We start from the raw sequence: 57430 nt of genomic DNA, 5'->3' as shown, positions 1-57430 counted from the left end.
CACCACCACCATTTAAACTGCGTCAACTGCGGCCAATCTTATCCCCTCGATAGTTGTCCCATTAGTCAAAAAATTACCGACTGGTGCCAAACCCAGAAGTTCAAGGTCTATTACCATACCCTCGAATTCTTTGGCCTCTGCGCCGACTGCCAGACTCAGGCCGATAATGCTGAATGTTTTAACGCCAACTGATAATAGGCTTCAGCATGGTCAATTAATTCCGCTGCTTGGGTATCGTCCACATCCTTGAGGCGTTTGGCGGGAATGCCCACCATTAGCGATCGCCCTGGGACATCTTTTGTGACGACACAACCCGCGCCGATAATACTGCCAGCGCCGACCCGTACCCCATCTAAAACAATCGCCCCAATACCGATCAAACAGCCTTTCTCAATGTGGGCACTGTGGATGACCGCTTTATGGCCGATGGTGACGTAATCTTCGAGTACCGTCCGTTTGCCCGGATCACCATGGAGTACCGCCCCATCCTGGACATTACTAAAACGACCAATCTGAATCGCCTCTAGGTCGCCCCGCACCACTGCCCCGTACCAAATGCTTGATCCCTCGGCGAGGCTGACATTGCCGATCACGGTGGCATTCGGGGCCACAAAGGCCGCTTGGCTCAGATCAGGGGTGGCAAGGAAAATATCAGACCAGGTGGACATGGTGGCTGTTGGCTCATTTTTCCCTATTCTAAAATGAGTTAGCCCGCATTTTTTTACTGCCCCCTATGCTGCACCAACATCAACGCGCCTTACAAATCCAAACCCAAGGAAAATCTCTCCACAAAATTACGGCCAAAATCGAGTCTTATGTGGCCGAATCGGGCATTAGAGAAGGATTATGTGTTGTATTTGTGCGCCATACTTCGGCTTCGTTAATCATTCAAGAGAATGCGGATCCGGATGTGTTGTTAGATTTAGAAAATTTCATGGCGAAATTGGTACCAGAGGATGGCCGTTCGTATATTCACAGCGCCGAAGGCCCCGATGATATGCCTGCCCATATTCGTTCAGTGCTAACCAAGACCTCTGAACAAATTCCCATTGCCAATGGTCGCTTGGTGTTGGGAACGTGGCAGGGCATTTATCTCTGGGAACACCGCAGTTATCGCCATACCAGGGAAGTGGTGGTGCATATTTACGGGGAAAAATAATCCTTGAGGCAGTCGAGATCTAACTGGACTTTGGTGTCAATCAGTTGCCCTTGGGATAACAGGCGATCGCCACTGACCCAGGCTTGCTGTACGGTGAATTGGTACATCCGCCGGGGGGAAGCTCCGAGGTAATCTGCGGCTTGTCGGGGTGTGGGTCGTTTGGCCCGCTGGTCGAATCGGCTTAAAACTTGTTGCAGGGGTTCTAATGCGGTTAATTCTGTGGCAATTCCTGCGAAAAAGGCGGCCTTAATGCGACGAGGATCATAAACTGTGACCATCGCCCGGCCTTGGTTCTGGTAAAGATTTTGGGAATGTTGGGCGGCGATCGCCGATGACCAATAGAGGTTTAAGCCCTGATCCCAAACGAAAAGTAACGGGCTACTCCAGGGCAAGCCAGTCGGCGAACAGGTGCTGAGGTTGCAGTAAATCTGCGTTTCGAGTAACTCTTTGACGAGGGCGATCGCCTCTGGATCGGTGGCTTTGGTTGTGTCTATCCAGCCGTTTTCTGCCGTTGCGAGTTGTGCCATTTAGGTGCCGGTTAAAGTGACGATACCGTAATGTTCCGGAGAAAGATATTGTCGCACTAAACGCTGGAGTGATTCAATCGTAAAGGCTTCGACCATCTGGGGATAGTGGTGGGCATAATCAAGGTTACCGAGGGTTTGGTAATAGCCGTAGAGCCCGGCCAACTGACTCGCGCTTTCCGTCGAAAAAATATGCTCATTACACAACATGCGTTTCGCCCGGCGTAGTTCAGCTTCCGTCACACATTGGGTCTGCAGATCAGCGAGGCGATCGCCAATCACCTGTTCCACATCGTCTAAATATTCTGGATCGAGCCAGGCCTGAATCGTAAATAAACTAGAATCCCGTTGCAAAGAGAAACCACTGTTAATATCCAGAACCCACTGGCGTTTTTCCCGCAGCTCTTGCACCAGCCAAGCGGAAGTTGTCCCGGCCAGGATCACCGACAGCAAATCTAGACCGACTGCGTCATTAAATTGTTCGACCCCCGTCCCCAGCCAACCGAAGATTAAGCGCGCCATTTCCACATTGGGCACTTGAATTTCATTGCGGCGAATCTCGATCAGAGGGGGTTCTGCCTCCACCTCAAAGGGGGGACATTCAGAGGGCACCTGAAAATCGCTAAAGTTGCTTTGAATGAGATCCAAGGCTTGGGCGACTTGAATATTACCAACCATGCTGATGATCAAGTTTTGGGGTTGATAATGGGTCCGGTGAAAACAGCGCATTTGGTTGGGGGTATAGCCACACAATTGTTCGGCATTGCCCAAAATCGAGCGGCCATAGGGGTGATTTTCGTACAGCAGACGGCTCAGGGCTTGGAAGGCGAGCCAGTCGGGATCATCTTGGCTGATGCTAATTTCTTCGAGTACTACCTGGCGTTCCCGGATAAATTCGGCGTCGGGAATGGTGGCATTGCGTAAAATATCGCTTAGATAGGGCAGGGTTTCTGGTAGGCGATCGCCTGTAGTGCTGAGGTAGAAATGGGCGTAATCGTAACTGGTGGCGGCATTACTCAGCCCACCGCAAGTTTCGACAATTTGATCAAACTCACCGGGACAGACTTGGTGCGATCCCTTAAAGATCATGTGCTCTAAAAAATGGGCCATTCCTTCCCATTCTGTCGGTTCGGCGATCGCCCCCGCTTTAACCCACACATCGGTGACCACCACAGGCGTCCCCGGCAAATATTGATGCACCACCTGGAGGCCATTGGGGAGCGTAAACAATTGCACCGGATCGGGTTGGAGAGAGTAGGGCAAGGGGATAACCGAGGCTAAACTTACCCCCATCATAACCGCTTCTTTTCTGGGGCTTAAAGGAACATGAACTTAGCTAAACAACAACTTTTTTTTGCGACGCCCCGATACAGGCTTTAGTTAAGCAGACATTATCAAACATAAACAAGATTTATATGATTTTAGGGTTTATATTCTTTGGGCTTATTACTAGACTGTAGAAGAACAAGGTTTTTCGCCTACTTCCCAAAAAATACTTGCCATGATTATTTTTTCCCGCCGACCCTCTCTCAAAAATCCCAATCAGCAACTGCGGTTTTTGCCCACGATATCTTTCGATCTGCTCCAACCCCTCCGTCAATGGCTCAATGGCCTAGAAATTTGTGATCCAGATCGCGCCCGATTGATTTGTCAACTGGTGCCCGCCCAGTGCCCCTTTGCACAAGAAATTTCCTTCGCTGGTCTGATTCACTTCAAAATTCCGCCACTGTGTAAGCTCAATCCCCTTTACGAAGAAGTCATCTACCTACGATTTAGAGCTCTTTGTTACCTCGCCGAAAAATGTCCGAGCGAAGTTTGTCGCTATTGCTAACGCTTTAGGTTGGCCAAATTGCCAATCTTGAAAGTCCAACTCTGGGTTTGCTCCTTAGGATGATGAACTGCCCCAGGATTTCTGAATAGTGAAGACGAGAAAAATCAATGGTCAAACTGAAACCAATCAGAGCGTATTCCACCTTATTTCGCTGCACGGCCCAAGCGACGCGGGTTCATCCAGCAACGTAGTTTTTAATTAATTTAATGCCAATGAAAACGCCTCAAACTTTTTCCCTCCCTTGGTACCGCTGGCTCAATAGCCAATATGTTGTGCGGTTGTTAGAAACGGTTCAAGATTTGATTGTGATTGGTCTGTGTGTTGGGCTGTTTAGCTTTATGGTGTTGCAACTGCGGGAGATGGTGCTTTCGTTGTTGCCGCCGCTGCAATTTCAGACGGTTACTTCTGATATTCTCTTTTTACTGATTTTGGTAGAGTTGTTTCGCTTGCTGATTATCTACCTGCAAGAACACCGGGTTTCTATCGGTGTGGCGGTGGAAGTGTCGATTGTTTCTGTGCTCCGAGAAATTATTGTACGCGGTGTTTTAGAAACGCCTTGGACACAGGTTTTGGTCGCTTGTATTTTTCTGTTGGTTTTAGGGGCGCTGTTGGTGATTCGGGTTTGGTTGCCGCCCACCTTTGACGGGATTGATCCGGAGCAAGTCGTCTCGCAGCGGCACCGTTCTCGGCGTCATCCCCAAGAAAAAGAGAATCATACGTTGATTTCCTAGGGAAGACGCGATCTGAACAGGTTTCAATGTCAGCTTGAGAACATGATCAGGGGCACCGGGTTGCGATTTTAAAGACTTGACTCGGTGCGATCGCCTTTAGTTTGTAGAGCCCAATTGCGAGTTAGGATCATCCGGGGATGGATGATTTTGTGCTGTTTAATGAGGTGTTTCAACATATAGTCACAGACCCCCGCCACCGCTCGATAAAGATTTTTTTCGCTCAATTGCCGCAGTTTTTGCAGTTTTTTACCATCACCCCGATTCGGTTCTAGGGCATCGGCCACGAAAATAATGCAGCTTAATTGATCCATGCCAGGGTGGCCGAGGGTGTGGTTGGCGATCGCCCTGAGGATCTGCGCATCCTGAATCCCAAACTCCGTCCGCGCCACAATTGCACTCACATCTGCATGGAGGAGGTGGGGCACATGGGCACAAATCGAATCAATCTCTAAACCGTGCTGTCGGGCGATTTGCAGCAATTTGGGTGGCGGAAAAAACTTAGCGAGATCATGTAATAATCCCGCCTGGGCCGCTTGGTCTGGGTCTGTTCCGTGGCGTTGGGCCAAGGCTTGGGCCATTTGTTCGACTCCAAGGATATGCTCTAGGCGATCGCGCGAAACATTGTCTTGCAACCAACTGATCACCTGTCTACGATCTAGCGTCATACAGCCCCCACTCCTCCGACGAAACATCAAGATCTTTGTACAAAACCCCCTAAATCTCCTTTATTAAACGATAACGAAACGAGTTTCATGGGTGATAATCCTAGTGAAGAATACAACCTACGACCGGAAATTGGGATTTTGAGTACTGCCACCCCGACAAACCACCGCACCATTCGCCCCATTTCAACCTATGCCCTCCACGGTGTGGCATTTCACGACGGCTATTTTTGGGCCATCGAAAATATCAATGGCTACCTGATGCGGATCGATCCCCAAACCGATGCAACACAAATTATCAATTCCCGCACTTGGTCGGCTTTTATCGGGGCGACGGGCCTCGCGATCCAAGACGAGATTCTTTGGTTTACCAGCGGCGATCGCCTTTATAAATGTGCCATGACCGATGGTCAATGGAATCCCGAACTCTTTACCCGATTTCCCGATACCGTCAATGGCGTCGCGATTTCTGGCAATAGCCTTTACGTTTCTTGCCAAAAACGGGGCGAAATTTTTATCTATGACGCCACCAATGGCCGCTCTATCACCAGCCTTTATGCCCCCGGTATTGGTGTTGAAAACCTTGTAATTCGCGGCGAGGATCTCTGGGTTTCCGATAGCCTCGAACAAACAGTTTATTGCCTGGAACGGGCCACTGGCGAAGTGAAATTCAGTCTACTGACCCCCTTTGAATCCCCCACAGGTCTGACATTCTACCCAAATCCGGAAGGAGGCCCAGACATTCTCTATGTCGCCTACGCTTCCCAAGAACCCTACATTCGCGATAATCCCAACGCCGACCCCAACTACGAACTCCAATACCGCGACGTTACTTTTCTGCATCCCCTCTATTTCCGCTACGACCCAGAGGAAAAATACGCCCTCTCCAATGGCTTTCTCCTGGAGATGAGCTACGTCGAAGAACTATCGCCCCTCGATCCCTTTGAATTACAGGATCTCGAATGGAAAATTGCCCTCCCCGCCGAAACCGATCGCCAGCAAGTCATTAGCATCGAACCCGTCGGCCTCCCCTTCACCATCGAAGAAAAAGAAGGCCAAAAAATCGCCGTCTTTAAATTTGACCAACTCAACGACCGACATCGCCATATCTTTGGCTGGCGGGCCATCCTCAAAGTGTGGGGCATTAAATATCAATTTACGCCGCCGGACTGCGAAAACCTCGCGCCGATTCCAGAAACACTCCAGGCACAATACCTAGTGGATAACGAAAATTTGGCCATGGCAACGGAGATTATCCAACGGGCCGCGACCGATGCCGTGGGGAGCGAAACCAACCTCCTCCGCCAAATGTACAATATCCGCAACTACGTTTATGACCATCTCTCCTATGGCATTAAGCCCCACATCGACACCCCAGATATCGCTCTCCGGCGGGGGGTCGGCTCCTGCGGTGAATATTTAGGCGTGCTTTTGGCTCTGTCTCGGCTCAACGGCATTGCTAGCCGGACGGTGGGTCGTTACAAATGTCCAGCCCACGCCCACCTGAGAAATCTCCCTCTCCAACCCGATTACAATCATGTCTGGATGGAATTTTATCTGCCGGGTTATGGTTGGCTACCGATGGAATCGAACCCCGATGATCTGTGCGAGGGAGGGCCATACCCAGCCCGCTTTTTCATGGGACTCGCTTGGTACCACGCAGAAATGGCGAAAGGCGTCCCCTTTGAAAAGTTATATCGCCAGGGGGAAATCGTCCCGAAGGAGCAAGTTTCCCTAGGGGATCTGGCCCTAAACCATGTGCGGTTTACGATCCTTGAGGAATTACAACCTTGATAGGGAGTTTGTGCGAACTTTTAGAGGTTGATCCGGGGCAGGCGATGCTTGAAACCGCAGAGAATTTCCCAAGAAATTGTCCCCAACTGATTCGCCCATTGGTCAACGGTTAGCTGTTGATCATTGTCTGTACCGATGAGTGTCACCACATCACCGACTTGGACGTCCGGAAGGTGGCTAACGTCGAGCATCAGTTGATCCATCGTGATGGCCCCAATTTGGGGAGCAAAGGCACCATTAACCAAGACTTTTAAGTTATTGGAGAGGCGACGGGGCACACCATCGGCGTAACCAATGCCCACCACGGCCGTTTTTGTGTCTGTGGCGGTAATAAAGCGGTGACCGTAGCTGACACCGGTATCGGGGGGCAAGGTTTTAAGTTGGGTGATGCGGGCTTTGACCTGGAGCACGGGTTTGAGGCGGACTTTAGGGCTTAGGTGGGACGCAGGATAGACACCGTAAATAGAAAGACCCAAGCGCACTAGATCGTAGTGGAGATCGCGGCTGTGGAGGGTGGCAGCGGAATTGCTGATGTGTTGTTTTGGGATCGGTATTCCCTGTTGTTCGAGCTTGGCGATCGCCGCTTGGAAGCGTTGGTGTTGCTGATCCATCGTCGTGGGGTCTGGGTCGTCAGCGGTGGCAAAGTGAGAGTAGATGCTGGCAATGTTGAGGTGCGGAGCTTGGTGAACCGCTGCAACGAAGGGTAGTGCTTCCTCCCAGCGGGTGCCGAGACGGGACATTCCGGTGTCGATTTTGAGGTGTACAGGAAGTATTTTCCCTAATCGGGCGAGGGTTTCATCAAAAATAGCCACCTGGGACAGGTTACAGAGGGTGGGTTGCAAATCCCAATGGGCGATCGCCTCAATTTCTTCGGTGGTATTGGTCGCCCCCAAAACGAGGATCGGCGCAGTAATCCCAGCTTCGCGTAGTTCGACCCCTTCCCCTAAGGTGGCGATCGCCAACCAACTGGCCCCCGCCTTGAGTACCGTTTCGGCGACCTTGACCGCACCATGGCCGTAGGCATCGGCTTTTACCACCGCCATCAATGCCGTTTGGGGCGCGAGAATGTCCTTGAGGGCACGGATATTAGCCGCCAGCGCTTGATGGTCAATTTCTACCCAGGCCCGTTGGCGAATCGCTTTAGAAAACTGATAATGACGGCACGCTTGGGACACGATATAGGATAGCTGTTCTCCATCTAACACAGGCGATCGCTCCAATTTTGATAAGAATTTTTTGCTTATTTTATCGAGTGTAGAGTCTAGGCTCGTATTTTGGGGCCACAAAAGCAGCAATTACGCTCCATGGAAACAGGCTGATTCCTCCAAACAGAAGTACAAAAAATCGCCCCTTGAATAAACGAGAGGCGATCGCAATTCAGAACTAGAAAAATTAAGCGTTGATGTATTCCTGGAGCGGTTTCACATCGAGGGGATGTTCCTGGAGAGACCGAATTGCTGCCACCGTGGCTCTAGCTCCTGCCAAAGTCGTGATAATCGGCAGTTTGTAATCGAGGGCTGTGCGACGAATCATCCGCCCATCGGCCTGGGATTCTTCCCCAGAGGGGGTGTTGATAATGAATTGAATCCAACCATTTTTCATCCAATCGACCACGTGGGGCCGTCCTTCATGGAGCTTTAGTACCAATTCCACATCTTCGATACCATTTTCCATTAGCACTTTGCGGGTGCCGGAAGTGGCGACAATACGAAATCCCAGTTCAATGAGATCTTTGACCACAGGCACGGCTGCTTCTTTATTACGGTCATTCATCGACACAAAAACCGTTCCCTCTGTGGCCAGTTCAACCCCAGCACCAATCTCCGCTTTAGCAAAGGCTTTACCGAAATCAACATCGATGCCCATCACTTCCCCGGTCGAGCGCATTTCGGGGCCGAGGAGAGTATCAGTACCTTCAAATTTGTTGAAGGGTAAAACGGCTTCTTTGACAGCAACATGCTTGGGTACGATTTCACCATCTACGCCCAATTCATCGAGGGTTTTACCAGACATCACCAAGGAGGCAATTTTCGCTAGGGGCCGTCCAGTGGCTTTAGAAACATAAGGCACAGTACGGGAGGCACGGGGATTCGCTTCGAGGATATAGACTTGATTATCCTTAACGGCGTACTGAATATTCATCAAGCCGACAACCTTCAGGGTTTGGGCCAATTTCACCGTCCATTCGCGGATAGTATTAATCACCTCATCGGGGAGGGAAGTGTGGGGGATTGAGCAGGCGGAGTCCCCGGAGTGGATCCCTGCTTCTTCGATGTGTTCCATAATGCCGCCGATGACAACTTTTCCGGTGTGGTCACAGAGGGCATCCACATCCACTTCGATCGCATTTTCGAGGAATTTATCCACGAGGATCGGGTGATCGGGTTCCACCTGGACGGCATATTTCATGTAGTGGTCGAGTTCTTCGTCGGAATAGACAATCTCCATCGCCCGTCCACCGAGGACATAGGAGGGGCGCACGACAACGGGGTAACCGACGCGATTGGCAATTTTTTGGGCTTCTTTGTAGTCGCGGGCAATGCCATTGGCAGGCTGGAGAATTTCAAGATCATGGAGGATTTTTTCAAAGCGTTCCCGATCTTCTGCCGTATCGATCGCATCGGGCTGGGTGCCCCAGATTTTTGTATCGACGGGACAGTCGCCTGTGTTGAGGTAATTGTCCAGGGGAACGGCTAACTTTAACGGGGTTTGGCCGCCGAATTGGATGATTACGCCTTCGGGGTTTTCGGCTTCAATGATGTTTAAAACGTCCTCTTTGGTGAGGGGTTCAAAGTAGAGGCGATCGCTGGTGTCGTAGTCCGTGGAAACGGTTTCGGGGTTGGAGTTCACCATAATCGTTTCGTAGCCTGCATCGCTGAGGGAAAACGCCGCATGGCAGCAGCAATAGTCAAATTCGATCCCCTGACCAATGCGGTTGGGGCCACCGCCGAGGATCATTGCTTTCGGTTTGTCGGAGGGGACAACCTCTGATTCGGTGCCGTCGTAGGTGGAGTAGTAGTAGGGGGTAAAAGCTTCAAATTCTGCCGCGCAAGTATCCACGAGTTTGTACACGGGCACAACGCCGAGGGACTTCCGGTAGTCACGCACCGCATCTTCGTTGGTTTTGGTGGCGTAGGCGATTTGGCGATCGCTGAACCCTTGTTGCTTAATCACCCGCATATCCGCCGCCGAAATTTCCGTCAGGGGCGTTTGTTTCATAAAGCGTTCCGTGACCAGCAATTCTGCCATTTTGTCGAGGAACCAGATATCAATCGCCGTCAAATCATGAATTTCTTCGACGGTCATCCCCAATTTCAACGCCTGATAAATAGTAAAAATCCGGTCGGGGTTTGGGGTTCTTAAACTTGTCGAAATATGGCTCAGACTAGGGAGGGTTTCTTGGCGATCGCAGCCAAAACCATAGCGGCCAGTTTCAAGGGAGCGTAACGCCTTTTGGAAAGACTCCTGAAAAGTGCGCCCGATCGCCATCGCTTCGCCCACGGATTTCATTTGGGTGGTGAGAATCGGTTCCGAACCGGGGAATTTCTCAAAGGCAAAGCGGGGAATCTTCGTGACCACATAGTCAATGGTCGGCTCAAAGGAAGCGGGAGTTTGCTTCGTGATGTCGTTGGGGATTTCATCGAGGGTGTAGCCCACCGCCAGCTTCGCCGCAAATTTGGCGATCGGGAAGCCCGTTGCCTTTGAAGCCAAGGCAGAAGAACGGGACACGCGGGGGTTCATCTCAATGACAATCACTTCGCCGTTGAGGGGGTTCACCGAAAACTGAATGTTGGAGCCACCCGTTTCGACACCAATTTCACGAATAATTTTCAGGGAATAATCCCGCAGTCGCTGGTATTCCTTATCCGTTAACGTTTGGGCTGGGGCTACCGTAATCGAATCCCCTGTATGTACCCCCATCGGGTCAATATTTTCAATGGAGCAAATAATCACGACGTTATCGGCGAGATCCCGCATCACCTCCAGTTCGTATTCTTTCCAACCGAGGAGGGATTTTTCCACGAGAATCTGGGATACGGGGGAGGCTTCTAAACCGGACTTGCAGATTTTTTCGTATTCTTCTTGGTTATAGGCGATGCCGCCGCCACTACCGCCCATGGTGAAGGCTGGCCGAATAATGAGGGGGTAACTACCGATTTCGATAGCGACTTCCCGTGCTTCTTCCATCGTGCTTGCAATGCCGGAAGGACAAACGGGGACACCGATCCGGGCCATGGCTTCTTTAAAGAGGTTGCGATCCTCGGCCATCTCAATCGCTTCTAATTTTGCACCGATCAGCTCGACGTTAAATTTTTCGAGGGTGCCGTTCTTCGCCAGGGACACCGCTGTGTTTAGGGCCGTTTGGCCGCCCATGGTGGGGAGCAGGGCATCGGGCCGTTCTTTCTCAATCACTTTAGCGACAATTTCAGGGGTGATTGGCTCAACGTAGGTGCGGTCGGCGGTTTCTGGATCCGTCATAATCGTGGCTGGGTTGGAGTTGACCAAGACCACTTCATAGCCTTCCTCCCGCAACGCCTTACAGGATTGGGTGCCGGAGTAGTCAAACTCACAGGCTTGTCCAATCACAATAGGGCCAGAACCAAGGATTAGAATTTTTTTGATATCGTCGCGGCGAGGCATAGGGCTACTACGTTCACTTTCGAAATTGTCTCAATCATTCTATCTGCTCTGATGCCGATTCTTAACGCGATCTGGGGCGGAACGACAAGCCAAGTTAGATTTAGCTGACATCCGTGGTTTTGTGGCGATCGCCTTGGGGAAAATATCGTCAGTTCCTCACCGCTTTGGGGAAGATCGGCGTTTAGGGGAATGGCTTGATGCCGTAAGATTTACCGAGAGAATTGATTGTGATTTCCTGCGAGGGCTAGTGCCGTTATGACAGAAGCTAAAAAAACCTGGAGCGATCGCTTTGATACATCGCTACATCCGGCGATCGCCGTGTTTAATGCCAGTATCGGCTTTGATATTGAACTGATCGAATATGACATTACGGGTTCAGTGGCCCATGCCCAGATGCTCGCCCACACTGGGATTATTTCCGCCGAAGAAGGTGAAACCCTCGTCCAAGGTTTAGAACAAGTCCGCCAGGAATATCGCGAGGGCAACTTTCACCCCGGCGTCGAAGATGAAGATGTCCATTTCGCGGTTGAGAAAAGATTGACGGCAATTGTTGGCGATGTGGGCAAAAAACTCCACACTGGGCGATCGCGCAATGATCAGGTAGGCACGGATATTCGTCTCTATCTGCGGGACAAAATTCGCGGCATTCAACAACAATTGCGAGACTTTCAACAGGTTTTATTGAATCACGCGGAAAACCATGTGGAAACTTTAATCCCCGGTTATACTCATCTACAACGGGCGCAACCAATTAGTTTGGCGCATCACTTGATGGCCTATTTTCAGATGGCCCAACGGGATTATGAACGTCTTGAAGATGTCTACAAGCGCACCAATACTTCTCCCCTTGGTTGTGGGGCATTAGCCGGAACAACATTTCCCATTGATCGCCATTTCAGCGCAAACCTTTTGGGCTTTGAGCGCCTATATCAAAATAGTCTCGATGGGGTTAGCGATCGCGATTTTGCGATTGAGTTTTCCGCCGCCGCCAGCTTGATCATGGTGCATCTGAGCCGCTTGTCGGAGGAAATGATTTTTTGGGCCTCGAAGGAATTTAGTTTTATTACCCTAAGAGACAGTTGCGCGACGGGGTCGAGCATTATGCCCCAAAAGAAAAACCCGGATATTCCGGAATTGGTGCGCGGGAAAACGGGCCGGGTTTTCGGGCATTTACAAGGATTACTGGTGCTGATGAAAGGACTGCCCCTCGCCTATAACAAGGATCTCCAGGACGACAAGGAAGGCCTTTTTGATACCGTTAAAACGGTGCAGGGTTGTCTTGAAGCGATGACCATTTTGCTCGGTGAGGGGATCGAATTCCGCACCCAACGCCTTGAGGAAGCGGTGAATGAAGATTTCTCCAACGCGACCGATGTAGCAGATTATTTGGCAAGTAAAGGGGTGCCGTTCCGGGAAGCCTATAACCTCGTGGGCAAAGTGGTGAAAACCAGTCTTGCCGCTGACAAATTGCTCAAGGATTTGACGCTGGACGAATGGCAAGCACTGCATCCTGTCTTTGAAGAAGATATCTATCAGGCGATCGCCCCCCAGCAAGTCGTAGCAGCCCGTAATAGTTATGGAGGCACAGGATTTGAGCAGGTGAAAAAGGCGATCGCCGAAGCCCAAAATCTTCTGACCAATTCCTAGCATTTCGCTGGAGGGGGTATCGAGAGGATACTCCCTTTGTAATGGATTTGTAATGGATAGTGGCGATCGTTATTGCACTAATGATTTGTTAGCGAGCTATAGTGTTTCCTCTCAACCATTCTACTAATGCTTCTCGTCCTAGCTCACCCGATGCGATCGCCAACACCACATATTCTTGTTCGTCCACAGAGGCGTTAATTTCCATACCATTCAGGACAAGAAAAGTTTCCATCACAGCATGACCTGTACGTTTGTTTCCATCGACGAATGGATGATTCATGATGATCGAAAATCCTAGTGCTGTGGCTTTTTCAAACAAACTTGAGTATAGATCTTCTCCACTAAACGTCATACGAGGTTGGGCGATCGCCGACTCCAACAAGCCTAAATCTCGAATGCCAAATGCCCCACCGGATTGCTCAATGACTCTGTGGTGTAATGCCAGTACCTCAATTAACGTCAGAAAACGCACTATGCTAACCGCTGATACAACTCAGTATTTTTTGTGAGAACATAATCGGCTGCATCAACAAACCCCGTTTTTTGAGAATTAAGCCAATCCTCTAGGCTTGCCTTCAGTAAAACTTCAATCTCAATCCCATGCATGGTTGCTAAATCTTGCAGCTTTTGGAATTGGGTATCTGAAAGGTCAAGGGTAATAGAAGCCACGGCGATCGCCCTCCTCATATTTTTGTGCTAAGTCTAGCATCGACTCCAAACATTTAAGGATATCGAGAGAGTATTCCCTTAGTGATGGATGGTGGCGATCGCCCCGACTAACCTAACCACCATTTTGCTACCTGACTTGCTGCAACAACTCTTGAATGGATAAAACGGATATGGGTGAATTCAAAAAACCTTGAGAGTCACGGGTCACAATTGCTTCTAATCCTTGGTTGACGGCGCTAAAGATTTGAACAGCGTCTTCAAAATCAGCCAAGCCAGAATTAAAAGCTGATTCCAGAACGTTTCGATCAACTGGACAAATCATCATGGCAGTCAGTATTTCTGAGACTACTTGCCGCGCTTGCTCAACATTACGAGTATGTCTGCGTGAGATATAAAAAATGTCTGTTAGTGTTGTTGCTGTGACATAGCCAACAATCTCACCTACATCAATTGCCTGAAACAGCAGTTCTGCATCCTGGAAAAATGGCTCTCGTTGCAGTAAAAAATCTAAAATAATATTGGTATCAACTAAGACTTTCACTGAAGATACTTCTCCGCCCGTCTCTCTTCCAGCATCACTGCCACTTCGTCATCTGTTGGCGCGGGTTGTTCTGTTTTTAACAATCCTTTCATTCGCCGAATTGCCCTAGAGCGGTCTGCTTGAACAGCGGTCGTATCTTGTAAGGACTCAACGATAGCGGCGATTAGCGCGAGGCGATCGCTAGGTGGCAACTTGAAGATTTGCGCTTTTAGTTCTTGTGACAACATAGATCACTCCCAGGTTCAACGGGATTTCCCATTCAGTATGAGTGATCCTATTCTGAATGACCAAGGTGATGCTCGGTGCTTTGCCGGAGATTTCGATCTGGCGATCGCCCCTCAACAGATGATTACTGCCTTGATTTGCTGAATCTCTAAAAACTTATCCAACTGTTTTCCAAAGCCAAAAGCCAACGCCAAGCAATAGAGCAATTCCAGCAATCCACGCAAACTTCTTCCAATTTGAAGCAGGCTTCACCGGGGGAGTGGGTTCGACTTGAAATTTTGGCGTATTGAGATGTGAAAGTAGATTTTCCGGCGTGGCAATATTCTGAAAAATCTTCGTGACCCCAGGCCAAACATAATCGGTATTGTAGGCATTTGGGCCATCTTTAACGCCGCCAAAATCCTTGAACAAAGCATCGTCATAATATTGCGTCGAAGTCACCGCTTGATTATGAAAGGCAACCAGGGGCGGCTCGTTTTCTGGATTGGAATAGGAAAAATAAATCGCCTTATTTTCACTGGCGATCGCCTCATAATTAGAAGTAGCTTGTCCTCGCATCGGATCAACCCACTGGCTGGGCGGCACCAAGGTATCAGAACCCCCATGTAAGATGGCTACGGGCTGCTTTAGATCTGGCCCCGTATCCTGAATCAAAATCGGGGCTGCCGTAAAAGGAGACCGGAACAACTTCAAGATCCAAATCGCAATTTTGGGGATGCCCATTTCTGTACTGGCAGCGGGATCGGCTGTGACGATTTGCTTCGGGAAAAAGCGATTGCTAGGCGAATCTTTCAACGCCGCAGGGAGACTCAAGGCAATCAATCCCCCCAGAGAATGACCAAAGGCAAAGGTCTCTAAGCTTTCCTGATTCCAGTGGGCATAGCGTTCTTGGGTCGTTAAATATTCCCAAGCATCTTCCGGGAGGGCGATCGCATTACTCAGCCATTCCGTTGGTGAATGCACTAGGCTCAAACCTACCGTAGACAAAAGATGAATCAAATTTTTCCCATACTCCCGCCGAAACCAGCTACACACAGTCAGCAGCAAAATAATCACGACCAAGGCCCAAGCCACGCGGCGCAAGTCTCCCGTCGTAAAGGCAGATAGGCCACGGCTTAAACCCGTATCATTCCGTTCGTAAATTTCTGAAAATAGAGGGTGAATATCTTCTGTTGCTAAGGTCTTCTGGGCTGACTTCTGAGTTTGCGTCGCAGCAGCTAGCCATTGCTGAATATGGGGCTGAGATTGTCGGGGTGGCGTTGGCGTTTGGGGTGCTGTATTCGGATAAAAACTCCGCTGAAAATCAGGAAAAAAGACAACGTATCCCTGCTTTACCAACTCAACCAGATGGGCCTCATAAAAAGAAGGCATACAGAGGGCAAACCCATGGAGATAAAGAATGGCATTCAGCTTTGTGCCAGGATTTGAGGCTGACTCTGGGACATACACGCGAATAAACGTCCCGTCTGCATGGCTGCCGCCCTGGTACACATAATATTCCCCCTCCGGCACATGCTCGCACATCCAAGATTCAGAAGCCGCCAGTGACATAGCTTGTAGATCCCCCTAATGAGATGGTGTAAACGCAGATTTATATAATGTTTTGGCGCTAGTCATACTTTTAACGCTTTTCCTCAGTTTTGTGGTTGAGTTTATAATCAGCCGCTGGCCAAATTTTATTAATCTCATCGGCCTGGTGCTGGGCATTAAATCCCTCCCAGATAATGCTATTCACATCCACTTCTTGGGTAAATTCCGTTGCCGTAGAATCTTCCCAACCCAAATGTCTCAGGGAACCTGGAGGGCAGGTAAAATCTTGGCGCACTGAGAGGTTTAAACTGCTGGTTCTCCAGAGGGCATATTCCCCCGGAATGAATAAGTAAGGCGCTGTCCCTAAACGAGCTGTGTAGTCCGCAACGGTTGCTGCAATTTTGTCGGTAGAAAGGGCGAGGTGTAGTTTCTTCATCGCTATTTATTTTTAAGATTCTGGGGCATCGGTCGCCGCGACCTTACTTTGGTTTCGCCAAATACCAGTGATCCCAGCCGTCACAATATGAGACAACAACCCAGCCGGCCCCGCAAAAAGACATAGGGCGAGGGAATGGCGGGTAAAAATGCCTTTTTCTAACCCCTGTTGATAAATCCAGCGCCCGACAAACAAATCCATCACGAGAAAATGCGTCCAGCCAGTGGCCATCACCGGCGGTAACGAAAATAAAGCCGCTAAATCACCCAAGGTGGGATTTGACCAGATTGCAGCTTGGTCTGGATCGAGGGAAAGGGCGAACAAACCGACATATACAACGGCCAGAATTCCAAAGGGCACCAGGGAATCCATGAGTTTTTGGGTGCCTTGCCATTGGGGGGCAATGATCATTAATCCCCAAAAGGGCAATACAAATAAGTTTGTAATATTAAATACAATGTCTAAGTTTTCTAACGTCATATTACTGATAAGTAACGGTATAGACAGGGTTTGCGGCCCATTTGGGTATGATAACCGTAGCGTATCAATCTTGCTGACTTTACACGGTAAATTTAAATCTTAAAAAAGTATTAATAAGGTTTAGAATAGGTGTGTCACTATGGAGACAATAAGGTGTTTATTCGACTGGCTCAACAACATCGTGATTTCGTAAAAGACCTCGTCATGAGTCTACAGGCCCTGGCGATCGCCCTTGAGAACCGTGGTTACCTCGCGTCCTGCTATACCTGCGGCACCGAACTCAATAGCGCTTCCTTTATGGTGAGTCTAGGCGAAAATCATCTCATTCGTTTTCTCGTTTCCGATTACGGCATCACCTGGACAGAAATGCGTGATGAGCGGGAGCTGATGAAGCTAGAAGGCGCAGAAGCGATCAGCCAACTCCAGGAGCTCGCCAACATGATCAAGTACGAGCGGGAACTGCCCAAAGAATTTTCTTACCAGCGTCCTGAATCTGACTCTTTGGTCACCCTCTAGGCTCTGGTTCAATTGCTTCGTCTAGAAACGATTTTTTAATTTCTCCTCAATTTTCGGACTGACTGCCATGGATCTCCCGAATGGGTGGAGATCTCTTTTGCTTGGCGACTCATATTTTTAAGGGTTGCTGTTTAGGAGCCAAAAATCGGCAGAAAAATGGTCACAAACAGATAAACAACTGGCGCAGTAAAGACATAGCTATCGGTGCGGTCGAGGATGCCGCCGTGGCCCGGAATCAACTGTCCAGAATCCTTAAAGCCCGCATCCCGTTTCATGATGGATTCGGTTAAATCTCCGAGCAGGGTGGTGACGCTAATGAGCAGCCCCAGGAGTGCGCCTGTAATGGGCCACCATGACCAATCCAAATACCAAGCACCGGCGATCGCCACGAAGATAGTCCCCAAGGCTCCAAATACAGCCCCTTCGACGGTCTTTTTGGGGCTAATGGCCGAGAGTTTCGTTTTTCCTAGCCATTTGCCCATGAAGTAAGCCCCAATGTCGGCGGCCCAAATACAAACCATCACGACAAAGGTCAACTTGAGAGCCTGGGGCAAATTAAACCACTCTCCCCAGGAAGCCGGAAGATAGCCATAGAAGGGTAAGTTACTCACGGCTTCCGTTTCTGCGAGGCTGCCCATCCTCAGTCGTACCCAGTAGCTGGGCATATAACCGCCGTAAAAGAGTCCCAAAATTGAGGTGGAGAGATCGGCAATGGTTGCCATTTTGGGCTGGAATAGAAGATAAAAGCAGATAAACGTCCCGGCGAGGGGAAAAAGGGCGTCAGCAAGGCTCGGACTCAAGGTCGCAATCACAAGCAACAATTGAGACACGACTAGAGTGGTTTTTACCGCTGGTGCTAATCCCTTTGCCCGAACCATCCGGAAGTATTCCTGTTGGCCGAGAAAGACGAGGATGCCCATTCCCAAGGTAAAGTACCATCCCCCCAAGACAATGAGGGTCAAGGCCAGGGCGATCGCCACTACACCACTAATGATTCGCGACAAAGACATAAAACTGCAAGCTCACGGCTGGGGGCTTCAATAAAAGAATTAAAGCGGGTTCCCCAGGGTTGTTAAAGAAAATTTTATCAAACGTTAACAAGATTCACGGTACAGACGCGATGAATTCACCCGGTGGGCGCGTCCCTAGTGTTTCCTGTGACGAAGTACAGTACCCAAAAAATGCTAACACAACTCCTTTGGTCGCGGCTAAAGACCATGGCCTAGAAGTGATTTAGTTAGGCATGCTCGGAGGTGACATTGGCATCGATCCAATGGCCATAGGCGGTTTCTACTTGATCAAGGGCGATCACGTAAATGGCGGGCAGTTCATAGGGGTGGTGGGCTTTGATCGCGGTTTCTAAAGCAGCATATTGGGCCGCAGTGGTCTTAAACAGGAGTCGAAATTCTGGTTCCTGCTGTAGTTGGCCTTCCCAATAATAAAAGCTTTCAACTTCACTAATGTGGATACAAGCCGCGAGACGGAGATCCATAATTTGTTTGGCGATCGCCTGGGCTTCCTGGCGACTGCTGACGGTGGTAACGGCCATGAGATATTGCATCGACTTGATGAATCAACGAATGCTAAAATTCAAATCTAAGCGGATTTAACGACAAAGGGTTGAAATCCCGCCCCTTGGGGCGTAATTAATGCTCTATAATCATATCGTTGACACGGCAACGGATAGCGAAAACCAAGCTAAACACATACAAAGTATTTTTTGTAACCGTGATTTTTGTCCCCGGGAACCGGGGAGTCCGCCTATCGCCAGAATATAAGACTCGCTATTCCTCGGAATAGAAAGCTATTCTTTGGGTAGGAAGCCTCGCTGCTTGCGGCGGGGTAGTTCACACGGCCTTCCAACGGATATAGCGGCGCTTGCCAGCCTGTTTAGCCTGATAAAGCGCTTTATCCGCGAAGTCTAAAACCAGCAACACATCTTCATGGTCAATGGGCCAGATTGCTAAACCGATGCTCGTGCCAATTTCGACGGTATGGTGACTCAGTTCAAAGGGCTGGGTTAGGGCGAATAAAACTTTTTGGGCAATGATCCTCGCAATATTTTCAGCTTGCGCCATGGGCAGAGGCAATAACAATAAAAACTCATCGCCCCCAAGTCGAACCCCGGCTTGGCCAACCCGCAATTCCATACGCAACCGATTGGCCACCGCTTTTAAAAGCTCATCCCCCACGCCGTGGCCGTGGTGATCATTGACCTGCTTAAACCCATCAAGATCGAGGGCCAGCACTGCCAGGGCTTGATCATTGGGAATCGCCCCTTCTGGGTAATCCGCGAGAAACAACCGTAAACCTTCACGATTGGTAAGACCTGTAAGGGGGTCACGGCGGGAGGCTTGTTCTGCCAACTGCCGAGCTTTTTTTTGCTGTTCGCCTTCGTACTGGAGGTGGCGGATGGTTTGCTCTACGGTCTGGATCTCATCTGGGGCACGATACCGAGAAGAAATAGGCGTTTCTGGTGTAGACCATGCCTGCTGGCTCATGCGACTCAGACGGCGCAAGGGACGACTCAGCCAACCGGATAAATACCAAATCCCCACAATGGATAAACTACCAATCAGCAAGGAATACACCCAGATATTGCGGGCTAAGCTGCGGGCTGGGGCGAGGGCGATCGCCTCTGGTTGTCTGGCCACCGTAAACCAACCTAAACCAGGGTAATTTTGATAACCTTGGGTGCGACGAATATCCGTTAAATAACGGGTGCCGCCGGGCCAACGCAACACGAGGGAACGGGATTCACCTGGGGCGAGCTCCTCAAGGGGCAAAAAACCCATCAATGTTCCATCACTCCATTCCTCTGGGCCAAGCAGTTTATTTCCCTCAGCAGAAATGATGAAGAGTTCTTTTTGCCTTTCCCCAGCGATGGGCTCCATTAAAGTTGACTGGGTATTATCGGCCCATTCCCAGCTTAAGTGGGCGGCGAGGACTCCCTGGAACACCCCATCAATGCTCTCGACTGGTATTGCAATATCGACAAATTGAATTGGTTCTCCGTTGGGTAAACGGGGGAATTTATTGGCCAATAACACTGCGTCATGGACATCCCCGATGAATTCCCCTTGGCGGCCCTCCTGAAAAACTGGGCGACTGGCAATGGACTGGCCTTCGAGGATTCGGTCGGTGGCAATGCTGACGGTTCCCTGGGGATCGAGAAAGCCGATCCAGGTAAACATAGGCACGAATTCTTGGGCTTGTTCCAAGAGCCGTCTGGCTTCAGGATCCCGTTGGCGATCGCCAAATACAGGAATCACCGCGAGGGTTTTGACTTCATTGAGCCTTGCCCACATTCGCAGATCCAGCAGACTCGCAAACTGACGATTAATGTCTCCCAGATGTTCGGCGGCGGCGGCTTTATTGCTAACAATCGCCTGTTGACCCACCAGGGCACTCACTAGCCCCCCCACAAACAATAGGGCAAATCCATAGAAAATAGTGAGACGTTGCCGATAATTCATCTCGTAGCAAAGCGATCAATGCACCCTAAATGATAATGCTAGGGGATGCTGTTGTTTAGCCTAGGGACACCAAAGATAGAAATCAAGGTTTACTTGTTTTTTATTTACAACAAAAAATAGGGGGTCATAAAAATGCTCCCCCCGAAAAGTCAACTATTTAATCTGTTAATTTGAGATCCACAGGCACAACTAGGGTGCTAATGCATTACCCCGCAGCAGACTACCAATGGTTTTCGCGGTAATCTTCATCTGCTTGAGAGGATTAGCGGGGACGACGGTCTTGTACAGATAGCTGTCAAAGGTGAGCTTCTGCACATCGATGTCAGCACACATTTCCACAAAGGCTTCGCGGGTGGCATCGGAACGGTAGAAAACCCGCTGGAGAATGTCCAGGACGAGGTAAGTCGCACCGTACTGCTTATCCCAACGCTTCAGGTATTGCTTGAGATCAGCTTCGGTGGGAACGCGCTGACCATTGTTAGAAGCTTCGACGATCACCTCGGCACACATCCGTGCTGATTTAGCCGCAAAGTAAATGCCTTCACCGGAGGACTTGGTGACAGTACCGGCTGCATCACCAACGAGGGCGACACGACCAACAACGCGCCGGGGTCTGGGGTGTTCGGGAATGGGGTGGGCTTCTACTTTGATGATTTCACCACCTTCGAGGCGTTTCGCCGCGCGGGCCCGGATGCCAGCTTGTAATTGCTTGATTTTGGCTTGGTTGACTTTCATGGTGCCTGTCCCGACAGCCACGTGGTCATATTTCGGGAAGACCCAAGCGTAGAAGTCAGGGGAGACATCGTCACCGACGTACATTTCGGCCAGTTCTTCGTAGTAGGCCATTTTGTCTTCGGGGAGACGGATTCGCTCTTGGAAGGCGATCGCATAGTTATAATCACCAGCATCGATGGCTTTGGCAACACGGGAGTTGGCCCCATCAGCACCAATCACCAGATCCACTTTCAGGGTTTTCATTTCCCCTTTCACTTCGCCGTTGGAGTGGTCGGAGTAGTGGAGAACGTAGGGATCGGTATTGTTGTTGGGAATTTCAAGCTTAAATACGGTGCCATTGATCAGCGTTGCGCCGAGGTCAGCGGCTCGGTTGCGCATGAAGCTATCCATCACTTCGCGGCGACACATCCCGATGTATTCGTCGTCCTTGAGGGTTTGACCAATGTTGACTTCGATATTGGAAGGGGAAATCATCTTCATTTTCCGCACACGACGGTCGATGATCTCTGGGGGTAAGTCAAATTCGTCAACCATACAGAGGGGAATCGCCCCACCGCAGGGTTTGGCATTGTCCAGTTTGCGCTCGAAAATGTAGGTTTCGATGCCAGCTTTAGCTAAGATTTCGGCGGCGGAAGAACCGGCTGGCCCTCCTCCCACAACAGCGACCCGTAGTACCAAGGCTTTGCTCCTCGTCTCGTGATGAACTATACGTTGGGCATGGTATCACGGACTATCTGGGGCGTGCAGGCGATCGCCAAGGTTTCAGAAAATCTCGCAATAGACCTTAACAAGTTTGTTAAAAAAGTTAATGTTGATCGCCCTAAAAGCAATCTTGATCCTAGGGAATCCTCTATCTTGGTGCTCTGGTTGCCCCGTTGAAAAATTTAGGATTTAAAAATTTGGGGTTTCTTGGGCGTCTTGGGGGAGTTTACGGCCTGTCACCCGAAAAGCAGCCACAAGGGTCGAGAGGGCGATCGCCCCCAGAGCAAAGGCATTTAGTCCTACCATGATCCTTGGCCCCCAGATCCGCCGCTGTAGATCCTGTAAAAAGGCTTGGTGGGAGCCGGCAAAAATTAAGATCCCCTCAACGCTGTGGGTAACTTCACCTTTTTGGGGGCCAGTGACCCGCGTAAATTCTTCTTTTTCGCCAATAATCACCACCTGTTGCCGAGGATTGAGAAAACGTAGATTTCGGTCTAGGGGCCAATTGCGCACTTTATAGGCGTCATCGTCCATGGCAATCTGAGCATCATCGAGATCGAACAGAATCCTTTGGGGCGTCCAAAGACCATTGTCATCTACATAGGCCAGATATTCATTGTTTCGACCCCGCACCGGGTTATCAGGGCTGGCCACCGCCACCACCGCCACAGGTTGACCTGCTTCAATTTCCCGGAGAGTTGCCAAGGTCGTAATCGGTGGTAAATCAGCAGTGAATTGTAAGGTTTGCTTTGCTTGGTAAGCCCCTAGTAAATTAGCGCCCAAGAGGAGAATCAAAACACCAATTGCGGGCAAAAAACGCTGGGCAAAATTTTTAAACGTTTTGAAGCGCGGCAGACCGACCCGAAACAAACCAAAGGCGATCGCCATCACCCCACAGAAAATCAGAAGATTAATAAACATTGCAATCGAAACCACCTGCAATCACAGCTAAATGCCTTTAGGGTAGCGGCAAACGCTTTTTGGGGCTAAAAATGTCGGCAGTCTGGCCTAGGCAGCTAGGGAGAGGGGCTTACTTTTTTCTAAAATTTGCTGGTAGTAACTCTGTAATTGTGCCGTTGCTGCGGCCCAACCCCATTTTTCCGCTTCCTGGCGGGCTTGTACCCGGAGCATTTCCCGTTGGGTTGCATCCATCGCGAGGAGTTTTTGGGTTGCTTTTACGGCTCCGTCAGGATCTTGGGGGTCAAACATATAACCATTTTCGCCATCGGTGACGATATCAGGAATGCCACCGGAATTAGCTGCCACCACCGGACAACCCGCCGCCATCGCTTCGAGGAGGACTAAGCCAAGGGTTTCTGTGCGAGACGGGAACACAAAAGCATCAGCAGAAGCAAAAGCAGACGCCAGTTCTAAACCCTGCAGATAACCGACAAAGTGGGTATTAGTGCCCGCAAAATGGGCTTCTAGTTCAGCGCGGTAGGGGCCATCGCCAACGATCGCCAAGCGCGATCCAGGGATCGCTTCGAGGACGGGTTTAATTTGATCAATTTGTTTCTCCGCAGACACCCGCCCAACATAGAGCAGTAAGGGCGCTTCCGGGTGTCCCTGGGAAAGGCGATCGCGCATCTTGTCAGACTTTAAACTGGGCTGGAACATCTCTGTATCTACGCCCCGCTGCCACAGATCCAGGTTTTTAATGCCATGGCTGCGGAGTTCTTCGACCATTGCTGTGGAGGTACAGAGGTTTAGCTCTGCCTGGTTATGGGCCGCTTTGAGGAGTTCCCAGAGCAAGCCTTCGAGGGCACCGAGGCCGTAATGCTGGAGATATTGGGGCAGGTGAGTATGGTAGGAGGCGATCAGGGGAATGTGGAGTTTTTTCGCGAAGAAAATCCCCCCCAAGCCAAGGATTGCGGGGTTGACCACATGAATGAGATCCGGCTGAAATTCCTCTAGGGCACGGCCCACCGAAGGCCCAGGAAATGCCATTTTTAGTTCGGGATATAAGGGAAGAGGATTGCCTTTAACGCCGTAGACCACGGCTCCTTTGTGTTCCCGTAGGCCACCGTCGGGACAAAATACCATTACTTGATCTCCGCTGCGTTGGAGATGATCTACGGTGTGGCGCAGTCTGGTGACAATCCCATCGACTTTCGGCAAAAAGGTTTCGGTAAACAGAGCTATACGCATGGCGATCGCAAACGAAGAAAATAGTTTGTCTGTAGGGTATCAGACGGGGTGACATTTCTTGACAATGGATCGCGGTTTTAAGGGGAGATTAAGGGGTTTCTGGAATGTTGGGGGATAGCCCTAGATCCTCAGCATCAAATTCAAAGTATTGGTGAAATTTAGCACTCACCTCAAGCCAATAGGAGCGCCCCTCTTGCTGCCGTCGCCGTTTAATAAAGCCCTGGGCCAGCAGATCCTGGATGTGTTGGTAGGCACCACTACCCCGCAATTCGATCAGTTCCGTTTGCAAAATTGGTGATTTTAAGGCGATCGCCGCCAGGGTTCTTTGGGCACCAATGCTTAACTCTGTGGGGATGAGATTCGTCACGAGCGCTTGAAAGCTTTCCCGCAGTTGCAGGCTAAATCCGGTGGGGGTTTCTACCACTTCAAGGGCGCTGTCCCGGTGGGCATAATCATCCATCAATTCCAAAAGGGCATCGGCCACCAGGTGCCGGGGTTGTCCAGCGGTATCGGCCAATTCTTCCAGGCTCAGGGGTTGGGCTTTGATGTAGAGAATCGCCTCTAGGGTCGTCGCAAGCTTCATGGGGGCAGATCAAACGGGGTGGGGTTTAGCCTCCCACTGTATCGGCTTTATTCCTGCTCCGGCAAGAGTTCGAGCTGTTGGGACGGCGGCTGAATTTTAAAACTTTGGCGGTGGTGGGGCGTTAGTCCGTATTGCCAAATGGCTTGGCGATGTTTTTGGGTGCCATAGCCTTTGTTATTGGCTAAATCATATTCAGGATAATGCTCTGCCAATTGAATAATGTCTTGATCCCGTTGCACTTTAGCGAGGATACTGGCGGCGGCGATCGCCTTTATCTTACTGTCCCCTTGAATAATCGCCTGTTGGGGGTAAGGCAGTCGGGGAATAGTTTGGCGGCCATCAACAAAAATTTCCGTGGGTTTAATCTGTAATTTTTCAACAGCACGGGTCATCGCGAGAAACGTCGCCTGCAAAATATTAAGCTGGTCAATTTCGGCCACCGACGCCGAGGCGATCGCCCAGTCCGTTACCAGAGCCTGAATTTGGGGTACGAGGGTTTCTCGCCGTTTGGCCGACAGCTTTTTACTATCAGTAACGCCCAGCTCCCCCAGGGCTTGTTCTTGGATTGTATTAACCACCACCACCGCGGCCACCACCGGCCCAAACAAACAGCCCCGGCCCACTTCATCAACGCCCGCCAGTAAAACCATGGTCTAGGCTTGGGTGGGCTGAGCTAACTGTTGGAGATTTTCCCAAGAAGCTAAGGAGCGTAGCGGTGTAAAACAGGGAGCCGTTTCTGCTTGGGGGAAATAGGTCAGCGGGTCGAGGGCGATCGCCTTTTCTAAACTCCGAAAAGCCCCTTGGTCATCACCGATCTGGGCCAAACAACGGGCTTGGGCATACCAAGTTTCTGCATCGTCGGGGGCATCAATTAGGGCTTGGGCAAAGGCGGCGATCGCCGCTGGGTAATTCCCCAAACTTGCGAGGGTGTTTCCCCGTTGGTACCAGGCCCAAAAATCATTGGGTTTCGCGTTGAGGGCTTGGTCGTAGCTGGCCAGGGCCGCTTCTGGTTTTCCCCAGGCTTGGAGGGCATCGCCTCGACGATACCAACACCAATAATCTCCAGGGCGAAATTCGAGGGCACGGTCATAGGCAGCCACAGCACGATCTTGACGGCCCAGGAGTCGCCAACATTCCCCTTGACGATAAATCGCCCAATAGTCGTTGGGTTGGGCGGCGAGGGCTTTTTCAAAACAGGCGATCGCCTGGGTGTAAACCTGGAGGACTTCCATGTAGAGGCAACCCTGGTCATACCAAGACCAATAGTTTTCTGGGCCAATGGCACAGGCCCGTTGGTAGGCGGCGATCGCCTCATCCACATGGCCTAATTTTTCGTGGGCCATCGCCAGGTGATACCGGGCCCAATAGTCGTTGGGATAATATTCCAAGGCGCGATGATAGCAGAGCAACGCTTCATCGACATTGCCTTCGAGCCAGCGGAGTTGTCCTTGCTGATACCAACCTCTGTAACTGTCGGGACGGCATTCTAGGGGGCGATAGGTTGTGCGGGCTACGGTGAGTAAGTCTTCCATCCCAGGCGGTAATCTTGCGTTTTTTGGCAGATTAATAATTTTTCTATATCTAAGATAACGGATTTGTTAAGGTAATCTGAAGTCTGGATTTGACCTGCTTTGGGCGATTTTGCCCGGTTGAACGGGCCATTGGGACGGATTATTCGCGCCGACGTTTTGTTACAAATTTTACGATTTTTATGCTGCCCACGGATTTACTCATGCACCGTCGCCAGGGGGAGAGCCTCATCCCGAAATATTTAGCTCCCAACAAGCAGGCGATCGCCTTAGCCGAAACCTTAATTGACTGTTTTCAACGGTGTCAGGGGGAAGCGAAAAAAGTCCTCCAGGCGGAACTCCAGGAAATCGAAGGAGATAGCACCGATTTTAAAGTGCAGCGGGGTTTAGCCCACCTGTTGAAAAATCATTTCAGCACCTTTGAAATTATCAGTCCCCTCGAACCCCAGATGTTACGGGAAAAGGTGTTTGCCCAGGCCGCTGCAACGATGCCAATTCCCGAACAACAATGCAAAATCCTGGAGGCGATCGCCACCGAACTTAGCCAAACCCCGGATCAATCCGTCACCCCCGAAGCCGTCGCCACGGGTCTCTATGCCGATTTACCCGAAAATCACATTCTTACGGAGTTTACGGCCCCCAGCCCAAAAGCCCTCATTGACCGCTACAACCTCTCCCAAGTCCAGGGCATTTTCTACAAAGCGAGCCACATGATTATTCATGCCCACCGCAATGACCCAGGGGAATATAAGCTGCTGTTTCGGTATCTGAAGCTATTTCAACTGATGACCTACATCGAAGGAGATGCGGACACGGGCTTTACGATCACCATTGATGGCCCCACTAGTTTATTTAAGGCGAGTACCCGCTATGGCTTGGCGATCGCCAAAATGCTTCCGGCCCTGCTCCATGTGAGCAAATGGCAACTAGAGGCCCACCTGCAATACAAAGACACCTATAGCAACACCATGCGCCAGGGACAATTTAGCCTCGATGACAGTTGTAATCTCGTGAGCCACTATCCCCCCGGTAAACCCTATGACAGCATGCTCGAAGCATCTTTTGTGAAAGGCTGGCAAAAACTGAAAACCGAATGGCAACTTGAACGGGAAGTTGATTTGATTCCGTTGCCGGGGAGTGTAATGATTCCCGATTTTCGTTTGGTGCATCCCGATGGCCAGGAATATCTTTTAGAAATTGTCGGTTATTGGCGACCGGAATATCTTCAGAAAAAATTCGCTCAGATTCGTCGCGCTGAACAACCCAATCTAATCATTGCCATTTCAGACCGTCTCAACCTTCAAAAAGCGGGCGTAAAATTCGACGATTTACCGAACCCAATTATTTGGTTTAAAAACAAACTGCCAGCTAAAAATATTTTGCAAATTATCGCATAAATTTCTATGTTGCTGACGCAATGAAAATGTCTAAATTCCTGACCTGATGAGCCTCTTAATGAATCATCGCCGCACGCGCTGCCCCCAATCATAGAGTTTTAGAAGCTATATTAGAAACGTTGTCATCTATGTCATAAAAATCAGCAAGATCATAAATGAGTTATTTAATTATTGGTGCGAGTCTTAATCCTGAAAGCCGCAGTCAAATTCTCGCAGGGCAGACACAGTTACTGTTGCAAAATCAAGGAAAATCTGCCCAATGGCTGGATCTTAGAAAGCTTGACTTACCTTTTTGCGCCGGGAGAAGCACCTACGATCACCCGAGCCTACCTCCATTGAATGAAATGGTGGCCGAAGCGGAGGGCATCATCGTCGCTACTCCTATTTACAATTACGATGTGAATGCTGCTCTCAAAAACTTCTTGGAACTCACTGGTCAGTCTTGGCAAGAAAAAACGGTGGGTTTTCTCTGTGCTGCGGGGGGAAAATCTAGTTATATGTCTGTGATGTCCTTTGCGAACAATTTGATGTTAGATTTCCGCTGTTTAATCGTGCCACGTTTTGTTTACGCGACGCGGGAAGCTTTTGCGGAAGGAAAAATTATAGATGAAACAATCGAAACCCGATTAGCAGAATTGGTACATGATTTGGTGCGAATCACAGAAGCCTTAAAGACCCAATAAACATAGTTCCTGACAACTGGAATATAGCTAAAGGTTTAAGTTTATCTTTAATCCGATCACACCTTTAGCTAATCAAATTTCCAACCTTATTTATTGCGGCGATCGCCTGCTATTCTGCACTTTAGCAATGTCAGAAATTTCAACAAGATAAACATGTCTTGATTGAATTCATTTGTGAATCGCAAAACTAAAGAACAAACCTTAAAACTCAGCATTTAGAGGGGTGCGGGGGAAAGGAATCACATCGCGGATATTGCCCATCCCGGTCATAAACTGCACCAGTCTTTCAAAACCAAGACCAAAGCCCGCATGGGGGACGGTGCCAAACCGCCGTAGATCGAGATACCACCACAGATCTGCTGCTTCGATGTTCATCTCCTGAATGCGTCGTTCCAGCACATCGAGCCGTTCTTCCCGTTGGGAGCCACCAATAATTTCGCCAATTTTTGGCGCGAGCACATCCATGGCCGCCACGGTTTTCTGGTCATCATTGAGGCGCATATAAAAAGCCTTAATATCTTTTGGATAGTTGCTCACGATCAAGGGCTTTTTAAATAGGTCTTCGGCGAGATAACGCTCATGTTCTGACTGGAGATCGATCCCCCATTCCACTGGAAATTCAAAGGTTTTATTGCTTTTTTCTAAAAGGGCGATCGCCTCGGTGTAGGTAATGCGGGCGAACTCATTCTCGATAATATTTTGAGCCGTGGCGAGGACAGAATTATCAATGCGCTTGTTGAAAAATTCCATGTCTTCAAGGCAAGCTTCCAGCACATACTTGAAGATGTAGCGCAAAAATTCCTCGGCCAAATCCTGGTCGCCGACAATATCGCAAAAGGCCATCTCCGGTTCCACCATCCAAAACTCTGCCAGGTGCCTGGAAGTGTTGGAGTTTTCTGCCCGGAAGGTCGGCCCAAACGTATACACATCTTTGAAAGCCATCGCCATCACTTCTGCTTCCAACTGACCGCTGACGGTGAGATAAGCCGGTCGCCCAAAAAAGTCTTCGGCATAGTCAACGGCTCCTTCTTTTGTCCGCTTCGGATTAGCCAGATCAAAATTGGTGACCGCAAACATTTCCCCGGCCCCCTCGCAATCACTGGCGGTAATAATCGGCGTGTGAGCCCAGATAAAGCCCCGTTCCTGGAAAAATTGGTGAATTGCGGTGGCACAGGCATTCCGCACCCGCATCACTGCCCCCATGGTGTTGGTCTTGCCGCGCAGGTGGCCGATGGTGCGCAAAAATTCAAAGCTATGGCGTTTTTTCTGGAGGGGATAGGTTTCCGGATCTGCTTCCCCGTGGACAGTCACCGCTTTGGCCTGGAGTTCGATGCGTTGCCCTTTACCTGGGGATTCCACCACTAACCCCGTCGCTGTAACTGCAGCCCCTGTATTGAGCTTTTTGATGATGGCTTCGTAGTCGGCCAGATTGCCATCGATAATCACCTGGAGGCCATTCATCGTAGAGCCGTCGCTAATTTCGATAAAAGAAAATCCTTTTAATTCCCGTTTGGTTTTGACCCATCCTTCGGCGGTGATGGTGCTGTTGATGGCGGCGGTGTTGAGGATTTCCTTAATGCGCATGGTCGTTGATCGAGTCTGAGGTAGAGGAACTGAAAACAAGTGCGCCCTTTATCTTACCGAGTTTGAGGGGTTCAGGGCAGAAATGGGGACGGTTTCGTCAAATCCATGGTGCGACAGGTGCGTTGGCCAAACCAGCGGTAACGGTTAGTCGCCACCAGCCGATAGAGCCAATCCCGGAAGTTTTGCGGTAAAGGTCGGGCCAAAGTGAACAGTTGCCAGGGGCCGCCCAGCCTTTGACAAATGGCTAAACAAGCATCGGAGGCATAGTAGGTATTCACCCCATCAAAATAGGCGATCGCCCAGTCTTCTGGATTTTCGGGGAGGGGTGGTAAATATTGCTGGGCCGTTTTTCCTTGGAGGGGAGCGAGATAAAACTTTTGGTCTGGGTCGATTTTGAGCATCAAATCCACAAAACCATTGCAAAGATTGCATTCCCCATCAAAGAAAATAATTGGCTTTGCTTGATCAAACATTGAAGTATTTCGCGACAGGGTGGTAAGTGATGATCGCCGAGGTGGATTGTTCGGGATAGATTTGCTCACTTTCGTCCATGTACATGCCAATGCGGTCGGTTTTCAGGAGGTCTAACTGGGTGTATTGATCCAAGATATTCGGACAAGCCGGATAACCAAAACTATAGCGAGAGCCTTGGTAGCGCTGTTTCAACATATCTTTAATATTGTCGGGTTCAGCATCCCCAAAGCCCAATTCCCGTCGAATCCGAGCGTGACACCATTCTGCAAGGGCCTCTGCCGTTTGGACAGCGATACCGTGGTAGTAGAGATAATCAGTGTACTCGTCAGCGGCAAAGAGTTTTCGGGCGTATTCCGTCGCGACTTCCCCCACGGTCACCGCCTGCATGGGAAATACATCTAAAACTCCCGATTCGGTAGACGCAAAGAAATCGGCAATGCACAGGCGTTTGCCGGATTTTTGCCGGGGAAATTCAAAGCGAGCCACTTCGCTAAGGGTCTGTTCGCTGACATATTCGTCGGGATCATAAATGATCAAGGTGTTGCCTTCCGATTGGCAGGGGAAATAACCATAAATCACTGTCGGATCAAGGATTTTTTCGGCGATCGCCTTTTGTTTCCATTGTTCTAAAAGCGGATGAACGGTGTCTTGAATAAACTGGTCGTATTCCTCTTTAGATTGTTCTTTGGTTTTGCGGAATTGCCACTGACCGACAAACAACGCCTGAAGATCGAGATGCCAAAAAATTTCTTCTAGATCAAGGTCTTCCGCCCGGAGAATTTTTGTCCCCCAGAAGGGAGGCCGGGGACGGGCGATATTATCCTCGACAAATTCAGAACGACGGGTATCGACAACTTCTGGTTCTTGGGATTTGGTTTCTTCGACGGCAATTTCTTCACCATCGCCGCTATAGGTGCGCTGGTTCGCCTCGGCATAGTCCCCTAGGAAACCATCAAAATCGTCCCATTGCTGCTCGGCCTTAGCGGGCATGAGTTTATCCATGAAATGGAGATCAGCAAAGGCATCTTTCCCGTAAATCACTTGTCCTTTGTAGGTATTTTGACAGTCTTGATAAACAAATTTGGGCGTTAAAGCAGCTCCCCCTAGAATCACGGGAACGGTAATGCCTTTTTCGTTAAAGGCTTCTAAATTGTCTTTCATAAAGGCAGTGGACTTTACCAATAACCCACTCATGGCAATACAATCTGCACCATTTTCTTCGTAGGCTTGGATAATGTTTTCAACGGGCTGTTTAATACCCAAATTAATCACTTTATAGCCATTGTTAGACAGAATAATATCAACTAAATTCTTACCGATATCGTGGACATCGCCCTTCACGGTGGCAATGATAAATGTGCCTTTGCCGCTATCATCACCTTCTTCTTTATCCATGTAGGGTTCGAGGAAAGCCACGGCAGCTTTCATGGTTTGGGCTGACTGCAAAACAAAGGGTAATTGCATTTGGCCAGAGCCGAACAGTTCACCCACAACTTTCATGCCGTCGAGCAGGAAAATATTAATAATATCAAGGGGGGGATATTGCTCCAGAGCTTCAGTTAAAGCCTCTTCTAAACCGAGTCTTTCACCATCAATAATGTGCTGTTTTAAGCGTTCATTAACAGGCAGATTTTTATCAATGGCTTCGGATTTTTTCGCTTTTTTACCAGCAAATAATTCAGTGAGTTTCGTTAGCGGATCGTAGGTGCAAACTTCCCCCTCAAATTCGCGGCGATCGCCAATCAGATCGCGACAAATTTTGATATGCTCTGGATCAATTTTCGCCATCGGTAAAATCTTACTGGCACTCACAATCGCCGAATCCATTCCCAACTGCATCGCATCATGCAAAAAGACAGAGTTCAACACCTGGCGCGCTGCCGGATTTAGGCCGAAGGAAATATTAGAAACCCCAAGGATGATATGACATCCTGGCAATTCCTTGTGGATTCTTTCAATCGCGTCGAGGGTCGCCTGTCCGTTGTTTCTGTCTTCCTCAATCCCCGTGGAAATCGGTAAAGCCAAGGGATCAAAGAACACTTCATGGGCGGGAAGGCCATAGGCGATCGCCGCATCATAGGCACGTTTGGCAATCTCAAATTTTTTCTCGGCGGTGCGGGCCATTCCTTCTTCGTCGATGGTGCCGATCACCACCCCGGCCCCGTATTTTTTCGCCAAGGAAAGCACCTGATAAAAGCGTTCTTCGCCGTCTTCGTAGTTGGTGGAATTAAGGATACATTTCCCGCCAGCCACCTTTAAACCAGCCTCCATTTTTTCCCATTCGGTGGAGTCAAGCATCAAGGGCAGGGTGACGTTATTCACCAAGCGGGAAGCCAATTCATGCATATCGCGCACCCCGTCCCGCCCGACATAATCGACGTTCACATCGAGGACATGGGCACCTTCTTTTACCTGGGATTTGGCGAGGGACACCAGGCTATCCCAATCCTCTTCGTTTAATAACGTGCGGCATTTTTTCGAGCCACTGGCGTTTAAGCGTTCGCCGACAATTAAAAAGGAGTTGTCTTGGATATAGGGTTGGGGACTATAGATCGAGGCCGCAGCGGGTTCATATTCAGGGTGACGCTCTTTTGGCGTGAGTTCAGCCGCAATTTCTGCTAGGGCTTGAATATGTTCGGGGCGCGTCCCACAACACCCACCGATCACCTGGACACCGAGATCCTCGACGAAGTGCATCATTGCCATTTTCATTTCGAGGGGGGTGAGCTTGTAGTGGGCCTGGCCGCCAACGTTTTCGGGCAATCCAGCGTTTGGGATACAAGACACGATAAAGGGGGAATGCTCCGACAAATATTTAACGTGTTCCTTCATTAGGTCGGGACCAGTGGCACAGTTCAACCCTAAAATGTCAATCTTGTAGGGTTCGAGAATGGCAACGGCGGCGGCAATCTCAGTGCCGACCAGCATTGTGCCCATGGTTTCCATCGTCACCGAGACCATGATCGGCAGGCGATCGCCTTTTTTCGTAAAGGTGCGTTCAATGCCATTGAGGGCCGCTTTAATTTGCAATACATCCTGGCAGGTTTCCACGAGCATCAGATCTGCGCCGCCATCATAGAGACCTTCGGCCTGTTCCGCAAAGGCATTTTCTAGGGTGTCGTAATCAATGTGGCCCAAGCTCGGTAATTTTGTCCCTGGCCCAATAGATCCGGCGACAAAACGGGGTTTTTCGGGAGTCGAAAATTCTGCCGTGACGCTTTTGGCGAGTTCTGCGGCCGCTTTATTCAACTCATAGGCCTGATCAGCAAGGTCATATTCCGCGAGCACCACCGATGTACCACCAAAGGTATCCGTTTCGATCACATCGGCCCCAGCCGCTAGGAAAGCACGATGTACCGTGGCCACGGCTTCCGGCTTGGTTTTGACTAAATATTCATTACAGCCTTCATATTCGGCCCCCCCAAAATCTGCCGCCGTCAAATTCTGTACTTGCAGATTGGTGCCCATTGCCCCATCAAACACAAGGACAGGACGCTCAGGACTATGTAGGCGATCGAGGAAGGCACTTTTCATGGAGAAATGTTTCGGCGGTATTAGGATAAAAATAGATAATGGCGTCCTATATTTTAACCTGATTGCCCGGCCTGGGTTTGCTCATTTTCTCCAATTAATTGCGCAAAAGAGCTGCTGGAAGACTAATTTTCCAGACCTTCATCCAGCAACAATTGCAAAGTTTCCTGCATCTCTGTTACGGAAGTCGTCGCTGTGCCAAAAGTTCTCACAACAATACTCGCACCAAGGTTGCCCAAAACCGTTGCTTCCCAAGGTGTTGCCCCAGCACAAAAACCTAGAACCCAAGCGGCGACCACCGTGTCCCCAGCGCCTGTAACATCGAAAACGTCAGTCTGATTGAAGGCTGGAATATATTCTTCCTGTAGTTGATTATCTACAGAATGGAAAAGGCTCATGCCATCTTCCCCACGGGTAATTAACATAAATTTCGCTTGAGTTTGCTCTAGAAGCGTTTGAGCCGCTTGATTGAGGGCAGTGGGGGTTTCGATAAGTTGTCCAACGGCCTGTTCTGCTTCTGGTAAGTTTGGTGTAAAAACCATCGCTCCCCGAAAACGGTGTAAATCCCTTTGGGCATCGACAATCACATGGGGGTGCTCAAGGGCAGCTTCAATAACAGCTGCGTTGAAAACACCATCCCCATAGTCAGAGCAGACCACCGCATCAACGTGGGGAATTTGACTGCGTATATAAGCGACTAATTGGCTTTGAATTTCGTGACTGGGGAGGGCATCGGATTTACGGTCAATGCGGACAATTTGCTGGGTGACAGACTGGCGGGCGTGGCCTGAGATTCGGGTTTTGGTAACGGTTGGACGCTGGGCTTCATGGATAATGCCAGTGGTATCGATACCCGCAGCAGCAAAAATTCGGCAAAGGGCTTCTCCCTGGGAATCCTGGCCGACAATCCCAGCTACTTTAACCTGAGCACCAAGTTTTGCAAGATTGTAGGCAGCGTTGGCCCCACCACCTGGAATTTGTTGGGTATGCTCATGGCGGAGGATTAACACTGGAGCTTCTCGGGATAGTCGCTCCACGGCACCTACCAAAAATTCATCGAGGGTTAAGTCGCCGATGACGAGCACTTTAACCCGCTGAAAATCAGCCAGACAGGCATTAAGGCGATCCTGGTGCGCCTGTAGTTTTTGGAAAAAAGCTGGGGTCATTGCAGGGATAAGTTAAGGAGTTTCATCGGGGGCGATCGCCTCAGTTTCAGTTGAAGCCTCCGGTGCTTTCGGGGTCGTACGCGCTGGGGCTGGCGGATTAGCCGGAGTCGAGTTTGTTGAATTGGTGGGGGCAGGTTGGGGTTTCGGCATAAACGCCGCACAAAAAGCGGGTTCGTATCTATAGTTTACGCTGACCCGGTAGTTGCTATTTTTCCCATCAAAACGGGCGTTACGAATATCTTGACTCGCTTGGTTATCCAAGGCATTTGTCCCAGAGCTTTGCACCAGGTTCCATTGGGAAGGACTACCTTCTGGGGACACGGTGACATTGTAAGTCGCGGTACCGCTAGCTTGGCTACTACAGGCCCCCTTGGGATAGTTTCCTGTCAGGCTACGATTGACTGCGGCTGTATTGCGGGCCGCCGTTTGGTTTGGGGGCGGTGTGTTGGCGCTGGGTGTGGGAGGGCGGTTATTCGTATTATTCGTGCCACTATTACCGTTACTATTGCTACTGCCATTGTTATTGCGCAGTTCCCGTGGCTTGAGCAAATCGGCATCAAAGTACACTTCACCCCTGTTGGGGTTATTGGTGCGGGGTTGGAGGGCGATCGCCGCTTCTTCTTCCAGTCGCCGTTGCCGTTCCACTAATTCCGGGTCGGGTTTGGTGGGAATCGTGAACTGTTGCTGTTGGCCAGAATTTCCATTGGGTCTGGGGGGTGTCAAGGTCGGTAAAGCGCCCCGCTCTGTCTCTGTTGGTGCATTAGGAAGCTGGGAACTGGTCTGGTTCGGAACGTTCGGTGGTGGCGGTAAAAAGCTCATATTCCGGGGGGGCGGCGGCGGTGCAAACCCGGTATAGCTACTGGAGATTGGGGGCGGACTGAGGGGAATAAAGGAAAAACTATCTTGCCCTAGACTAGGAGCCATGGGGGTCGGTAGGGTATTAAGGCCAGTAATGTACGTCCCGTTGGGATTCATTCCCTGACCACTTAAGCCAGACAAGTCTAAATTGAAATCTGGGCTCGCCTCGAAAATTGATAAATCTAAAGATGCTGTTGTCGAAGGGAGACGATTTTGCACCTCCGGGGGTAAATCCACCACCCTCACTACCGAACGCTCCTGGGACTCTGGGGGCGCATTGTCAAAGCTGGCCCACAGGGGAATCGTCGCTGCCGCCAACCCATGCAAGGCAATGGAACCGATGACGGCTGCTCCCTGGGGACGCCGGGCATAATCACCCAAATTTCTGAAGCTTTGGAAGAATTGGTCTCTGGGGCTAGCGAGGCTTTTGTCTAACATGAATCCAAAGGGGGCCGAGGGCAGATAGATGGCAAAAGATTGCTGTTCGATTCTAACTGATCACCCTGGCAAATTTGGCACAGAATCCATTCGCTAGAATGCCTTTAGAAATTCTTTCCAGGAGCAGCACTTTCCATGGCGAATCGCTTGGCCGACACCAAAAGTCTCTATCTCCGCAAACACGCGGATAATCCCATCGACTGGTGGTATTGGTGTGATGAGGCTTTGGCCCAGGCAAAGGCAGAAAATAAGCCCATTTTTCTCTCCATTGGTTATTCTTCCTGCCATTGGTGCACTGTGATGGAAGGGGAGGCGTTTTCTGATCCAGAAATTGCCACCTATTTAAACGAAAATTTTTTACCAATCAAAGTGGATCGCGAGGAACGGCCAGACATCGACAGCATCTATATGCAAGCGTTGCAACTGATGACGGGGCAAGGAGGCTGGCCGCTAAATATTTTCCTGACGCCGACTGATTTGATGCCGTTTTATGGGGGCACCTATTTCCCCGTCTCGCCCCGGTATAATCGCCCTGGATTTTTGGATGTGCTGACGTCTCTGCGACGATTTTTTGATGAGGAGCCGGAGAAACTCCAGGAGATTAAAACTGAAATTTTCACAATTTTAGACCGTTCTGCTCAACTGCCCCAGGGCCAAGCGCCCCTCGATCAAAATCTGTTTCTCAAAGGCCTAGAGCCTTGTACTGCCATTGTGGGCCGGGGTGATGCGGGGCCAAGTTTTCCGATGATTCCCTACGGGGCGATCGCCTTACAGGGAAGTCGTTTTACCTCGAATGCGCGCCACAACGGTTTGTTAGTGAGTACCAAACGGGGTTTAGACCTTGCCCTGGGGGGAATTTATGACCATGTGGGGTGCGGCTTCCATCGCTATACTGTCGATCCCCATTGGACGGTGCCCCATTTTGAAAAAATGCTCTATGACAACGGGCAAATCACTGAGTTTCTCGCCAATTTGTGGGCGGAGGGGGTGACGGAGCCGGCCTTTAAAACGGCCCTAGAGGGAACCGTCGCTTGGCTCGCCCGGGAAATGACAGCCCCCCAAGGCTATTTTTACGCGGCCCAGGATGCCGATAGTTTTCTCGATGCCGGGCACCCAGAACCAGAAGAAGGCGCTTTCTATGTCTGGGATTATGACGAGCTCCAGACGCAACTCACGGCGGCACAATTTGCTGAATTGGAACAGGCATTTTTTATTGCGCCGGACGGTAATTTTGAGGGGAAAATTGTTTTAAAACGACGGCAGTCCACAGAAATTTCAGAGAGCTTGCAAGGCATTCTTGATCAATTATTTACAGAGCGCTATGGTACGCCCCGGGAAGCCCTCGACCAGTTTCCCCCCGCCCGCGATAACACCACAGCAAAGGCAACATCTTGGCCCGGCAGAATTCCGGCGGTTACAGATACGAAATTAATTGTGGCTTGGAATAGTTTGATGATTTCGGGATTGGCACGGATTTATGGGGTTTTGGGCCTCGAAAAAGCTTGGGAATTAGCCGTCAACTGTGTCAATTTTATCCTCGAACACCAATGGCAAGGGGGGCGCTTATATCGGCTAAATTTTGATGGGGAAGCTGATGGGATGGCCCAGTCGGAAGATTATGCCTTTCTTATTAAAGCCCTACTGGATTTGCAGACCAATCACCCTGAGCAGACGCATTGGCTCGAAAAGGCGATCGCCCTCCAGACAGAATTCGATCAGCAGTTCTGGTCAACGGATTTGAAGGGGTATTTCAACAACCGCCAAAGTCCCGAACTCTTGATCCAAGAACGCAGTTATCAAGATAATGCGACCCCTTCGGCTAATGGTGTTGCCATCTGTAATTTGATGCGTCTTTTCTTGCTTACAGAAAATACCCAGTACCTCGACCGCGCCACGGATGCGTTGCAGGCCTTTGGGTCTGTGCTCGAAAAATCCCCACAACAGTGCCCCACATTACTTTTAGCCTTGGATTGGTACTTACATGGCACCGTCGTAAAAGCGAAGCCGCAGCAATTGTTGAAACTCAGAAAAACCCTATTAAATACGGTGGTGCTTAAACCCACCCAGGAATTGCCTGCCGGGAGTATTGCCCTGGTGTGTCAAGGGTTAAATTGTTTAGAACCTTGTCGCAGCGAAAGTCAATTGGCGACTCAGCTTCAAACAAGTTTACAGCGGTGAGGGGTGTGAATTAAGCAACTTCGGTTACGCTGGATTTGCGATTCAATCCGTCTTCTCCCCATAAGCACCATGCCAGAGCATAGTCATTCCTCGCACCACTTGCCCCAAGATAATCGCCGGGAGGTACGGCGGGTGTTGTGGTTAACGTTGTGGCTAAACTTGCTCGTGATGACGTTAAAGGCTGTGGTGGGTTTGATCACGGGTTCCCTGAGTCTCCAGGCGGACGCTCTCCATAGTTTTACGGATAGCGCCAATAATGTGCTGGGCTTATTTGCCAATAAGTTCTCTTCACCGGAACCCGACCGGGATCACCCCTATGGGCACCAAAAGTTTGAAGCAGTCGGCGCTTTGGGGATTGGGATGTTTCTGGGGATTGCCTGTTTTGAAATTTTACAGGGGGCGATCGCCAAATTAATTGCTGGGCAAAGTGAGATCAGCATCAGCCTGGGGGAACTGAGTTGGCTCATTGTCGTGCTGGGAATCAATATTTTTGTGGCATTCTATGAGCGGCGGGCAGGCCAACGGGTAGGCAGTGCGATTTTACTCGCCGATGCCAAACACACCATGAGCGATATTTGGGTGACGATCCTTGTGATGCTGGGTCTCTTGGGGGTCTGGCAAGCGAAGGTTTGGGGGCTACCACAACTGCAATGGTTAGATGTGGTGCTGGCATTTCCCGTGGCCGCTTTAGTATTTAAAAGTGCCTGGGAAGTGCTCACCGATAATTTGCCCTGGTTAGTCGATGAAATGGCGATCGCCCCCGAAGCAATCCACAAACAAGTGATGACAATTCCTGGGGTGATTAATTGCCATGACATTGCGTCACGGGGTTTGCGCGGTCGGCAAGTCTTTATTGAAATGCACCTCATTGCCGCCGCCGAGGATGTGGCCACTGCCCATGCCATTAGCGAAAAAGTTGAACGTCACCTAGAGCAAGTCTTCGCCCCAGCGAGGGTCATCGTTCACATCGAACCCAAAGCTTATAGCTCCGATCACATCGGCTTTGATGGCACCTCTTCTCACCCATAAAAAAGCCCCCACCAAAGGAGGCAATCCTTCCGTTAGGTATTGTGAGAATTCAGCTCTACTGCTGACGATTTTCCATTAAATTAGCTAGACGTTCGATGGCCGCCGTGAGGTTTTCTTGGGCCACAACTGCTGGATCGGGGGCTGGGGGCGGCGCGTCTATTTCTTCCATGGCTTTCGCTCGGTTAAATCGCCGTTGCATTTTTTCGATGGCCCGAATAACCAAGAAAATCGCAAATGCAATCACCAAAAAGTTAATTACAGCCGCCAAAAAAAGCCCGTATTTAATGCCATTAAAAGACAATTCACCCAGGGCATCTAAATTAGCTGCACTTAAGGCGGGTTGTAAGATCGCCGGCGTAATAATATCTGCAACTAAAGAATTGACAATTTGACCAAAGGCCCCGCCGATCACGACGGCCACTGCCAAATCAATCACATTCCCCCTCATGATGAAGGCTTGGAAATCACTCCAAAAACTACTTTTTTTTGCCATAAATGCTCATCCCTTAGTGATGGATTAAAAACGACAAACAAAGATAAAAATGTTATCGTCCCTCTAAAGATAAGCGACCCAATCCAGCAAATCAATTTTCTTAACCAATTCTTAAAAAGAACCAGGGCAAAAAATCAAAATCTAGCTGAAAACAAACCTTTAAATCAGCGCCGTCAACCGTCAAACAGTCGAAAATAAAATTACAAATTTTGTGCCCAACTTTACTTTAGGGCCGACAATCAATCACTTGTTGGCTATTTAGCCACCACTCCATAAACAATATGCTTCACTGGCAAAAATTCACGAATAATGGCGTTGTAATATTTGTGTTACTTAATACTGTTGCCGTTAATTTTTTATCTTAATTATACTTAAGAAGCCTGTTCTCTCAGTTGCCATCTACTAACTTCCTAATTTAATGAATAAAAGCACTGTGCTCTTGGCTCTAGGTCTTGTCGCGATGCTCTCCGGCACAGAGGCGATCGCCCAAAATCAGCCAGCAAAAACGATTACCGTGGGGGTTTATCAAAATGATCCCAAGGTTTTTATCGATTCAGGTGGGCGGGCCCGGGGCTTTTGGGTAGATATTACGAGTGACATTGGGCGTGTGGAAAATTGGGCAGTGACCTATGTTCCCTGTGAATGGAATCAATGTCTCCAACAAATTGAACAGGGGCAACTCGATCTGATGGTGGATGTCGCCTATTCCGACACGCGAGATGAAGTCTTTGATTTTAATACCATCATCGTTTTGTCAAGTTGGTCACAGATTTATGCGCGCCGGGGTGTTCATTTAGAGACGATTTTAGACCTCGACCAACGGAGAGTTAGCATCCTCGCCTCTGGGATTCAACAGGAAGTCCTCCGAGAAAGAATTAAAGCCTATGGCATTCAGCCGGAACTGGTGCCCATCGATAGTTATCCTGGGATGTTTGAGCAGTTAGAGACAGGGGAAGTTGATGCTGCCATTGTCAATAATTTTTTTGGGAATAAATTTAGTCCCGACTATCAAGTCAATAAAACCAATATTCTGTTTAATCCAGCCCGGTTACATTATGTCGTTCCCGAAGGCGATCCCAAGCAGCTCCTGCCTGGCATTGATCGGCAAATGAGTCGCCTCTTACAAGATCGTGATTCTGTCTATTATCAGGCGATCGCCCAATGGTTAGAGCCACCCGAAAAATTTAATTGGCTCAGCTTACAAAATTTTTTCTTTAGCCTGGTTGTCTATCTACCATTTCTCTTTTTAGGATGGTTTATTCTCCGTAACTATAGCCTGAAAAAAGAAATTAAACGACGCAATCAAATTGAGACTAATCTCCTTGAAAGTCAACAGCGATATGCCAACCTCGCTAATACCGTTCCCATTGGGATCTTCCGTACTAATTTGCGCCATGAATGTATTTATGTCAACGATTACTATTGTAAACTGCTGGCAATTCAACCCGAAGAGGCTCTCCATAAAGGCTGGTTAGAAAAAGTCTATCCCGACGACATTGACTACGTCCGAGAACAATGGCTAAAATCTATTACTAATCAAGAATTATTTACCCTAGAATATCGATTTCAGCGTTCTGACGGTTCGATACTTTGGGTATATGGCCAGGGCACCGCTGAGCTTGATAGTAAGGGTGAACCCCAAGGCTATGTTGCGACCATTACCGACATCAGTACCCGGATCAAAATGGAGCAACAACTCAAACATGATGCCCTCCATGATCGTCTTACTGGCCTCGCCAATCGTAACCTACTAATTGAACGGCTCAATCTAGCCCTAAAACGTTATAAGCGATATCCCATCCATGAATTTGCCGCTCTATTTTTAGATCTGGATAATTTCAAAGTAGTCAATGATAGTCTGGGCCATGTTGTTGGGGACGAATTACTCATTGAAGTCGCCCATTTACTCAAATCTTTTATTCGCGATACAGATGTAGCCGCCCGCCTAGGGGGAGATGAATTTGTCATTCTCCTAGAGGAAATTCACGGGGTAGAAGATGCTGTGCATATTGCCGATCGCATCCTCAATACATTGAATATGCCTTTCCAGATTTCTAACTACGGCGTTTTTATCACGACGAGTATTGGGATTATTATCGGTGACTCTCGCCATGAATCAGCCCAGGATCTGCTCCGGGATGCCGATATTGCCATGTACCGAGCCAAACAAAATGGGAAGTCACAGTACGCAATTTTTGATCCCCAGATGCACCTACAGGCGATGAAGCGTCTCCAATTAGAAGGGGAAATCAGATTTGCCATTGAAGAAAAGCAATTTGTTTTGTACTATCAGCCGATTATTAATTTAGAACAAGGCAACATTGAAGGGTTTGAAGCGTTAATTCGGTGGCAACATCCCCAACGGGGTTTGTTATCCCCCTATGAATTTATTGATGTTGCCGAAGAAACAGGGCTCATTATTCCCCTCGGTGAATGGATTTTAGATGCGGCCTGTCGTCAATTATTTGAGTGGCAGCAGGCGTTTAAAACACCCCTGAAAGTCCATGTTAATTTATCCGTTAAACAACTCCAAGATTCGCTGTTATTTTCACTGGATCGATTATTAGAACGCTATCCGGTTTTTCCTAACACTTTAGGATTAGAAATTACTGAGAGTATGCTAATTCAAAATATCGACATCACTTGTCGTTTGTTAAACCAAATTCGCCTCAAGGGAGTTTTTATTAGCGTTGATGATTTTGGCACGGGGTATTCTTGTTTAAGCTATTTACACCAGCTCCCCATTGATGCGCTAAAAATTGACCGGAGCTTTGTAAATATTTCTGAGTTGAATGACCGCAACCGGGTGATTGCAGAATCTATTCTCGCCCTTTCTAAATCCATTGGGATTAAAACTGTGGCAGAAGGTATCGAAACAAAACAGCAATACCAGTGGTTAAAGAGCCAGGATTGCCAGTTTGGTCAGGGTTATTTATTTTCTCGGCCTGTTTCTTTGGATCAAGCAACAGATTTGCTACAGGGTCACTCCTTCGAGGTGCTAGAGAAGTTGCGCTCTTCCTCGTAATGTTGCTCTGGGCAATTTCTTGGACAGGGTTTGCCGGAAATGTCAGACTAAAGGACAGTAACAAGTTTTGAGGTTTAGTTATGGAAATTCGCGGTAGTTCGCAAACGGCAGCGGCTTGGGCTGGTGAGGCGATCGCCTTGGGTTTTTTTGAAAGTGAAACGGTGCTCACGGTACCCGAAAGTTTGACGGCTCTGGACGAACGCTTGTCGGGGGTGATCGCGGAAGTAATCGCTGAAACGGAATTTAAAGGTAAATCCGGCGAGCTATCGGTGACCCGTCTTGGGAGTGGTACGCCGATTAAAAAGTTGATCCTGGTGGGTCTAGGCAATGCCGAAGATTGTGATATTGCCTCGTTACGGAGTACAGCAGCGGCGATCGCCCGGGCCGTGAAAGGGGACAAAACCATTACAACTCTGGGCTTACAGTTGCCCGAAGCCGAAGATGGGGCGATTGTAGCGCAAATGGTCACAGAAGGGATGTATCTGGGCTTTTATGAAGATAATCGCTTCAAATCAGAACAAAAAGACCCCCCAGCCCTCGAAGCCGTTGAAATCCTTGGCATTGGCGACCAAGCAGCGGCGATCGCCTTGGGCACAAGCCTCTGTGAAGGGGTGATCTATGCGCGGGAATTGGTTAACGCTCCGGCCAACATCATTAATCCCGTGACCCTGGCCGCTTCCGTGGAAAGCCTCGCCAGCACCTACGGTATGGAACTGAATATCCTCGAAGAAGCAGACTGCGAAGCAGCAGGAATGGGATCTTTTCTTGGGGTGGCGGCGGCCTCGGATTTACCGCCAAAATTTATTCACCTCGTTTATAAACCTCCTGGCACACCCCGGAAGAAAGTGGCGATTGTCGGCAAAGGTTTAACCTTTGATTCTGGCGGTTACAACATTAAACCCTCTGGCCCCAGTATCGCGATGATGAAAATGGACATGGGGGGCGCAGCGGCAACTTTTGGGGCGGCAAAGGCGATCGCCGAACTGAAACCCGATGTGGAAGTGCATTTCATTAGTGCGGCTACTGAAAATATGATCAGTGGTCGGGGGATGCGTCCGGGGGATATTCTCACGGCCTCCAACGGTAAAACCATCGAAGTGAACAACACCGACGCCGAAGGTCGTCTCACCCTCGCCGATGCCCTCGTTTATGCCGAAAAGCTAGGGGTCGAAGCGATTGTGGACATTGCCACCTTGACCGGAGCCTGCGTCATTGCCCTAGGTGACGATATTTGTGGTCTGTGGAGTGACAATGATGATCTCGCCCAGGCAATCGCCACCGCATCAGAGAAAGCGGGCGAAAAATTCTGGCAGATGCCCCTCGAAGAAAAATACTTTGAAGGCTTAAAATCTCCCATCGCCGACATGAAAAACACCGGGCCACGGGAAGGCGGTTCGATTACGGCGGCGTTGTTCCTCAAGGAATTTGTCGAAAAAACGCCCTGGGCACACCTCGATATTGCTGGGCCAGCCTGGTCAGAAAAAGACGCCGACATTTACAGCAAAGGCGGCACAGGGTTCCCGGTGCGTACCCTTGTGCATTGGGTACTGAGCTAATTTTTGCATCTAAAGTTTAATTAAAAACCCCCTTGGCCAATCATTCCAGGGGGGCTGTTTTATGAAAGTTATTTATTTCAGTAGTCTGAGACTAAAGGGATAACGATACATTTGTCCTTCTTGAACCTTGGTCGCCGCCAAGATTACGACTGCAATCTGAAAAATGGCGATCGCCACAATCAGCGCCAAAAAGATAAAGAAACCAATCCCCGTCACAATTGCCACCAGGGCCGCAAAGGGATTATTGCTGCCACCAATGCCCAACAGGATCATCAAAACGACTCCGGCGATGATCAAAATACTAAGAATAATTCCCGCCGCCAAACCATAAATGGTCATCGAAATCTGGAAATTAACCGATTCCTTTCCGTGGGCATCGATCAGCTCGGACTCCTCTTTTTTGAGATACCAGACCACCGCCGGCGCAATCACATTGACAAAGGGAATCGCCCCAATGCCGACAAAGGCCAAGACGATCCAAGCCAAACTCGACAGATGGCAGGCGATCGCCCAATTTCTTTCCTGTTCTGCATCCATAAATTTATAGTCCCTCCATATCTACCCCAAATATATAGCAGACCTCAGCCTAGCTGGCTTCAAAGGCAACATTAAGCAATGATGATTGATTTTTTAAAATGGACACAAATTAGTTCTGTAATCTCCCTCGTCCAGTTTTTCTTTATCAGAAAGCCATTAATGATGCTGGTAATTTTAATTTATTTTGCTGTTGACATCTCAAGTAAAAAACTGTAGGAATTTTGACGATTTTTACTGGCTTTCCCGTGGAATAAACTAAATGGTGATCGCCTCAAATTCTATTCTGGAAGGGGACGCTGTCGCAGTTGCGTACGCTCAAGCACCGTAAAACGCCCCGCAAAAATAAAGCTTGGATTTTGTAATAATTGCAGAAGGTGTTGACCTGGCTCTAAAGGTGTTTGGGGAGTGTAACGAAAATAAATTACACCAGCAGGTGGATGTAATCCGAAACGATAAATAAGTTCGCCATAATCTCGATCAAACGTTAAAATAACCCGCTGCTCACTTACTGCGTTAGACAAAACTTCTGAATCAGAAATTCCTGGTGAATCCTCTACAATTGCAACAATATCAATATTTTGCTTTCGCAATAGTTGTACACTCGCTAAAGGAAAATTTTCGTTGGCTAAAAACTTCATCAACTCGCTTCTGAGAAAGGGATAGTTGTATAGAGAAGTTCGTCTCTCATACACTCAGCAGTAAAAGCAAAGACTGCACGGATTGACTCTGATGTTAGGGATGGATAGTTTTCTAAAACCTCAGCTTCAGACCATCCGCTAGCAAAAAGATTCAAAAGAAATTCAACAGAAATTCTAGTTCCTTTAACCACAGGTTTACCGATCAAGATATTAGGGTCTGAATGAATATAATTTTGCCAGTTCATAATTATATAAGTGAATCAAATAAAAAACAAAAATTATAGCATCATATCCTCGTCCGTATATATTTTTCCTCCTTTCATAAAACCTAGTTTGCAAAGCTCATTTATAAATAAATGATAAATAAGATTTGAAGATTTATCTATCCATTCATCAACTGTTTCAATTGAAATTTCTGTTGGCTCTTGAGATAATTCACTTGGCAAATCAGCTTGATGCACAATTTTGTGACGTCTTTCCATCATTTCAGAAAGTATAGGGAAATATTGTTTCGGTAAGCTATCAGCTGGTATGTCAACTTTGCTTAGTATTGTTGTTAGATTTTTTACTGAATTAATACTTTGCCTAGCCAAATATTTTTTTATGGATTCATCGATTAATGATTGAATATCTAGACTTTCTAAATTCTTTTCTATGCCTAAATTTTCACAAATTACTTTTCTGCAAAAAAAATCTATTTTTTCATTGCGATAATTCATTAAATCAGGCAACGATATATTCTTAATTGGACAAGTAATAGTTAGAGCTTTTACGGGATCTTGAGAAAGCTTAAAACGAACAAATTCACGTATCGTATCTTCAAAAATTGCGTGAAAAAAAACAATTGAAACACGAGTTATTTCATCAATTTGTAATTGAGTAATATCTTTGGGTTTTCTACTCACAAGTTCTCGATTAATGACACTCAAATTCCACTGATCTTTTGCTTGAAAGTTTTCCAGTCGATTCACAATATTCATCAAGACAAACAAACGTTTTTTGTTGTTGACAAAACGAGTAAATATAGTTCGAATACTAATAATTTGTTCTTGCTGCGAAATTTGATCCATGAATAATATTTGATTCGTTGCTCATCAATGTTCAAAAAAATCAAACTGACTTGAGTGAAATTACTTGCTTTTATTTCTTGCTTTTATTTTATAAATTTTCATAATAAGCGATGTTTTACAAAAAATCCCCCTGAAATATATTCAGAGGGATAAAACTTAAATTAATTTAGGGTTTCAGACTTTGGAGTTAAGCGTTAGTAGTCGAAGTCACCGGCACCGGGAGCTGCACCAGCCTTATCTTTTTCAGGCTTGTCAACAACGATGCACTCGGTAGTGAGAACCATACCAGCGATGGAAGCCGCATTCTGGGTTGCAGAACGGGTTACCTTAGCAGGGTCAACGATACCAGCGGCGAGCATATCAACGAATTCGTTAGTTGCTGCGTTAAAGCCAGTATTGAAGTCTTTTTCCTTCACGCGCTCAGCGATGACCGCACCGTTTTGGCCAGCATTTTCAGCAATACGCTTCAGGGGCGCAGTCAGGGCACGGGCCACAATCAAAGCACCAGTGAGTTGCTCGGCAATTAGGTTGTCGGTTGCCCACTTTTCGAGTTCAGGAGCGAGGTGCGCCAGAGTTGTGCCACCACCGGGAACAATCCCTTCTTCAACGGCTGCTTTAGTCGCGTTGATCGCATCTTCGAGACGAAGCTTGCGGTCTTTCATCTCAGTTTCGGTTGCTGCACCGACTTTGATCACAGCGACACCACCGGAGAGTTTCGCGAGACGTTCTTGGAGTTTTTCTTTGTCGTAGGAAGAATCAGATTCTTCGATTTGACGGCGGATCTGCTCACAACGGGTCTTAACTGCCTGCTCGTTACCATCGGCCACAATGGTGGTGTTGTCCTTGGTGATGGTGATGCGGCGGGCTTTACCGAGCATATCAACGCTGGTGTTGTCGAGCTTGAGGCCTGCATCTTCGGTGATCAGTTGGCCACCGGTGAGTACAGCGATATCTTCGAGCATTTGCTTACGGCGATCGCCAAAACCAGGCGCTTTAACCGCAGCAACGTTGAGGACACCCCGGAGACGGTTGACTACGAGGGTCGCAAGGGCTTCTTTCTCGATATCTTCAGCGATGATCACGAGGGGCTTACCTTGGCGAGCAACCTGTTCGAGGATTGGAACGAGGTCTTGTACCAAGGTGATTTTCTTGTCAGTGATGAGGATGAAGGGATCTTCAAGAACCGCTTCCATGCGCTCGGTGTCGGTGACGAAGTAGGGGGAAGTGTAACCCTTGTCGAAACGCATCCCTTCGGTGATTTCGAGTTCGGTTTCCATGGATTTCCCTTCTTCGAGGGAGATCACACCTTCTTTACCGACTTTGTCCATGGCCTTGGCGATCATGTCACCAACTTCCTTGTCGTTACCCGCAGAGATGGCACCGACCTGGGCGATCGCCGTCGAATCTTCTACCGGACGTGCCTGGTCTTTAATGCGGCCAACGAGGAATTCAGTCGCTTTATCAATACCGCGCTTGAGGGCGATGGGGTTCGCACCAGCCGCGACGTTGCGGAGACCTTCTTTGACCATGGCATGGGCAAGAACCGTTGCTGTGGTGGTTCCGTCACCGGCCACATCATTGGTTTTAGAAGCCGCTTGGCGAATCAAAGAAACACCGGTGTTTTCGATGTGGTCTTCGAGCTCAATTTCCTTGGCAATGGTCACACCGTCATTCACGATCTGAGGTGCGCCAAATTTCTTTTCGAGCACAACGTTCCGACCTTTGGGGCCGAGGGTTACCGCAACAGCTTCAGCGAGGAGGTCGATCCCTTTTTCGAGGGCGCGGCGAGCATCTTCGTTGTAAATAATAGATTTAGCCATAATGATTGAATTTCTAGGTTGAGCGTTTTACGAGAAAAAATAGAAAAATCTGAAACGATTGCTTAGGTCAAACCTAAAAATAGTTACGCAACGGTTGCAAGGATATCTTTCTCAGAAAGAAGCACGTAGTCATCGCCACTGAGTTTGATATCAGTACCAGCGTACTTAGAGTAGAGAACTTTATCGCCAACTTTGACATCAACGGCGGAACGGCTACCGTCATCATTGCGCTTGCCTTCACCAACAGCTACAACTTCACCGATTTGGGGCTTTTCTTTAGCGCTATCGGGGAGGAGGATCCCACCAGCGGTCTTTTCTTCAGATTCGCTGACCTTTACGAAAACGCGATCGCCGAGGGGCTTGAGGGTAGAAACATTGATGCTAATTGCTGCCATGGATAATTTCTCCAGATCAATAAACGACTAAATTTAGCTAGATTGAAGTTTAGCACTCTCAATCTCTGAGTGCTAATTTAGCGGAGAAAATTAAATCCAGACAACTCCTGATAATGTACGGGTTCCCGAACTTTAGATCGCTCCAAAAATTGAACTGTATTGCTTCTCAGGGGAAACCCTGACAGAGACAGCTTTATGTCCCTGCCATGACTCTAAAAATAAACAAGGATCTACTGTTTAACGATCGCCCCAAAGTCTGCCAGAATCCGCGCGTGGTTCCGCAATAGCCCAAGGAGATTGAGGCGATTTTCCCGCACAGCAGGATCTTCTGCCATCACCAAAACACTATCCTCCCCATCAAAGAACCGCTCAACTGTGGGCGCGAGGGCCGCTAACCCATCGATCAGTTTTTGGTAATCCCGTTCGGTGCGGGCCGCTTCGGTGGTGGGCACAAGTTCCACTAAGCCCGCATAGAGATCGCGCTCGGAGTTTTGCGCAAATTTCTCCGGGTTAATTACCCCTGTCGGATCGAGGCTATCCGTGCTGAGGTTCCCCTTGGCGGCCAACTTTGCAGAACGGTTGACGGTGGCGTAGATTTTTGCGAGTTGGCCATCGTCACGAATGCTCTGTAAAAATTCAGCGCGATCGCCCACATCCAGTAAATCCGTTAAAGCCCGTTCAGTGTATTCTGCATCGTCACCCAGCACCGCATTCACCAGGTCATAATCAATACCCTTTTCATCTTGGAGCAAAGTCTGAATCCGCTGAATAAAGAAGCTTTGCAGGGCTTCGAGGGGAGACGTTTTATCGGGGTGAGCCGTAACAAAATCCTTCGCACCCTGGGCTAACAGTTCTCCAAGGTCAATTTCAAGACCCGCGTCCCAAGCGACAGTAATAATTGCATTGGCCGCCCGTCGCAGTGCAAAAGGATCCGAGGAACCAGAAGGGATCATCCCCAGGCCGAAAATGCTCACCAACGTATCGAGGCGATCGCCCATGCCCACCACTTGACCCGCAAGGGTTTGGGGCAAAATATCATCGGCATTGCGGGGTAGATAATGCTCAAAAATCCCCTCGGCCACGGCGGGCGCTTCCCCACTGACCAGGGCATATTTTTGACCCATGATGCCTTGGAGTTCTGGGAATTCATAGACCATCTGGGTCACCAAATCCGCCTTACAGAGCATGGCGGTGCTGGCAATAATTTCTTTGTCCGCCTCAGACAGGCCAAGCTGTTCCGCGATCTGCTGGGAAATTTCCATAATGCGGTCTACTTTGTCCCGCATCGTCCCTAATTCTTCCTGAAAGGTGACGGCCTCTAGCTGGGGCAAATAGGTTTCTAAATGTTCATCGCAATCGGCCCGGTAGAAAAACTGACCATCTGCTAACCGCGCCCGGATCACCCGACCATTCCCCGCAGCGATGATCTCTGATTTCTTGGGATCACCATTGGAAATCGTAATAAATTTCGGGAGAAGCTTCGTTTTATCTTGGCGATCGCGCACCGCAAAATACCGCTGGTGAGTGACCATCACCGTCGTAATTACCTCTGTGGGTAGCTCTAAAAATTCCGCTTCAATGTCCCCGACCACTGCCGTGGGATACTCCACCAAATTCACCACTTCAGCGAGGAGATCAGCGGGCATTTCTGCCTCACCACCAATCTCTGCCGCCGCTGCTTTTACACCAGCAACAATTTTTTCTTCCCGCACCTGGGGATCAACTTCCACAAAAGCTTGTTGCAAGGTCACCACATAATCAGCCGCATTACTCAAGGTCACCTCCCCTTGATGTAAAATCCGGTGCCCACGAGAAATACAACCCGCTTCTAACTTACCGGAGCCATTCACCAATTCCAGGGGCAAAACAGCATCATTCCAAAGGGAAACCAACCAGCGAATCGGTCGCGGAAAGCGCAGATCACCATCGGCCCACCGCATAAAGCGCCGCCCTTCGAGGGCCGTAAACCAACCTAAAACCAGTTCCTGCAAAATTTCTGGCGTCGGGCGACCGAGGGTTTTCTTTTGGACAAAAACAAAGTCTCCTTTTTCCGTGGGGCGCACCTCCAGGGCGGACAGTTCAACCCCCTGTTTGCGGGCAAAGCCTTCAGCGGCCTTAGTGGGTTGACCCTCTTTAAATGCGGCGGCAGCGGGGGGGCCTTTAATTTCTTCTTCCCGATCAGCCTGCTGGTCTGGCAACCCTTGGACTAACACAGCCAGGCGTCGGGGGGTTCCGTAGACTTCGATTCCGTCTGGGGTGAGAAAATACTCCGTGAGGCTATGGGAAACGCGGTCTTTTAATTGGGCGATCGCCGCCGCGACAAAATCAGCAGGGAGTTCTTCTGTACCAACTTCAATGAGGTAGGTTGCCATGGGAAACGAAATCAGGTCAATAATGAACTTAGTTAGTTTAACCTGAAGCCACCAGAAAACTTAAAGCGTAGCCTTACCGAACGGAAAGTTTACCGATTTGATTCTAGGGCGTTGCGGGCATCGGCGATCGTAATCATCAGAGTCATCGGTTCCAAGGGAGACGGCATAAAACCGCAACCCTCATAAAATTGTTTGGCCCCAGGGGAAAGAGCATGGAAAAGAATCGCTCGGAGCCCGGCAATTTCTGCGGCTTGTAAAATGCGCAAAATGCCATCCCGTAACAGCGCTTTTCCTAATCCCTGCCCTTGCCAAGCCTGATCAATAGCGAGGCGACCAATTACCATCACAGGAATCGGATTGGGCATGTTCCGACGGGTTTTTCCGGTAGCAACCTGGGCGGCGATCGCCCCGTTCGCGAGACAATAGTAACCAATCACCCGGTTTTGGACACAAATGACATAAGTTCTTGAGGCGCCACTTTGCTCATTTCTGTGTGCCCGCTGTTTTAGCCACGTATCCAACGAAGCTTCACCAGACTGAAAAGACTGAATATCATGATTCTCATTTAACTTTTGCGGTGCCGAGATCATTGCGACAGTTATTCCCAGGGTGCTGGCTTCGCCAAGAGTGTCGCTAACTGATTATTTGGTGAGGGTTGGGCATCAAGACAATCCAAAAAATGCTGGTACTTTTGATTATCTAGCGTAAAAAATACCTGATCTAGCAAAACCTCTTGTGCCTTTTGACAAGCAGATTCCAGCATGAAATCTGACCGACTCTTGCCCTGCACTTGAGCCGCTCGATCAATGAGATCTCGCTGATTTTGCTGTGCTCTGATATTGATTTTAATGTTCCGAGAATATGTGGCTTGGTTCTCTTCAAGCAAAGTATTACTCATAGTTTCTTCGCAGACAGCTTCAATAATCCTATGGAAAATATTGAAACTGTTTTTAAGATTGCTTCCTTAACGTCTATCTTAACAGATGTCAGCACAATGTCACCACACTTTAACTCTGTTCCCACTTGGGTTGTCCAGGTGAGAGCCCTATCATAAGCTTAAAAAATAGTCAAATTATTTATTTCTGTTAAGATTGTTAGTCTCGTTTCTGCTTTATTGCTTTCTCCATGGTTTCTACCCATTACCCGCGTAGTAAGAAAAAACGGGCGATCGCCGTTCTCGAAAAACTCCACGAACTCTATCCCGATGCCACCTGTAGTTTGGACTATGAAACCCCCGTGCAACTCATGGTGGCAACCATTCTTTCGGCCCAATGTACCGACGAGCGAGTAAATAAAGTTACACCGGCGCTCTTTGCCCGATTTCCTGATGCGGCGGCCTTTGCCGGGGCAAATGTGGCAGACATTGAACAGCTAGTGCGCTCAACGGGATTTTATCGAAATAAAGCGAAAAATATTCAGGGAGCTTGCCAGCGGATTATGGCGGTTTTCAATGGGGAAGTGCCGCAAACCATGGAAGAGCTTCTGACCTTGCCCGGTGTGGCGCGGAAAACGGCCAATGTTGTTCTGGCCCATGCTTTTGGGATTTGTGCGGGAGTGACGGTGGATACCCATGTGAAACGGCTGAGTAATCGTTTGCGCCTGACAAAATCTGAGAATCCGGTACAAATTGAACGGGATTTGATGAAATTAATTCCCCAGCCGGAGTGGGAAAACTGGTCGATCCGTCTGATTTACCATGGTCGCGCCGTCTGTAATGCCAGAAAACCTCAATGTGAGATTTGTGCGATCGCCAACCTTTGTCCCTCAGCCCCCAAACCCCAGCCAGTTTAAAGCTCTCATCAAAAGATAAAGCGACTGGGCACAAGCTGAATCCGGCCCGCATCCATTTCTGCCATCAAAAGTTCGAGGGCTTCATAATCCGCATCGGAAACATGGCCAAGGCGTGTCAACTCGGAGTTGATCGCGTTTTCAATTTCGGGGGTCATTTGTTTAATGAAAAGGGCTTTTTCCACTAAACGACGAATCATAAATGGCGTACTCACAGTAGTAATGTTTCCCTAAATGAGGAACTGATTTCATTACAAAAGAAAGATTCTCTTATTGTCGCTGATTAAGGGTAAATAATGAATGGTCTAAATAGCGTAAAGTGGTGAAATTTGTTTAGGTCATGGTTCCATTTTCGAGGTGTTTACACAATTTCTCCCCGGTCTTAAATAATTTTTAAACTTCGGGCTTCTTTTTTTAGAAAAAATGTAAACAAACATACCGTTCTCGAAGCAATAAAGGATCTTTTGGTAACGAGATGTTTTTGTTCAGGATAAGTTATCATCACACCTGATTTTTGAGTCTCCCCCATACAATGGTTCTATCCCAAATCAAATGTTTAGCAGCCTTTTCAGGGTTTTTTCAACCGAAAAAGTTGTTTGATTTTTGTATAAAAGTTGTGACTAAGACGATGGGTAAACAGGGAAGTTCCCCTGGGGAGAGTCTACCGATGGATAAAAACCAACAGCCTGTTATTCTGCGCCCAAATTGTGCTTTGACAACCTCAAATCTTGACGTATTTTGGCGATCGCTCCATGGGGCCATTAACGACGAATTCAGTCGAGAAATTTTAGTCGATCTCCAGCAGGTAGAATTTATCGACAGTGCGGCGGCGGTGGTGCTCAGTCAGGGCACAAAATTGGCAGAATCCCATGGTAAACGCCTCGGCTGTTGTGGGATCAATTCCCAGGTGCGTATGGTATTGGAGCTGACCCAAATGGAGCAGTTTGTGCGCATTTTCAAAGATGAAGCAGAATTTTTTGCGCAGGCATCCCGGTTGCTCGCGGCCTAGCATCTCGAAGGCTCTCCGGTATAATGGGGGACTGAATTGTTTCCCTCGACTCCCTTGGAGGTTCATCACCTGTGGCAACGGCTCCCTGTCTTCCTCAACCGGCTGATTACGAAGCGCTGATTACGACGGATATTTTCAAACCAGCGCGCTACTTGGGTAATGAACTGGGTGCAATCCATAAGCCTTGGCAAGGGGCGGTGGTGCGTTGGGTGCTGACCTATCCGGAAGTCTATGAGGTGGGTTCCTCGAATTTGGGCCATATCCTGCTCTACAACGTGATTAATGCTCAACCTCGACAGTTGTGCGATCGCACTTATCTACCCGCCGCTGATCTGAGCGAGAAGTTAAAGGAAAAAAATCTGCCGCTGTTTGCCCTCGAATCCAGGCGATCGCTGTTGGAATTTGACATTCTCGGCTTTAGCTTGAGCTATGAACTGGGGGCGACCAATATTCTGGAAATGCTTACCCTTGCCCAGATTCCCCTCACTTGGCAGGAACGAGATCAAGGAAATTATCCGTTCATTTTTGCGGGGGGACAAACAGCCACCTCTAACCCAGAACCCTACGCTGACTTTTTTGACTTTATCGTTCTGGGCGATGGCGAAGAACTTTTGCCCGAAGTGGGTTTCATCCTCGAAGAAGCCAAGGTTAACGGTCTGGGTAAGGAAGAAACTCTGCTGGATTTAGCCCAGGTGCCAGGGGTTTATGTGCCTCGCTTCTATGCAATGGCGGCGGATGGTTCTGTGCATCCAATCCGTGACGAAGTGCCCAAGCGAATTTTGCGCCGTGTCGCCACGCCTATTCCCGCCTATTCCATCGGCCTCGTGCCCTATGTGGAAACAGTTCATGATCGCCTGACGGTGGAAATTCGCCGGGGTTGTACCCGGGGCTGCCGCTTCTGCCAACCGGGAATGCTAACGCGACCTGCGACGGATGTCGAACCAGAGAAAGTCGTCGATGCTATCGAAAAAGGAATGCGGGCGACGGGTTACAACGAATTTTCTCTACTTTCCCTCAGTTGTTCTGACTATCTCTCGTTGCCAGCGGTAGGAGTCGAGATTAAAAATCGCCTTAAGGACGAAAATATTTCCCTATCTCTGCCCAGCCAGCGGGTGGATCGTTTTGATGAAAACATTGCCAATATTGTCGGTGGGACGCGTAAAGCGGGTTTGACCTTTGCCCCAGAAGCGGGCACCCAACGAATGCGGGATGTGATTAATAAGGGTTTGACGAACGAAGAACTGCTACGGGGTATCCAAACGGCGGTGAAAGAGGGTTGGGACAAGGTCAAGCTTTATTTCATGATTGGCCTGCCTGGGGAGACGGATCTTGATGTGTTGGGCATCGCGGAAACGGTGCAATGGCTGCGGCGGGAATGTGCGTCCCTGAGCAATCGCCGTTTAAACTTCAACATCACCATTTCTAATTTCACCCCGAAACCCCACACGCCTTTCCAGTGGCATTCGGTTTCGACGACAGAATTTAAGCGTAAACAGGAACTGTTGCGGGAAGCTTTTCGACCGATTCGCGGCGTGAAGGTGAACTATACCGATGTGCGCATTTCAGCCATGGAGGATTTCGTTGGTCGGGGCGATCGCCGTTTGGGTAAAGTCGTTCGCCGAGCCTGGGAACTGGGGGCTGGAATGGATTCCTGGTGGGAGAATTTAGACAAAGCCTATGGCGCTTGGGAACAGGCGATCGCCGAATCCGACCTCACCTGGAAATACCGCAAGGTCGAAAGTGGCGAGTGGAATGTTTTTGAAACCACCGACAACGACCCCCTCGACGCCCCCTTGCCCTGGGATCACCTCAACACAGGCATTGACAAGCAGTGGCTCAAGGACGATTTAAAGCGAGCCCTCGAAGCGGCAACCATTCCCGACTGTGCCTTTGATGGTTGTTCCCATTGTGGCGTCTGCAGCACCGATTTTGGCCATAATGTCGTCTATCAACCGCCCGAAATTCCCGAATTTGTCGGCCAATTCCAAAAGGATCAAGAACGCCTACAACGGTTCCGGGTTTGGTTTGGTAAGCAAGGAGATATGCGCCTGGTTAGTCACCTCGATTTAGTCCGTTTATTTGACCGAGCTGTGCGCCGCGCTTCAATTCCCGTGGCTTTCACCAACGGCTTTCATCCGAGCCCCCGCATTTCCATCGCCAATGCCCTATCATTAGGAGCCACCAGCTCAGGAGAAATTATTGATTTTGAGTTGCGCCAAGTTTTAGATCTAGAAGACTTCCGGCGACGACTCGCTGAACAGTTGCCCATCGATATGCCGATCTATCGCGTTGAGGAAGTGCCCGTCCGTTCTAAGGCCGCCACTGCGCTCCTTACGGAAGCAGAATACCTGATTGATCTTGAAACCGAAGAACCTGTTTCTGCGGCACAATGGGAAGCTTGGCTCGAAACCATCCGTCAGACTCCGGAAATTCTCCTCGAAAAGAAAACAAAGTCTGGCAAAATTAAGCAACTGAATCTCCGAGAAATGTTAACGGCGATCGCCCTCGAAAAAGTCATTAGCCCCACCCAAGTCCAATTCCGTTATCGAGGTAGTTGCCGCAATGATGGCACTTTATTACAAGCAGATCATATTCTTTATATGATGCATACTATGAGTCAGCAAAATATAAAATTGCTTAAGGTACACCGCTTTACTCTGTACTTATCTGAAGATATTTAATCTAGCTTAATTGATATTATCATTTCGCTTAAATATAACACCATCCTAAGTACAGGACAAAAATTGTATGGGGTGAAACCCTGACCCAAGTAGAGGTTGGGTAGAAACGGTAAAAAAGCGACGTAATAAGTCAAAACCATAGCGAAACA

At 49.0% G+C, this 57430-nt stretch carries 55 protein-coding genes (1 of these 55 cut by a window edge); 17 read left to right on the top strand and 38 right to left on the bottom strand.

Going from position 1 to position 57430, the window contains the following annotated elements:
• Positions 1-192: the final stretch of a Fur family transcriptional regulator gene (locus tag AACT35_RS02310; RefSeq protein ID WP_012308094.1), read on the top strand. Its footprint begins 231 nt before the window's first position; 192 of the gene's 423 nt are visible here — the last part of the coding sequence; its start codon lies off the left edge, out of view; it ends in the stop codon at positions 190-192.
• Here the strand turns inward: AACT35_RS02310 and AACT35_RS02305 are convergent.
• Positions 156-668, bottom strand: coding sequence for a gamma carbonic anhydrase family protein (locus tag AACT35_RS02305; protein WP_099238688.1), 513 nt, complete (start codon positions 666-668; stop codon positions 156-158). The two genes, AACT35_RS02310 and AACT35_RS02305, sit on opposite strands and share 37 nt — an antisense overlap.
• 65 nt (positions 669-733) lie before the next feature.
• On the opposite strand from AACT35_RS02305, the gene AACT35_RS02300 reads away from it, so the two are divergent.
• Positions 734-1159, top strand: coding sequence for a secondary thiamine-phosphate synthase enzyme YjbQ (locus AACT35_RS02300; RefSeq protein WP_099238686.1), 426 nt, complete (start codon positions 734-736; stop codon positions 1157-1159).
• Here AACT35_RS02300 and AACT35_RS02295 read toward each other — a convergent pair.
• Both AACT35_RS02295 and AACT35_RS02290 read right to left on the bottom strand, forming a co-directional pair.
• Positions 1144-1686: a pyridoxamine 5'-phosphate oxidase family protein gene (locus AACT35_RS02295; protein ID WP_099238684.1), complete on the bottom strand. Its 543-nt coding sequence runs from the start codon at positions 1684-1686 to the stop codon at positions 1144-1146. The two genes, AACT35_RS02300 and AACT35_RS02295, sit on opposite strands and share 16 nt — an antisense overlap.
• Positions 1687-2979, bottom strand: coding sequence for a M16 family metallopeptidase (locus AACT35_RS02290; RefSeq protein ID WP_173867226.1), 1293 nt, complete (start codon positions 2977-2979; stop codon positions 1687-1689). It abuts the gene before it with no gap.
• Positions 2980-3184: 205 nt separating this feature from the next.
• Here AACT35_RS02290 and AACT35_RS02285 point away from each other — a divergent pair, with 205 nt between their 5' ends.
• Both AACT35_RS02285 and AACT35_RS02280 read left to right on the top strand, forming a co-directional pair.
• The gene (locus AACT35_RS02285) at positions 3185-3514 is read left to right on the top strand and encodes a Mo-dependent nitrogenase C-terminal domain-containing protein (RefSeq protein WP_099238682.1); all 330 of its coding nucleotides are present in this window, start codon (positions 3185-3187) and stop codon (positions 3512-3514) included.
• A gap of 206 nt (positions 3515-3720) precedes the next feature.
• On the top strand, positions 3721-4245 hold the full coding sequence (locus AACT35_RS02280; RefSeq protein WP_012308088.1) for a phosphate-starvation-inducible PsiE family protein: 525 nt from the start codon (positions 3721-3723) through the stop codon (positions 4243-4245).
• A gap of 68 nt (positions 4246-4313) precedes the next feature.
• Here AACT35_RS02280 and yqeK read toward each other — a convergent pair whose 3' ends face one another.
• On the bottom strand, positions 4314-4910 hold the full coding sequence (yqeK, locus tag AACT35_RS02275; RefSeq protein ID WP_099238680.1) for a bis(5'-nucleosyl)-tetraphosphatase (symmetrical) YqeK: 597 nt from the start codon (positions 4908-4910) through the stop codon (positions 4314-4316).
• An 87-nt stretch (positions 4911-4997) separates the two neighbouring features.
• On the opposite strand from yqeK, the gene AACT35_RS02270 reads away from it, so the two are divergent.
• Positions 4998-6701, top strand: coding sequence for a transglutaminase domain-containing protein (locus AACT35_RS02270; RefSeq protein WP_173867225.1), 1704 nt, complete (start codon positions 4998-5000; stop codon positions 6699-6701).
• 20 nt (positions 6702-6721) lie between these two features.
• Here AACT35_RS02270 and alr read toward each other — a convergent pair whose 3' ends face one another.
• A complete protein-coding gene (alr, locus tag AACT35_RS02265) occupies positions 6722-7906 on the bottom strand; it encodes an alanine racemase (protein ID WP_173867224.1) in 1185 nt (394 codons plus the stop codon).
• Positions 7907-8093: 187 nt separating this feature from the next.
• Positions 8094-11342, bottom strand: a complete 3249-nt coding sequence (gene carB / locus AACT35_RS02260) for a carbamoyl-phosphate synthase large subunit (RefSeq protein WP_099238678.1) — start codon at positions 11340-11342, stop codon at positions 8094-8096.
• Positions 11343-11597: 255 nt separating this feature from the next.
• On the opposite strand from carB, the gene argH reads away from it, so the two are divergent.
• Positions 11598-12989 carry an argininosuccinate lyase gene (gene argH / locus AACT35_RS02255; RefSeq protein ID WP_099238676.1) on the top strand — a complete coding sequence of 464 codons (1392 nt, stop codon included), beginning with the start codon at positions 11598-11600 and terminating at the stop codon, positions 12987-12989.
• 88 nt (positions 12990-13077) lie between these two features.
• On the opposite strand, the gene AACT35_RS02250 is transcribed toward argH, so the two are convergent.
• The 7 genes from AACT35_RS02250 to AACT35_RS02220 form a co-directional block, all read right to left on the bottom strand.
• Positions 13078-13461, bottom strand: coding sequence for a type II toxin-antitoxin system death-on-curing family toxin (locus AACT35_RS02250; RefSeq protein WP_254047981.1), 384 nt, complete (start codon positions 13459-13461; stop codon positions 13078-13080).
• On the bottom strand, positions 13461-13658 hold the full coding sequence (locus AACT35_RS02245; RefSeq protein WP_030007637.1) for a hypothetical protein: 198 nt from the start codon (positions 13656-13658) through the stop codon (positions 13461-13463). The genes AACT35_RS02250 and AACT35_RS02245 overlap by 1 nt, the downstream gene beginning before the upstream one ends.
• A 127-nt stretch (positions 13659-13785) precedes the next feature.
• The gene (locus AACT35_RS02240; protein WP_099238672.1) at positions 13786-14199 is read right to left on the bottom strand and encodes a type II toxin-antitoxin system VapC family toxin; all 414 of its coding nucleotides are present in this window, start codon (positions 14197-14199) and stop codon (positions 13786-13788) included.
• Positions 14196-14426: a hypothetical protein gene (locus tag AACT35_RS02235; RefSeq protein ID WP_030007639.1), complete on the bottom strand. Its 231-nt coding sequence runs from the start codon at positions 14424-14426 to the stop codon at positions 14196-14198. Before AACT35_RS02235 ends, AACT35_RS02240 begins: the two co-directional genes overlap by 4 nt.
• 154 nt (positions 14427-14580) lie before the next feature.
• Positions 14581-15975 (bottom strand): hypothetical protein, encoded by a 1395-nt coding sequence (locus AACT35_RS02230; protein WP_254047980.1) that lies wholly within the window; start codon positions 15973-15975, stop codon positions 14581-14583.
• 70 nt (positions 15976-16045) lie between these two features.
• On the bottom strand, positions 16046-16390 hold the full coding sequence (locus tag AACT35_RS02225) for a hypothetical protein (protein WP_099238670.1): 345 nt from the start codon (positions 16388-16390) through the stop codon (positions 16046-16048).
• Between the two features lie 12 nt (positions 16391-16402).
• A complete protein-coding gene (locus AACT35_RS02220; protein WP_445267895.1) occupies positions 16403-16801 on the bottom strand; it encodes an ABA4-like family protein in 399 nt (132 codons plus the stop codon).
• A gap of 222 nt (positions 16802-17023) precedes the next feature.
• Here AACT35_RS02220 and AACT35_RS02215 point away from each other — a divergent pair, with 222 nt between their 5' ends.
• Positions 17024-17386: a DUF1815 family protein gene (locus tag AACT35_RS02215; RefSeq protein ID WP_012308076.1), complete on the top strand. Its 363-nt coding sequence runs from the start codon at positions 17024-17026 to the stop codon at positions 17384-17386.
• Positions 17387-17517: 131 nt separating this feature from the next.
• Here the strand turns inward: AACT35_RS02215 and AACT35_RS02210 are convergent, their stop codons facing one another.
• The 4 genes from AACT35_RS02210 to chlP all read right to left on the bottom strand — a co-directional run bounded on the left by AACT35_RS02210 (position 17518) and on the right by chlP (position 22275).
• Positions 17518-18396 carry a phosphatidate cytidylyltransferase gene (locus AACT35_RS02210; RefSeq protein WP_030007643.1) on the bottom strand — a complete coding sequence of 293 codons (879 nt, stop codon included), beginning with the start codon at positions 18394-18396 and terminating at the stop codon, positions 17518-17520.
• Between the two features lie 227 nt (positions 18397-18623).
• Positions 18624-18947 (bottom strand): divalent-cation tolerance protein CutA, encoded by a 324-nt coding sequence (cutA, locus tag AACT35_RS02205; RefSeq protein WP_099238666.1) that lies wholly within the window; start codon positions 18945-18947, stop codon positions 18624-18626.
• Positions 18948-19233: 286 nt separating this feature from the next.
• Positions 19234-20862, bottom strand: a complete 1629-nt coding sequence (locus AACT35_RS02200; RefSeq protein WP_099238664.1) for a sensor domain-containing diguanylate cyclase — start codon at positions 20860-20862, stop codon at positions 19234-19236.
• A gap of 189 nt (positions 20863-21051) precedes the next feature.
• A complete protein-coding gene (chlP, locus tag AACT35_RS02195) occupies positions 21052-22275 on the bottom strand; it encodes a geranylgeranyl reductase (protein WP_030007645.1) in 1224 nt (407 codons plus the stop codon).
• 21 nt (positions 22276-22296) lie between these two features.
• Here chlP and AACT35_RS02190 point away from each other — a divergent pair, with 21 nt between their 5' ends.
• On the top strand, positions 22297-22476 hold the full coding sequence (locus AACT35_RS02190) for a hypothetical protein (RefSeq protein WP_143596766.1): 180 nt from the start codon (positions 22297-22299) through the stop codon (positions 22474-22476).
• A gap of 12 nt (positions 22477-22488) precedes the next feature.
• Here AACT35_RS02190 and AACT35_RS02185 read toward each other — a convergent pair whose 3' ends face one another.
• The 5 genes from AACT35_RS02185 to AACT35_RS02165 all read right to left on the bottom strand — a co-directional run bounded on the left by AACT35_RS02185 (position 22489) and on the right by AACT35_RS02165 (position 26562).
• Positions 22489-23220, bottom strand: a complete 732-nt coding sequence (locus AACT35_RS02185; RefSeq protein WP_099238662.1) for a hypothetical protein — start codon at positions 23218-23220, stop codon at positions 22489-22491.
• 87 nt (positions 23221-23307) lie between these two features.
• Positions 23308-24447, bottom strand: coding sequence for a glycosyltransferase family 4 protein (locus AACT35_RS02180; RefSeq protein WP_099238660.1), 1140 nt, complete (start codon positions 24445-24447; stop codon positions 23308-23310).
• 88 nt (positions 24448-24535) lie between these two features.
• The gene (gene scpB, locus AACT35_RS02175) at positions 24536-25030 is read right to left on the bottom strand and encodes an SMC-Scp complex subunit ScpB (RefSeq protein WP_099238658.1); all 495 of its coding nucleotides are present in this window, start codon (positions 25028-25030) and stop codon (positions 24536-24538) included.
• 47 nt (positions 25031-25077) lie between these two features.
• Positions 25078-25680 carry a ribonuclease HII gene (locus AACT35_RS02170; RefSeq protein WP_099238656.1) on the bottom strand — a complete coding sequence of 201 codons (603 nt, stop codon included), beginning with the start codon at positions 25678-25680 and terminating at the stop codon, positions 25078-25080.
• Between the two features lie 3 nt (positions 25681-25683).
• A complete protein-coding gene (locus AACT35_RS02165) occupies positions 25684-26562 on the bottom strand; it encodes a tetratricopeptide repeat protein (protein WP_099238654.1) in 879 nt (292 codons plus the stop codon).
• A 179-nt stretch (positions 26563-26741) separates the two neighbouring features.
• On the opposite strand from AACT35_RS02165, the gene AACT35_RS02160 reads away from it, so the two are divergent.
• A complete protein-coding gene (locus AACT35_RS02160) occupies positions 26742-27956 on the top strand; it encodes a DUF790 family protein (protein ID WP_099238706.1) in 1215 nt (404 codons plus the stop codon).
• Positions 27957-28111: 155 nt separating this feature from the next.
• On the top strand, positions 28112-28639 hold the full coding sequence (locus AACT35_RS02155) for an NADPH-dependent FMN reductase (RefSeq protein ID WP_099238652.1): 528 nt from the start codon (positions 28112-28114) through the stop codon (positions 28637-28639).
• 201 nt (positions 28640-28840) lie between these two features.
• On the opposite strand, the gene asnS is transcribed toward AACT35_RS02155, so the two are convergent.
• From asnS to AACT35_RS02130, 5 genes are all read right to left on the bottom strand, one after another.
• Positions 28841-30223: an asparagine--tRNA ligase gene (asnS, locus tag AACT35_RS02150; RefSeq protein ID WP_099238650.1), complete on the bottom strand. Its 1383-nt coding sequence runs from the start codon at positions 30221-30223 to the stop codon at positions 28841-28843.
• A gap of 71 nt (positions 30224-30294) precedes the next feature.
• Positions 30295-30696 (bottom strand): thiol-disulfide oxidoreductase DCC family protein, encoded by a 402-nt coding sequence (locus tag AACT35_RS02145; RefSeq protein ID WP_012308063.1) that lies wholly within the window; start codon positions 30694-30696, stop codon positions 30295-30297.
• Positions 30689-34231: a methionine synthase gene (gene metH / locus AACT35_RS02140; RefSeq protein ID WP_099238648.1), complete on the bottom strand. Its 3543-nt coding sequence runs from the start codon at positions 34229-34231 to the stop codon at positions 30689-30691. Before metH ends, AACT35_RS02145 begins: the two co-directional genes overlap by 8 nt.
• 122 nt (positions 34232-34353) lie before the next feature.
• Positions 34354-35394, bottom strand: a complete 1041-nt coding sequence (locus AACT35_RS02135; protein ID WP_099238646.1) for a bifunctional heptose 7-phosphate kinase/heptose 1-phosphate adenyltransferase — start codon at positions 35392-35394, stop codon at positions 34354-34356.
• A gap of 12 nt (positions 35395-35406) precedes the next feature.
• A complete protein-coding gene (locus AACT35_RS02130) occupies positions 35407-36690 on the bottom strand; it encodes a TonB family protein (protein WP_099238644.1) in 1284 nt (427 codons plus the stop codon).
• A 135-nt stretch (positions 36691-36825) separates the two neighbouring features.
• On the opposite strand from AACT35_RS02130, the gene AACT35_RS02125 reads away from it, so the two are divergent.
• Complete coding sequence (locus AACT35_RS02125; protein ID WP_099238642.1) at positions 36826-38868, top strand: thioredoxin domain-containing protein; 2043 nt, start codon at positions 36826-36828, stop codon at positions 38866-38868.
• A 69-nt stretch (positions 38869-38937) separates the two neighbouring features.
• On the top strand, positions 38938-39897 hold the full coding sequence (locus tag AACT35_RS02120; protein ID WP_099238640.1) for a cation diffusion facilitator family transporter: 960 nt from the start codon (positions 38938-38940) through the stop codon (positions 39895-39897).
• 55 nt (positions 39898-39952) lie between these two features.
• On the opposite strand, the gene mscL is transcribed toward AACT35_RS02120, so the two are convergent.
• Entirely contained in the window at positions 39953-40390 is a 438-nt protein-coding gene (mscL, locus tag AACT35_RS02115) for a large conductance mechanosensitive channel protein MscL (protein WP_012308058.1), read from the bottom strand.
• A gap of 418 nt (positions 40391-40808) precedes the next feature.
• Here mscL and AACT35_RS02110 point away from each other — a divergent pair, with 418 nt between their 5' ends.
• Both AACT35_RS02110 and AACT35_RS02105 read left to right on the top strand, forming a co-directional pair.
• Positions 40809-43415: an EAL domain-containing protein gene (locus tag AACT35_RS02110; RefSeq protein ID WP_099238638.1), complete on the top strand. Its 2607-nt coding sequence runs from the start codon at positions 40809-40811 to the stop codon at positions 43413-43415.
• Positions 43416-43495: 80 nt separating this feature from the next.
• The gene (locus AACT35_RS02105; protein WP_099238636.1) at positions 43496-44971 is read left to right on the top strand and encodes a leucyl aminopeptidase; all 1476 of its coding nucleotides are present in this window, start codon (positions 43496-43498) and stop codon (positions 44969-44971) included.
• Between the two features lie 72 nt (positions 44972-45043).
• On the opposite strand, the gene AACT35_RS02100 is transcribed toward AACT35_RS02105, so the two are convergent.
• The 9 genes from AACT35_RS02100 to AACT35_RS02060 all read right to left on the bottom strand — a co-directional run bounded on the left by AACT35_RS02100 (position 45044) and on the right by AACT35_RS02060 (position 52701).
• Positions 45044-45508 (bottom strand): DUF4870 domain-containing protein, encoded by a 465-nt coding sequence (locus AACT35_RS02100; RefSeq protein WP_099238634.1) that lies wholly within the window; start codon positions 45506-45508, stop codon positions 45044-45046.
• 278 nt (positions 45509-45786) lie between these two features.
• Entirely contained in the window at positions 45787-46146 is a 360-nt protein-coding gene (locus AACT35_RS02095; protein ID WP_099238632.1) for a DUF5615 family PIN-like protein, read from the bottom strand.
• A complete protein-coding gene (locus AACT35_RS02090; protein ID WP_099238630.1) occupies positions 46146-46391 on the bottom strand; it encodes a DUF433 domain-containing protein in 246 nt (81 codons plus the stop codon). The genes AACT35_RS02095 and AACT35_RS02090 overlap by 1 nt, the downstream gene beginning before the upstream one ends.
• 33 nt (positions 46392-46424) lie before the next feature.
• Complete coding sequence (locus AACT35_RS02085) at positions 46425-47216, bottom strand: HEPN domain-containing protein (protein WP_099238628.1); 792 nt, start codon at positions 47214-47216, stop codon at positions 46425-46427.
• 194 nt (positions 47217-47410) lie between these two features.
• Entirely contained in the window at positions 47411-49036 is a 1626-nt protein-coding gene (gene groL, locus AACT35_RS02080; protein ID WP_099238626.1) for a chaperonin GroEL, read from the bottom strand.
• An 83-nt stretch (positions 49037-49119) separates the two neighbouring features.
• Positions 49120-49431 carry a co-chaperone GroES gene (gene groES / locus AACT35_RS02075; RefSeq protein ID WP_012308053.1) on the bottom strand — a complete coding sequence of 104 codons (312 nt, stop codon included), beginning with the start codon at positions 49429-49431 and terminating at the stop codon, positions 49120-49122.
• A 230-nt stretch (positions 49432-49661) separates the two neighbouring features.
• On the bottom strand, positions 49662-51803 hold the full coding sequence (gene glyS, locus AACT35_RS02070) for a glycine--tRNA ligase subunit beta (RefSeq protein ID WP_099238624.1): 2142 nt from the start codon (positions 51801-51803) through the stop codon (positions 49662-49664).
• Positions 51804-51892: 89 nt separating this feature from the next.
• Complete coding sequence (locus tag AACT35_RS02065; RefSeq protein ID WP_099238622.1) at positions 51893-52393, bottom strand: GNAT family N-acetyltransferase; 501 nt, start codon at positions 52391-52393, stop codon at positions 51893-51895.
• 8 nt (positions 52394-52401) lie between these two features.
• Positions 52402-52701 carry a type II toxin-antitoxin system TacA family antitoxin gene (locus AACT35_RS02060; RefSeq protein WP_065711276.1) on the bottom strand — a complete coding sequence of 100 codons (300 nt, stop codon included), beginning with the start codon at positions 52699-52701 and terminating at the stop codon, positions 52402-52404.
• Between the two features lie 227 nt (positions 52702-52928).
• Between AACT35_RS02060 and nth the strand changes: the two genes are divergently transcribed.
• Positions 52929-53594: an endonuclease III gene (nth, locus tag AACT35_RS02055; protein ID WP_099238620.1), complete on the top strand. Its 666-nt coding sequence runs from the start codon at positions 52929-52931 to the stop codon at positions 53592-53594.
• An 8-nt stretch (positions 53595-53602) separates the two neighbouring features.
• Here the strand turns inward: nth and AACT35_RS02050 are convergent, their stop codons facing one another.
• The gene (locus AACT35_RS02050; protein ID WP_012308050.1) at positions 53603-53806 is read right to left on the bottom strand and encodes a hypothetical protein; all 204 of its coding nucleotides are present in this window, start codon (positions 53804-53806) and stop codon (positions 53603-53605) included.
• Between the two features lie 452 nt (positions 53807-54258).
• Here AACT35_RS02050 and AACT35_RS02045 point away from each other — a divergent pair, with 452 nt between their 5' ends.
• Together AACT35_RS02045 and AACT35_RS02040 are read left to right on the top strand one after the other, a co-directional pair.
• Positions 54259-54600, top strand: coding sequence for an STAS domain-containing protein (locus AACT35_RS02045; protein WP_052349655.1), 342 nt, complete (start codon positions 54259-54261; stop codon positions 54598-54600).
• 71 nt (positions 54601-54671) lie between these two features.
• Positions 54672-57281 (top strand): TIGR03960 family B12-binding radical SAM protein, encoded by a 2610-nt coding sequence (locus AACT35_RS02040; protein ID WP_099238616.1) that lies wholly within the window; start codon positions 54672-54674, stop codon positions 57279-57281.
• Positions 57282-57430: the final 149 nt, after the last annotated feature.

The organism is Synechococcus sp. BDU 130192, from assembly GCF_963876085.1.
Classification (GTDB): Bacteria; Cyanobacteriota; Cyanobacteriia; order Cyanobacteriales; family MRBY01; genus MRBY01.
Note: the sequence above shows the minus strand (reverse complement) of the source record. Positions and strands in the feature narration are given on the sequence as shown.

Excerpts from the sequence above, each read along its gene's own strand:
- groES (WP_012308053.1), bottom strand. The coding sequence starts at position 49,431 with ATGGCAGCAATTAGCATCAATGTTTCTACCCTCAAGCCCCTCGGCGAT.
- carB (WP_099238678.1), bottom strand. The coding sequence starts at position 11,342 with ATGCCTCGCCGCGACGATATCAAAAAAATTCTAATCCTTGGTTCTGGC.
- mscL (WP_012308058.1), bottom strand. The coding sequence starts at position 40,390 with ATGGCAAAAAAAAGTAGTTTTTGGAGTGATTTCCAAGCCTTCATCATG.
- AACT35_RS02160 (WP_099238706.1), top strand. The coding sequence starts at position 26,742 with ATGCTGCCCACGGATTTACTCATGCACCGTCGCCAGGGGGAGAGCCTC.
- AACT35_RS02295 (WP_099238684.1), bottom strand. The coding sequence starts at position 1,686 with ATGGCACAACTCGCAACGGCAGAAAACGGCTGGATAGACACAACCAAA.
- AACT35_RS02270 (WP_173867225.1), top strand. The coding sequence starts at position 4,998 with ATGGGTGATAATCCTAGTGAAGAATACAACCTACGACCGGAAATTGGG.
- AACT35_RS02290 (WP_173867226.1), bottom strand. The coding sequence starts at position 2,979 with ATGATGGGGGTAAGTTTAGCCTCGGTTATCCCCTTGCCCTACTCTCTC.
- AACT35_RS02230 (WP_254047980.1), bottom strand. The coding sequence starts at position 15,975 with ATGTCACTGGCGGCTTCTGAATCTTGGATGTGCGAGCATGTGCCGGAG.
- groL (WP_099238626.1), bottom strand. The coding sequence starts at position 49,036 with ATGGCTAAATCTATTATTTACAACGAAGATGCTCGCCGCGCCCTCGAA.
- yqeK (WP_099238680.1), bottom strand. The coding sequence starts at position 4,910 with ATGACGCTAGATCGTAGACAGGTGATCAGTTGGTTGCAAGACAATGTT.
- AACT35_RS02125 (WP_099238642.1), top strand. The coding sequence starts at position 36,826 with ATGGCGAATCGCTTGGCCGACACCAAAAGTCTCTATCTCCGCAAACAC.
- argH (WP_099238676.1), top strand. The coding sequence starts at position 11,598 with ATGACAGAAGCTAAAAAAACCTGGAGCGATCGCTTTGATACATCGCTA.
- AACT35_RS02065 (WP_099238622.1), bottom strand. The coding sequence starts at position 52,393 with ATGATCTCGGCACCGCAAAAGTTAAATGAGAATCATGATATTCAGTCT.
- AACT35_RS02130 (WP_099238644.1), bottom strand. The coding sequence starts at position 36,690 with ATGTTAGACAAAAGCCTCGCTAGCCCCAGAGACCAATTCTTCCAAAGC.
- AACT35_RS02170 (WP_099238656.1), bottom strand. The coding sequence starts at position 25,680 with ATGGTTTTACTGGCGGGCGTTGATGAAGTGGGCCGGGGCTGTTTGTTT.
- AACT35_RS02100 (WP_099238634.1), bottom strand. The coding sequence starts at position 45,508 with ATGGATGCAGAACAGGAAAGAAATTGGGCGATCGCCTGCCATCTGTCG.
- glyS (WP_099238624.1), bottom strand. The coding sequence starts at position 51,803 with ATGGCAACCTACCTCATTGAAGTTGGTACAGAAGAACTCCCTGCTGAT.
- AACT35_RS02165 (WP_099238654.1), bottom strand. The coding sequence starts at position 26,562 with ATGGAAGACTTACTCACCGTAGCCCGCACAACCTATCGCCCCCTAGAA.
- AACT35_RS02120 (WP_099238640.1), top strand. The coding sequence starts at position 38,938 with ATGCCAGAGCATAGTCATTCCTCGCACCACTTGCCCCAAGATAATCGC.
- AACT35_RS02060 (WP_065711276.1), bottom strand. The coding sequence starts at position 52,701 with ATGAGTAATACTTTGCTTGAAGAGAACCAAGCCACATATTCTCGGAAC.
- AACT35_RS02235 (WP_030007639.1), bottom strand. The coding sequence starts at position 14,426 with ATGTTGTCACAAGAACTAAAAGCGCAAATCTTCAAGTTGCCACCTAGC.
- AACT35_RS02225 (WP_099238670.1), bottom strand. The coding sequence starts at position 16,390 with ATGAAGAAACTACACCTCGCCCTTTCTACCGACAAAATTGCAGCAACC.
- AACT35_RS02210 (WP_030007643.1), bottom strand. The coding sequence starts at position 18,396 with ATGTCTTTGTCGCGAATCATTAGTGGTGTAGTGGCGATCGCCCTGGCC.
- AACT35_RS02280 (WP_012308088.1), top strand. The coding sequence starts at position 3,721 with ATGCCAATGAAAACGCCTCAAACTTTTTCCCTCCCTTGGTACCGCTGG.
- AACT35_RS02135 (WP_099238646.1), bottom strand. The coding sequence starts at position 35,394 with ATGACCCCAGCTTTTTTCCAAAAACTACAGGCGCACCAGGATCGCCTT.
- AACT35_RS02090 (WP_099238630.1), bottom strand. The coding sequence starts at position 46,391 with ATGAACTGGCAAAATTATATTCATTCAGACCCTAATATCTTGATCGGT.
- AACT35_RS02305 (WP_099238688.1), bottom strand. The coding sequence starts at position 668 with ATGTCCACCTGGTCTGATATTTTCCTTGCCACCCCTGATCTGAGCCAA.
- AACT35_RS02045 (WP_052349655.1), top strand. The coding sequence starts at position 54,259 with ATGGATAAAAACCAACAGCCTGTTATTCTGCGCCCAAATTGTGCTTTG.
- AACT35_RS02155 (WP_099238652.1), top strand. The coding sequence starts at position 28,112 with ATGAGTTATTTAATTATTGGTGCGAGTCTTAATCCTGAAAGCCGCAGT.
- AACT35_RS02300 (WP_099238686.1), top strand. The coding sequence starts at position 734 with ATGCTGCACCAACATCAACGCGCCTTACAAATCCAAACCCAAGGAAAA.
- scpB (WP_099238658.1), bottom strand. The coding sequence starts at position 25,030 with ATGAAGCTTGCGACGACCCTAGAGGCGATTCTCTACATCAAAGCCCAA.
- AACT35_RS02145 (WP_012308063.1), bottom strand. The coding sequence starts at position 30,696 with ATGTTTGATCAAGCAAAGCCAATTATTTTCTTTGATGGGGAATGCAAT.
- AACT35_RS02185 (WP_099238662.1), bottom strand. The coding sequence starts at position 23,220 with ATGTTTATTAATCTTCTGATTTTCTGTGGGGTGATGGCGATCGCCTTT.
- AACT35_RS02105 (WP_099238636.1), top strand. The coding sequence starts at position 43,496 with ATGGAAATTCGCGGTAGTTCGCAAACGGCAGCGGCTTGGGCTGGTGAG.
- AACT35_RS02200 (WP_099238664.1), bottom strand. The coding sequence starts at position 20,862 with ATGAATTATCGGCAACGTCTCACTATTTTCTATGGATTTGCCCTATTG.
- AACT35_RS02285 (WP_099238682.1), top strand. The coding sequence starts at position 3,185 with ATGATTATTTTTTCCCGCCGACCCTCTCTCAAAAATCCCAATCAGCAA.
- AACT35_RS02095 (WP_099238632.1), bottom strand. The coding sequence starts at position 46,146 with ATGAAGTTTTTAGCCAACGAAAATTTTCCTTTAGCGAGTGTACAACTA.
- AACT35_RS02085 (WP_099238628.1), bottom strand. The coding sequence starts at position 47,216 with ATGGATCAAATTTCGCAGCAAGAACAAATTATTAGTATTCGAACTATA.
- cutA (WP_099238666.1), bottom strand. The coding sequence starts at position 18,947 with ATGCAATATCTCATGGCCGTTACCACCGTCAGCAGTCGCCAGGAAGCC.
- AACT35_RS02110 (WP_099238638.1), top strand. The coding sequence starts at position 40,809 with ATGAATAAAAGCACTGTGCTCTTGGCTCTAGGTCTTGTCGCGATGCTC.
- AACT35_RS02180 (WP_099238660.1), bottom strand. The coding sequence starts at position 24,447 with ATGCGTATAGCTCTGTTTACCGAAACCTTTTTGCCGAAAGTCGATGGG.
- metH (WP_099238648.1), bottom strand. The coding sequence starts at position 34,231 with ATGAAAAGTGCCTTCCTCGATCGCCTACATAGTCCTGAGCGTCCTGTC.
- AACT35_RS02220 (WP_445267895.1), bottom strand. The coding sequence starts at position 16,801 with ATGATCATTGCCCCCCAATGGCAAGGCACCCAAAAACTCATGGATTCC.
- asnS (WP_099238650.1), bottom strand. The coding sequence starts at position 30,223 with ATGCGCATTAAGGAAATCCTCAACACCGCCGCCATCAACAGCACCATC.
- AACT35_RS02190 (WP_143596766.1), top strand. The coding sequence starts at position 22,297 with ATGAACTATACGTTGGGCATGGTATCACGGACTATCTGGGGCGTGCAG.
- nth (WP_099238620.1), top strand. The coding sequence starts at position 52,929 with ATGGTTTCTACCCATTACCCGCGTAGTAAGAAAAAACGGGCGATCGCC.